At 71.7% G+C, this 55503-nt stretch carries 54 protein-coding genes and 1 pseudogene (2 of these 55 running past the window's edge); 23 read left to right on the top strand and 32 right to left on the bottom strand.

The genetic code is table 11. The features are described from left to right. The 3 genes in view from RV986_RS46810 to fabG are tightly spaced (at most 33 nt apart) and all read right to left on the bottom strand, a layout consistent with a single transcriptional unit that may run on beyond the window. On the bottom strand, window positions 1–889 hold the 5' portion of the coding sequence (locus RV986_RS46810) for an OB-fold domain-containing protein (protein ID WP_475923191.1). 536 nt of this gene lie to the left of the window's left edge; 889 of the gene's 1425 nt are visible here — the first part of the coding sequence; the start codon lies at window positions 887–889; its stop codon lies off the left edge, out of view. Further along, window positions 889–2127: an acetyl-CoA C-acetyltransferase gene (locus RV986_RS46805; RefSeq protein ID WP_475923190.1), complete on the bottom strand. Its 1239-nt coding sequence runs from the start codon at window positions 2125–2127 to the stop codon at window positions 889–891. The genes RV986_RS46810 and RV986_RS46805 overlap by 1 nt, the downstream gene beginning before the upstream one ends. Window positions 2128–2160: 33 nt before the next feature. Further along, window positions 2161–2907 (bottom strand): 3-oxoacyl-ACP reductase FabG, encoded by a 747-nt coding sequence (gene fabG / locus RV986_RS46800; RefSeq protein WP_475923189.1) that lies wholly within the window; start codon window positions 2905–2907, stop codon window positions 2161–2163. Between the two features lie 112 nt (window positions 2908–3019). Between fabG and RV986_RS46795 the strand changes: the two genes are divergently transcribed. Continuing rightward, window positions 3020–4246 (top strand): acyl-CoA dehydrogenase family protein, encoded by a 1227-nt coding sequence (locus RV986_RS46795; RefSeq protein ID WP_475923188.1) that lies wholly within the window; start codon window positions 3020–3022, stop codon window positions 4244–4246. Here RV986_RS46795 and RV986_RS46790 read toward each other — a convergent pair. Then, a complete protein-coding gene (locus RV986_RS46790; protein WP_475923187.1) occupies window positions 4243–4815 on the bottom strand; it encodes a DUF2889 domain-containing protein in 573 nt (190 codons plus the stop codon). The genes RV986_RS46795 and RV986_RS46790 overlap by 4 nt on opposite strands. Further along, a complete protein-coding gene (locus RV986_RS46785; protein WP_475923186.1) occupies window positions 4812–5681 on the bottom strand; it encodes an enoyl-CoA hydratase-related protein in 870 nt (289 codons plus the stop codon). The genes RV986_RS46790 and RV986_RS46785 overlap by 4 nt, the downstream gene beginning before the upstream one ends. Window positions 5682–5837: 156 nt before the next feature. Between RV986_RS46785 and RV986_RS46780 the strand changes: the two genes are divergently transcribed. Together RV986_RS46780 and RV986_RS46775 are read left to right on the top strand one after the other, a co-directional pair. After that, the gene (locus RV986_RS46780; protein ID WP_475923185.1) at window positions 5838–6641 is read left to right on the top strand and encodes a FadR/GntR family transcriptional regulator; all 804 of its coding nucleotides are present in this window, start codon (window positions 5838–5840) and stop codon (window positions 6639–6641) included. Between the two features lie 115 nt (window positions 6642–6756). After that, a complete protein-coding gene (locus RV986_RS46775) occupies window positions 6757–7938 on the top strand; it encodes an amidohydrolase family protein (RefSeq protein ID WP_475923184.1) in 1182 nt (393 codons plus the stop codon). Between the two features lie 105 nt (window positions 7939–8043). Here RV986_RS46775 and RV986_RS46770 read toward each other — a convergent pair whose 3' ends face one another. The 6 genes from RV986_RS46770 to RV986_RS46745 form a co-directional block, all read right to left on the bottom strand. Next, window positions 8044–9174, bottom strand: coding sequence for a serine hydrolase domain-containing protein (locus RV986_RS46770; protein WP_475923183.1), 1131 nt, complete (start codon window positions 9172–9174; stop codon window positions 8044–8046). A gap of 20 nt (window positions 9175–9194) precedes the next feature. Continuing rightward, the gene (locus RV986_RS46765) at window positions 9195–10640 is read right to left on the bottom strand and encodes a class I adenylate-forming enzyme family protein (RefSeq protein WP_475923182.1); all 1446 of its coding nucleotides are present in this window, start codon (window positions 10638–10640) and stop codon (window positions 9195–9197) included. Between the two features lie 3 nt (window positions 10641–10643). Beyond that, window positions 10644–11075: a MaoC/PaaZ C-terminal domain-containing protein gene (locus tag RV986_RS46760; RefSeq protein WP_475923181.1), complete on the bottom strand. Its 432-nt coding sequence runs from the start codon at window positions 11073–11075 to the stop codon at window positions 10644–10646. Window positions 11076–11137: 62 nt separating this feature from the next. Further along, entirely contained in the window at window positions 11138–11602 is a 465-nt protein-coding gene (locus RV986_RS46755) for an FAS1-like dehydratase domain-containing protein (RefSeq protein ID WP_475923180.1), read from the bottom strand. A 29-nt stretch (window positions 11603–11631) separates the two neighbouring features. Then, entirely contained in the window at window positions 11632–12495 is an 864-nt protein-coding gene (locus RV986_RS46750) for an enoyl-CoA hydratase-related protein (RefSeq protein ID WP_475923179.1), read from the bottom strand. A 16-nt stretch (window positions 12496–12511) separates the two neighbouring features. Further along, window positions 12512–12994 (bottom strand): PaaI family thioesterase, encoded by a 483-nt coding sequence (locus RV986_RS46745; RefSeq protein ID WP_475923178.1) that lies wholly within the window; start codon window positions 12992–12994, stop codon window positions 12512–12514. 168 nt (window positions 12995–13162) lie between these two features. Between RV986_RS46745 and RV986_RS46740 the strand changes: the two genes are divergently transcribed. After that, window positions 13163–14374, top strand: coding sequence for a CaiB/BaiF CoA transferase family protein (locus RV986_RS46740; RefSeq protein WP_475923177.1), 1212 nt, complete (start codon window positions 13163–13165; stop codon window positions 14372–14374). Window positions 14375–14399: 25 nt separating this feature from the next. On the opposite strand, the gene RV986_RS46735 is transcribed toward RV986_RS46740, so the two are convergent. From RV986_RS46735 to RV986_RS46720, 4 genes are read right to left on the bottom strand one after another with little or no spacing between them, the layout of a single operon-like run. Then, window positions 14400–15164: an SDR family NAD(P)-dependent oxidoreductase gene (locus RV986_RS46735; protein ID WP_475923176.1), complete on the bottom strand. Its 765-nt coding sequence runs from the start codon at window positions 15162–15164 to the stop codon at window positions 14400–14402. Further along, window positions 15164–15691, bottom strand: a complete 528-nt coding sequence (locus RV986_RS46730; RefSeq protein WP_475923175.1) for a nuclear transport factor 2 family protein — start codon at window positions 15689–15691, stop codon at window positions 15164–15166. Before RV986_RS46730 ends, RV986_RS46735 begins: the two co-directional genes overlap by 1 nt. Then, window positions 15688–16866, bottom strand: coding sequence for an acyl-CoA dehydrogenase family protein (locus RV986_RS46725; protein WP_475923174.1), 1179 nt, complete (start codon window positions 16864–16866; stop codon window positions 15688–15690). Before RV986_RS46725 ends, RV986_RS46730 begins: the two co-directional genes overlap by 4 nt. A gap of 22 nt (window positions 16867–16888) precedes the next feature. Next, window positions 16889–18007 carry an acyl-CoA dehydrogenase family protein gene (locus RV986_RS46720; RefSeq protein WP_475923173.1) on the bottom strand — a complete coding sequence of 373 codons (1119 nt, stop codon included), beginning with the start codon at window positions 18005–18007 and terminating at the stop codon, window positions 16889–16891. Window positions 18008–18092: 85 nt separating this feature from the next. Between RV986_RS46720 and RV986_RS46715 the strand changes: the two genes are divergently transcribed. Continuing rightward, complete coding sequence (locus RV986_RS46715) at window positions 18093–18938, top strand: enoyl-CoA hydratase/isomerase family protein (protein WP_475923172.1); 846 nt, start codon at window positions 18093–18095, stop codon at window positions 18936–18938. A 34-nt stretch (window positions 18939–18972) separates the two neighbouring features. Beyond that, a complete protein-coding gene (locus RV986_RS46710) occupies window positions 18973–19476 on the top strand; it encodes a MaoC family dehydratase (RefSeq protein ID WP_475923171.1) in 504 nt (167 codons plus the stop codon). On the opposite strand, the gene RV986_RS46705 is transcribed toward RV986_RS46710, so the two are convergent. The 3 genes from RV986_RS46705 to RV986_RS46695 form a co-directional block, all read right to left on the bottom strand. After that, the gene (locus tag RV986_RS46705; protein WP_475923170.1) at window positions 19452–20912 is read right to left on the bottom strand and encodes a glycoside hydrolase family 1 protein; all 1461 of its coding nucleotides are present in this window, start codon (window positions 20910–20912) and stop codon (window positions 19452–19454) included. The genes RV986_RS46710 and RV986_RS46705 overlap by 25 nt on opposite strands. Window positions 20913–21100: 188 nt before the next feature. Next, window positions 21101–22702: a GMC family oxidoreductase gene (locus RV986_RS46700; protein WP_475923169.1), complete on the bottom strand. Its 1602-nt coding sequence runs from the start codon at window positions 22700–22702 to the stop codon at window positions 21101–21103. A 33-nt stretch (window positions 22703–22735) separates the two neighbouring features. After that, window positions 22736–23602 carry a crotonase/enoyl-CoA hydratase family protein gene (locus RV986_RS46695; RefSeq protein WP_475923168.1) on the bottom strand — a complete coding sequence of 289 codons (867 nt, stop codon included), beginning with the start codon at window positions 23600–23602 and terminating at the stop codon, window positions 22736–22738. Between the two features lie 113 nt (window positions 23603–23715). On the opposite strand from RV986_RS46695, the gene RV986_RS46690 reads away from it, so the two are divergent. The 3 genes from RV986_RS46690 to RV986_RS46680 are packed head-to-tail and all read left to right on the top strand — an operon-like array spanning window position 23716 to window position 26671. Beyond that, window positions 23716–24483, top strand: a complete 768-nt coding sequence (locus tag RV986_RS46690; protein WP_475923167.1) for an enoyl-CoA hydratase/isomerase family protein — start codon at window positions 23716–23718, stop codon at window positions 24481–24483. A 14-nt stretch (window positions 24484–24497) separates the two neighbouring features. Beyond that, a complete protein-coding gene (locus RV986_RS46685; RefSeq protein WP_475923166.1) occupies window positions 24498–25652 on the top strand; it encodes an acyl-CoA dehydrogenase family protein in 1155 nt (384 codons plus the stop codon). Then, the gene (locus RV986_RS46680) at window positions 25649–26671 is read left to right on the top strand and encodes a TIGR03617 family F420-dependent LLM class oxidoreductase (RefSeq protein WP_475923165.1); all 1023 of its coding nucleotides are present in this window, start codon (window positions 25649–25651) and stop codon (window positions 26669–26671) included. The genes RV986_RS46685 and RV986_RS46680 overlap by 4 nt, the downstream gene beginning before the upstream one ends. A 230-nt stretch (window positions 26672–26901) precedes the next feature. On the opposite strand, the gene RV986_RS46675 is transcribed toward RV986_RS46680, so the two are convergent. The 6 genes from RV986_RS46675 to RV986_RS46650 form a co-directional block, all read right to left on the bottom strand. Continuing rightward, a complete protein-coding gene (locus RV986_RS46675) occupies window positions 26902–27651 on the bottom strand; it encodes a FadR/GntR family transcriptional regulator (RefSeq protein ID WP_475923164.1) in 750 nt (249 codons plus the stop codon). A 4-nt stretch (window positions 27652–27655) separates the two neighbouring features. Beyond that, complete coding sequence (locus RV986_RS46670) at window positions 27656–28063, bottom strand: Zn-ribbon domain-containing OB-fold protein (protein ID WP_475923163.1); 408 nt, start codon at window positions 28061–28063, stop codon at window positions 27656–27658. Then, complete coding sequence (locus RV986_RS46665) at window positions 28060–29211, bottom strand: thiolase family protein (RefSeq protein ID WP_475923162.1); 1152 nt, start codon at window positions 29209–29211, stop codon at window positions 28060–28062. The genes RV986_RS46670 and RV986_RS46665 overlap by 4 nt, the downstream gene beginning before the upstream one ends. Further along, window positions 29208–30770: an AMP-binding protein gene (locus tag RV986_RS46660; RefSeq protein ID WP_475923161.1), complete on the bottom strand. Its 1563-nt coding sequence runs from the start codon at window positions 30768–30770 to the stop codon at window positions 29208–29210. Before RV986_RS46660 ends, RV986_RS46665 begins: the two co-directional genes overlap by 4 nt. 27 nt (window positions 30771–30797) lie before the next feature. Next, window positions 30798–32288: an aldehyde dehydrogenase family protein gene (locus RV986_RS46655; RefSeq protein WP_475923160.1), complete on the bottom strand. Its 1491-nt coding sequence runs from the start codon at window positions 32286–32288 to the stop codon at window positions 30798–30800. A gap of 134 nt (window positions 32289–32422) precedes the next feature. Next, window positions 32423–33565: an acyl-CoA dehydrogenase family protein gene (locus tag RV986_RS46650; protein WP_475923159.1), complete on the bottom strand. Its 1143-nt coding sequence runs from the start codon at window positions 33563–33565 to the stop codon at window positions 32423–32425. Between the two features lie 87 nt (window positions 33566–33652). On the opposite strand from RV986_RS46650, the gene RV986_RS46645 reads away from it, so the two are divergent. The 8 genes from RV986_RS46645 (at window position 33653) to RV986_RS46610 (ending at window position 40326) form a co-directional block, all read left to right on the top strand. Next, a complete protein-coding gene (locus RV986_RS46645) occupies window positions 33653–34408 on the top strand; it encodes an SDR family NAD(P)-dependent oxidoreductase (protein ID WP_475923158.1) in 756 nt (251 codons plus the stop codon). Window positions 34409–34430: 22 nt separating this feature from the next. Beyond that, on the top strand, window positions 34431–35219 hold the full coding sequence (locus RV986_RS46640; RefSeq protein ID WP_475923157.1) for an enoyl-CoA hydratase/isomerase family protein: 789 nt from the start codon (window positions 34431–34433) through the stop codon (window positions 35217–35219). A 38-nt stretch (window positions 35220–35257) separates the two neighbouring features. Beyond that, window positions 35258–36412, top strand: coding sequence for a CaiB/BaiF CoA transferase family protein (locus RV986_RS46635; protein WP_475923156.1), 1155 nt, complete (start codon window positions 35258–35260; stop codon window positions 36410–36412). 36 nt (window positions 36413–36448) lie between these two features. After that, entirely contained in the window at window positions 36449–37360 is a 912-nt protein-coding gene (locus tag RV986_RS46630) for an SDR family NAD(P)-dependent oxidoreductase (RefSeq protein ID WP_475923155.1), read from the top strand. Next, entirely contained in the window at window positions 37357–37968 is a 612-nt protein-coding gene (locus RV986_RS46625) for a DoxX family protein (protein ID WP_475923154.1), read from the top strand. Before RV986_RS46630 ends, RV986_RS46625 begins: the two co-directional genes overlap by 4 nt. 23 nt (window positions 37969–37991) lie before the next feature. Beyond that, window positions 37992–39149 carry an acyl-CoA dehydrogenase family protein gene (locus RV986_RS46620; protein ID WP_475923153.1) on the top strand — a complete coding sequence of 386 codons (1158 nt, stop codon included), beginning with the start codon at window positions 37992–37994 and terminating at the stop codon, window positions 39147–39149. A 122-nt stretch (window positions 39150–39271) separates the two neighbouring features. Then, the gene (locus tag RV986_RS46615) at window positions 39272–39706 is read left to right on the top strand and encodes an alcohol dehydrogenase catalytic domain-containing protein (RefSeq protein WP_475923152.1); all 435 of its coding nucleotides are present in this window, start codon (window positions 39272–39274) and stop codon (window positions 39704–39706) included. Further along, a complete protein-coding gene (locus RV986_RS46610; RefSeq protein WP_475923151.1) occupies window positions 39658–40326 on the top strand; it encodes a zinc-binding dehydrogenase in 669 nt (222 codons plus the stop codon). Before RV986_RS46615 ends, RV986_RS46610 begins: the two co-directional genes overlap by 49 nt. On the opposite strand, the gene RV986_RS46605 is transcribed toward RV986_RS46610, so the two are convergent. From RV986_RS46605 to RV986_RS46575, 7 genes are all read right to left on the bottom strand, one after another. After that, window positions 40214–41356 carry an acyl-CoA dehydrogenase family protein gene (locus tag RV986_RS46605; RefSeq protein WP_475923150.1) on the bottom strand — a complete coding sequence of 381 codons (1143 nt, stop codon included), beginning with the start codon at window positions 41354–41356 and terminating at the stop codon, window positions 40214–40216. The two genes, RV986_RS46610 and RV986_RS46605, sit on opposite strands and share 113 nt — an antisense overlap. Beyond that, window positions 41353–42630 (bottom strand): acyl-CoA dehydrogenase family protein, encoded by a 1278-nt coding sequence (locus tag RV986_RS46600; protein WP_475923149.1) that lies wholly within the window; start codon window positions 42628–42630, stop codon window positions 41353–41355. The genes RV986_RS46605 and RV986_RS46600 overlap by 4 nt, the downstream gene beginning before the upstream one ends. A gap of 18 nt (window positions 42631–42648) precedes the next feature. Then, window positions 42649–43797 (bottom strand): thiolase family protein, encoded by a 1149-nt coding sequence (locus RV986_RS46595; RefSeq protein WP_475924677.1) that lies wholly within the window; start codon window positions 43795–43797, stop codon window positions 42649–42651. Further along, window positions 43794–44297 carry a Zn-ribbon domain-containing OB-fold protein gene (locus tag RV986_RS46590; RefSeq protein WP_475923148.1) on the bottom strand — a complete coding sequence of 168 codons (504 nt, stop codon included), beginning with the start codon at window positions 44295–44297 and terminating at the stop codon, window positions 43794–43796. The genes RV986_RS46595 and RV986_RS46590 overlap by 4 nt, the downstream gene beginning before the upstream one ends. A 16-nt stretch (window positions 44298–44313) precedes the next feature. Continuing rightward, window positions 44314–45228 (bottom strand): SDR family oxidoreductase, encoded by a 915-nt coding sequence (locus RV986_RS46585; protein WP_475923147.1) that lies wholly within the window; start codon window positions 45226–45228, stop codon window positions 44314–44316. A gap of 120 nt (window positions 45229–45348) precedes the next feature. Then, entirely contained in the window at window positions 45349–46068 is a 720-nt protein-coding gene (locus tag RV986_RS46580) for a hypothetical protein (RefSeq protein ID WP_475923146.1), read from the bottom strand. Continuing rightward, window positions 46068–47390 (bottom strand): phenylacetate--CoA ligase family protein, encoded by a 1323-nt coding sequence (locus RV986_RS46575; RefSeq protein ID WP_475923145.1) that lies wholly within the window; start codon window positions 47388–47390, stop codon window positions 46068–46070. The genes RV986_RS46580 and RV986_RS46575 overlap by 1 nt, the downstream gene beginning before the upstream one ends. 176 nt (window positions 47391–47566) lie before the next feature. On the opposite strand from RV986_RS46575, the gene RV986_RS46570 reads away from it, so the two are divergent. The 6 genes and pseudogenes from RV986_RS46570 to RV986_RS46545 all read left to right on the top strand — a co-directional run bounded on the left by RV986_RS46570 (window position 47567) and on the right by RV986_RS46545 (window position 54679). Then, window positions 47567–48328: an electron transfer flavoprotein subunit beta/FixA family protein gene (locus tag RV986_RS46570; RefSeq protein ID WP_475923144.1), complete on the top strand. Its 762-nt coding sequence runs from the start codon at window positions 47567–47569 to the stop codon at window positions 48326–48328. Between the two features lie 76 nt (window positions 48329–48404). Next, a pseudogene (locus tag RV986_RS46565) lies at window positions 48405–49368 on the top strand (electron transfer flavoprotein subunit alpha/FixB family protein). Window positions 49369–49474: 106 nt separating this feature from the next. Further along, a complete protein-coding gene (locus RV986_RS46560) occupies window positions 49475–50554 on the top strand; it encodes an amidohydrolase family protein (RefSeq protein ID WP_475923143.1) in 1080 nt (359 codons plus the stop codon). A 32-nt stretch (window positions 50555–50586) separates the two neighbouring features. Further along, a complete protein-coding gene (locus RV986_RS46555; protein ID WP_475923142.1) occupies window positions 50587–53073 on the top strand; it encodes a bifunctional acetate--CoA ligase family protein/GNAT family N-acetyltransferase in 2487 nt (828 codons plus the stop codon). 12 nt (window positions 53074–53085) lie between these two features. Then, entirely contained in the window at window positions 53086–54060 is a 975-nt protein-coding gene (locus tag RV986_RS46550; protein ID WP_475923141.1) for an LLM class flavin-dependent oxidoreductase, read from the top strand. Between the two features lie 73 nt (window positions 54061–54133). Beyond that, window positions 54134–54679 carry a PaaI family thioesterase gene (locus tag RV986_RS46545; RefSeq protein ID WP_475923140.1) on the top strand — a complete coding sequence of 182 codons (546 nt, stop codon included), beginning with the start codon at window positions 54134–54136 and terminating at the stop codon, window positions 54677–54679. Here RV986_RS46545 and RV986_RS46540 read toward each other — a convergent pair. Continuing rightward, window positions 54673–55503: the 3' portion of an acyl-CoA dehydrogenase family protein gene (locus RV986_RS46540; protein ID WP_475923139.1), read on the bottom strand. Its footprint extends 321 nt past the window's final position; the window shows 831 of its 1152 coding nt (coding positions 322–1152); its start codon lies beyond the right edge, outside the window; the stop codon is at window positions 54673–54675. The two genes, RV986_RS46545 and RV986_RS46540, sit on opposite strands and share 7 nt — an antisense overlap.

Genomic DNA, 55503 nt, shown 5'->3' with positions numbered 1-55503 from the left:
CGGTGGTGCGCAGCAGCAGCACTCCGGCACCGTCGCCGAGCACGACGAGCGCGATCGTCTCGCCGGGCCGGGCGCGGTCCAGGACGTCGGCGAGGAGCAGGCCGGGCTGAGCGGTACCGGCGTTGCCGATGGCCGCGGCGAGATCGGCGGTCACCGCTTCGGGCCGGACGCCCGCGGCACGGCGTACCGCCGCGCAGGCCCGTGCGTGCAGACCGGAGACGATGAAGTGGTCGATCGCGCCCAGGTCCAGCCCCGCCCGGTCGAGCGCGGCGCTCAGTGCCTTGCCCGCGACCGAGACGTAGATCTCCTCGGCGAAACGCTCCTCCCAGACCCGGGAGGCGGTCGCGCCCGGCAGTCGCCAGCGGTCCAGGATCTCGTCGCTGACGGTGTCATGGGCGAGCAGTTCCGCGATGACGGGGGTGCCGTCCCGGTGGCCGCCGAAGACGAACGCGGCCGCGCCGTCGCCGCCCGCGCTCTCGTCGGCGCCGCCGGGCAGGCCGATGCGCAGGTCGGAGAGGACCGCGAGGGTCGGGACCGGGGAACGGGCCGCGGCGACCAGGGCGCCGAGTCCGGACCGTACGGAGCCGGTCATGTCGGCGGCGAGGACGTGCTCGTCGAGGCGGAGGGCGGCGTGGACGGCCGTCGCGTTCGTCTTGTCGAGGTAGGCGGGCGCGGCGGTGGCGAGGAAGAGCTGCCCTATGCGGGGGCGCAGCCCGTCGGGCGCGAGGGCGCCGCGGGCCGCCTCGACGGCCATCGAGGTGGTGTCCTCGTCGTAGCCCGCGACCGTGCGGGTCCCCTTGCCCGCCGGAGTGCCGAGCACGGCGGCGACATCGGCGCGCGCGAGGCGGTGGTACGGCACATGGGCGCCGTATGCGATCAGTCCGGCCATCAGCGTCCTCCATGGGTGTGGTGTGCGGGGGTGGGCCGTTCGAAGACCGCGGCCAGGCCCTGTCCGCCGCCGAGGCACATGGTCTCCAGGGCGTAGCGGGCCTCGCGGCGGTCGAGTTCGCGCAGCAGGCCGGCGAGGATGCGGCCGCCGGTGGCGCCGACGGGGTGGCCCAGCGAGATGCCGGAGCCGTTGACGTTGAACCGTTCGAAGTCGGCCGCCGTCAGTCCCCATTCGCGGGTGCAGGCCAGTACCTGGGCGGCGAAGGCCTCGTTGAGTTCGATCAGGTCGATGTCGGCGAGTTTCAGTCCCGCCCGCTCCAGGGCCCTGGCCGTGGCGGGCACCGGGCCGATACCCATCGTCTCGGGTGGCACGCCGACGACGGCCCAGGAGACCAGGCGGCCCAGCGGGCGCAGGCCGAGTTCGGCGGCGCGCTCGGGGTGGGTGACGACGCAGAGCGAGGCGCCGTCGTTCTGGCCGCTGGCGTTGCCCGCGGTGACGGTCGCCTCCGGGTCCTGGCGGCCGAGGACCGGGCGGAGCGTCGCCAGCTTCTCCAACGACGCGTCGGGGCGCGGGTGTTCGTCGGTGTCGACGACCGTCTCGCCCTTGCCGGAGCGGACGGTGACCGGCACGATCTCGTCGGCGAACCGGCCCTCGCGCTGGGCGGCGACGGCCTTCCGGTGCGAGTCCAGGGCCAGTCGGTCCTGCTCCTCGCGGGGGATGCCGTACGCCCGCCGCAGGTTCTCCGCGGTCTCCAACATGCCACCGGGGACGGGGTGGTTGACGCCGCCGGAGGTGACCCGGCCGCGGGCCAGCCGGTCGTGCAGCATGGTGCCCGCGCCGCGCACGCCCCACCGTACGCCGGTGGTGTAGAACTCGGCCTGGCTCATGGACTCCACACCCCCGGCCAGGACCAGGTCGCTCGCGCCGGTCTGCACCTGCATCGCCGCCGTGATGACGGCCTGGAGTCCGGAGCCGCAGCGGCGGTCGATCTGGAGTCCGGGCACCTCGACCGGGAGACCCGCGTCAAGGGCGGCCACCCGGCCGATCGCCGGTGCCTCGCCGTTGGGGTAGCACTGGCCCAGCAGTACGTCGTCCACCGCGCCGGGCGGGATGCCGGTGCGCTCCAGCACGGCGCGTACGACCGTGGCAGCGAGCTCGGCGGCCGTGACATCGCGGAAGACGCCTCCGTAGCCGCCGACGGGGGTCCGCACGGGTTCGCAGATCACCGCGTCACGCATCGGTCCTGCCTTTCTTGAAAGGGGCAGCGGGGGTCACATGTACCGGCCGCCGGTCACTTCGAGGACGGCTCCGGTGAGGTAGCTCGCCATGTCGGAGGCGAGGAAGAGCACTGTCTGGGCGACCTCGGCGGGCTCGCCCGCGCGGGCCATGGGGATCTCGGCCAGCTTGGCGTCCCAGGCGGCCTGCGGCATCGCCTCGGTCATGGCGGTGCGGATCAGGCCGGGCTGTACGGCGTTGACACGGATCCCGGCGCGGGCCAGTTCCTTGGCGGAGGCCTTGGTGAGGCCGACGAGGCCGGCCTTGGCCGCGCTGTAGTTGGTCTGGCCGAAGTTGCCGACCTTGCCGGAGATGGAGGAGATGTTGACGATGCTGCCGCCCCGGCCGTGCGCGCGCATCGACTCGGCGGCGTGGCGGGTGCCGTTCCAGGCGCCCGTGAGGTGAACGTCCACGACCGCGCGGAAGTCGGCGAGGGCCATCTTGCGCAGGGTGGCGTCGCGGGTGATCCCCGCGTTGTTGACCATGACGCCGACCGGTCCGAAGGTGTCGGCGCAGTGCGCCACCAAGGCGGCGACCTCGTCCTCGGCGGTGACGTCACAGCGCAGCGAGGTGGCGGCGACGCCGTTCTTGCCCAGGCGCTCGGCGGCTTCCGCCGCCGCGCCCTCGTTGATGTCGCCGATGACGACGGACGCGCCCGCCCCGCCGAGTACGGCGGCGATCTCGAAGCCGATGCCCTGCGCGCCGCCGGTGATCACCGCGCTGCGGCCGTCCAGCAGTCCCATGCCCGCCCGCCCCTCACTCGCCGCTATTCCTCTAAAATAGATAACCTATTACGCTGAAAGTATCAATACAGCGAGAGCGGCCGCACGGGGCCCCGAGGAGGAGACGACACAGGTGGACATCAGCTATCCCCCGGAGACCCGGACGTTCCGCGATGAGGTCAAGGCGTTCCTGGCCGACACACTGCCGGCCGACTGGACGGGCATCGGCGCCCTCGACGAGGAGGCCGCCTGGACCTTCGCCCGCGACTGGCGCGGGCGGCTCGCCGAGCGCGGGTACCTCTCGCTCACCTGGCCCGAGCGGTACGGCGGCCGCGGCCTGTCCAAGCTCCATCAGGTCGTCCTGATGGAGGAGCTGGCACGGGCGGGCGTCCCGTTCGGGCTGCCACAGGACACCTTCGGCGTGAAGATGCTGGCGAACACGCTGCTGCGGTGGGGCACGGAGGAGCAGAAGAGCCACTTCCTGCCGCGCATCCTCAGCGGCGCGGACACCTGGTGCCAGGGGTACTCCGAGCCCGACGCGGGCTCGGACCTCGCCTCCCTCACCACCCGGGCGGTACGGGAGGACGACACCTGGGTGATCGACGGCCAGAAGGTGTGGACCTCGGGCGCCCACCACAGCGACTGGATCTTCGTCCTGGCCCGCACGAACCGCGACGTGCCCAGGCACCGGGGCATCTCCTTCCTGCTGGTCCCGCTCGACCAGCCCGGCGTCGAGGTACGCCCGTTCCGCATGATGAGCGGCCAACTGCACTTCAACGAGGTCTTCTTCACCGGCGCCCGCACCCGGGCCGACCTCGTCGTGGGCGGTGTCGACAACGGCTGGACGGTCGCACAGAGCCTCCTGGGCGTGGAACGCGGGGAGGAGGCCGCGACCAACCCCCTCCTCTTCAAGGCCGAGGTGGAGCGCCTCGTGGAACTGGCCCGGCTGTACGGCAGGGACCAGGACCCGGTGATCCGGCAGCGGATCGCCTGGTGCTGGTCCAAGGTCGAGATCATGCGCTATCTCGGCTACCGGATCCTCACCGGCTGGCTGAAGGGCGCCGAGCCCGGCCCCGAGTCGTCGATCGCCAAGCTGTACTGGAGCGAGTACCACACCAAGGTCACCGACCTGGCGATGGACATCATGGGCCTGCACGGCCAGGTCCCGGTGGGCCGCCCGCCCCTGCGCACCTACCGCGCCGACGACCCCGGCGCCGCCAACTCCTCCGCGTCCTGGTCGACGACGTACCTCATCGCCCGCTCCGGCACGATCTATGCCGGGACGTCGCAGGTGCAGCGGAACATCCTCGCGGAGCGGGTGCTGGGGCTACCCCGGGAGCCCAGGGGAACGGAAGGCTAGCCGGGCTCCTCGAAGGCCTTGAGTTCCGGCACCGGGCGCGGTCCGGTGCCGGGCCGCCAGCCCGCGTCCAGTTTGCGCAGGCCGACTCCGTCCGGCGCCCAGATGTGGCAACTGTCGAGCACGCCCGCGGTGGCACGCGGATCGTGGGACGGCTCGCCCGTGTCCCGGCGCCGCGCGTTGGCGGAGATGGCGGCCTGGACGGCGGCGGGGCCCAGCGCCCGGGCCAGTTCGTACAGGTGCGTACAGCCGGCGGCGCCGCGGAACCGTTCCCGGATCGCCCGGTTGAACCCGGCGGACACGCTCAGCCCGACGAGGCCGTCGAAGGCGGGGGCGATCAGCGGGCACTCGGCGTGCGGGAACGTCCGCATGTCCGCCCGGGCGTCCACGACGACCATGTCCGCCAAGCGGATGCGCACGGCCAGGACCATCCGGTGCACGACGGCCCTGGACGGGTCCACCCACGGCCGCTCGTCGGACAGTTCGGCCTCGACCGAGATCGCGTCGCCGCCCTCGTCGTGGGCGGTGAGGGTGATCGTACGGCGGTGCAGCGGGAGTTCCGCGCGCGTCATGACGAGACCTCCTCCGGCGCCGAAGCCGCCACCGAAGCCGAAGCCGCCACTGAAGCAGGCGCCGAGGCCGAGTCCCCCAGCCCCGCGAACTCCGGCCGCCGACGCTCGATGAAGCTGCGGACGCCTTCGCGGTAGTCCGGGGCACGCTTGGCCGTGGCCAGCAGCGCCGCAGCGTCGTCCCGGCTCTCGACGAACGTCCTCGCCTGGTCGTCGGCGAGCTGCCGTTTGATCAGGGACATCGCGTACGGGCTGGCCGAGCGGGCGAGTTCGGTCGCGTACGCGATCGCCGTGGGCAGCAGCTCGTCCGGCTCGACGAGCCGGTTGACCAGCCCCATCGCCAGCGCCTCCGGTCCGGTGACCCGGCGGGAGGACAGCAGCAGGTCGGCGGCGTTCCCGTAGCCGACGATCCGGGGCAGGATCCAGGACACACCGTCCTCCGCCACCAGCCCTCGCGCGCTGAAGGCGGCGGCGAACTTGGCGGTCGGCACGGCGAACCGCACATCGCACATCAGCGCCTGGTTGAAGCCGATGCCCGCACAGGCACCGTTGACGGCCGCCACGACGGGTTTGGGAAAGGACATGGGCCGGGTGCGCGGCGGCAGCCGGTCCGTCGGCCACGGGCTGGCCCCGGAGGACGCCCCGTCCAGCACGCTCATGTCCATCCCCGGGCAGAAGCCGCGCCCGGCTCCGGTGAGCACCACGGCCCGTACCCGGGGATCGGACTCGGCCCGGTCGAACAGCTCGTTGTAGAGCAGCTCCATCTCCAGGGTCCAGGCATTGTGCCGCTCGGGCCGGTTCAAGGTGAGCAGCATGACTCCGTCGTCGGTGAGCTCGGAGAGGATCACCGGGGTCGGGTTCTCGGCCATCGCGTCACTCCAAAATAGATAGATGAATCATCTATATCTCAAGGAGGATGCCGCCGCCAGATCACCGACGTCCCGGCAATGATCGCGGACCCCTTGACCTGGTACCCTCGATGCACTAAGACGATTCATTTTGCTATATCGCGAGGAGAGACCGCCGTGGCCGAGGCAGCACGCGCAACAGAGGCGACCACCGTGCCCGCCCCGTCCCGCGCCCGCGTGGGACGCCAGGTGCGCGTACCGAAGACCGCCGAGCTGGTCGCGGGACACCTGCGCCGCCAGATCGTGCGGGGCGAGCTGAAGCCCGGGGACGCGCTGCCCTCGGAGTCGGGCCTGATGGAGCAGTTCGGCATCTCGCGGCCGACCCTGCGCGAGGCCTTCCGCGTCCTGGAGTCGGAGTCCCTCATCATGGTGCGCCGCGGAGCCCACGGCGGCGCCCGGGTGAGCGCGCCGGACGCCGATGTCGCGGCCCGTTTCGCGGGTCTGATCCTGGAGTACCGCGGCGCCACGCTCGGCGACGTCTACCGCGCGGCGGCGCTCATCGAGCCGCCCTGCGCCCGCCAGCTGGCCGCCAAGCACACCCCGACGGACATCAAGCGGCTGCGCGACGCGCTGGCCGTGGAGAAGTCGGCACTGGACGACCCGCTCGCACTGGTGGACGCCCAGGACGCCTTCCACGCCCTGCTGGTGGAGCTCACCGGCAACCAGACCCTGATCCTGCTGTGCGGCATGCTGCGCACCATCGTCGACCGCGCCAACGCCTCCTACACCGCGGCCGCCACCGACACCGCAGCCCAGCAGGCCCAGGCCCTCAAGGGCCACCGCGCGCATGTGCGGCTGGTCGGCCTGATCGAGTCCGGCAAGGGCGACGAGGCCGAGAAGCTGTGGCAGCGCCATCTCTCCAGCGCCGACGACGTGGTGAACTCGGCCGGCCCGAAGACCGTCCTCGAACTCCTCGACTGACCCGGCGGCCGGCCGATCACCCCAAGTCCGCCCGGACTCCGCTCTTGCGCTCTTCAAACAGTTAGATAATTATAGAAGGCGTACTGAATAGCTCTGGGGTCCGGAGGTCACGGCCATGGCCGAACAGCGCAAGCGCATCTTCGACTGCGACCAGCACATGTACGAGGAACGGGACTCCTTCACCCGCTACCTCCCGAAGGAGTTCCTCGGCACGGCCGTCGCCCCGGTGACACTGCCGGACGGCCGCGAGGTCATCCTCGCCGGGGACCGGATCGTGGTCTGCCTCGAACCGGAGTTCGGGCAGGTCTACCGGCCCGGCTCGCTCAAGGAGATGCTCAAGGCGATGGCCTCGGGCAACCCCGAGGAGACGTACCAGTTCGAGCCGATGCACGAGGCGTACCAGAACCGCGAGGCCCGGCTGCGGGTCATGGACGAGCAGGGGCTCGACCAGACGATCATGTATCCGGGCGGCTGGGCACTGGTCGCCGAGGAGTATGTGAAGGGCGTCGAGCCGCTCTACGCCAACTACCACTCGTTCAACCGCTACATGAACGAGGTCTGGGGCTTCAACCACCAGGACCGCATCTACTCCCCCGCCCTGTTGTCGCTGCGCGACCTCGACCACGCGGTGAAGGAGCTGGAGTTCGTCCTGGAGCAGGGTGCCCGGTTCATCATGCTGCCGACCGGGCCGCAGTACGGCCGCTCACCGGGCGACCCGTACTTCGACCCGTTCTGGAAGCTGGTCAACGAGGCCAAGGCCAGCGTCTGCTTCCACATCAGCGAGTTCTACTACAACTCGAGCGTGGCCCCGGCCTGGGGGCACGACCCTAACCCGATCCACTTCCGCATGTCCGCCTGGCAGTGGATGAACACCTACGGCCAGCGCCCGATCGAGGAGACGCTCTCCGCGCTCGTCTTCGACAACCTCTTCGGCCGCTTCCCCGACATCAACGTCCTGGTGTCGGAGTTCGGCGCCGAGTGGGTGCCGCACTTCGTCCGGCACATGGACAAGAGCCGGGGCATGGGCCGCAACGGCCCTTGGCTGGGCGGCCAGTTGGAGGAGCGCCCCAGCCAGGTCTTCCGCAAGCACGTCCGCGTGGTGCCCTACCCGGAGGACGACATCCCGAGCCTGGTGAAGCGCCTCGGCCACCACGAGTCCATCGTGATGGGCTCGGACTTCCCGCACGCGGAGGGCATCGCCAACCCGGCCGACTACCGCAAACTCCTCGCGGAACTCGACGAGTCCGTCCAGGACGACATCATGTACAACAACGCCCAGCAGCTGGTCAGCCGCTGAGCGTCGGACCAACCACTGAGCCCGGCACCGATGACGGTGCCGGGCTCAGTCTGTGAGGCTCAGGACGTAGGGCTCGGCTCACAAGGCTCGACCCATGAGGAAGGCTCAGTCCGTGAGGTCGGCCGCCAGGTTCGCGATGTTGGTGAGCAGCGCCGTGCCGCGCCGCGCGTGGTCGTAGCCGGCGAGCGGGTAGCCGTTGCTCAGGCATGCGAAGGACAGACCGGTCTCCGGGTCCATGAAGCCCAGTTGGTAGGCCGCTCCGGCGCTGCCGAAGAGCGCGGGTGAGCCGGTGGACGGCAGCCCGCTGCCCGCGTCGGGGCCGGCCACGGTGACGAACAGGGCCATGCTCGTACGCCTGCCGCCGCCACCGCCGTAGTTCCTGTCGCCGTGGGGGACCTCCGTCAACCGGATACGGATGCCCTCCGCCACCGCCTCCGGCTTCCACAGGCCGGAGTGCTCCAACGCCTGGAAGTACAGGGCGACATCGGCGGCCGTGGCGACCAGCGCGTGGCTGGGCTCCCCCGCCGCCAGCACCCGCGGATCCGACAGATACCAGGGCCCCCAGGGGTCTGGCTCCTGGTCGTCGCCGGTGCGGTCGGTGGCGGTCATCGGCGCGACCGTGCCGGGCTGCCGGTCGACCGGAACGCCCAGCTCGACCGAGGACAGGCCGAGCGGCCCCGCGATCCGCTCGCGCAGGTACTCGGCGAAGGCCAGGCCCGTGCGCCGCTCGACGATCTCGGCGATCAGCCAGGCGGCGGAGGTCAGATGGAACTGGAACCGGCTGCCCGGCGGAGAGTCGAGCCGCCAGCGGCCGAAGGCGGCGAGCCGCTGCTCCCGGTCGAGCATCTTCGGATGTCCCAGGGGCGCGAAGGGGAAGCCGGCGGTGTGGGTGAGCACCTGCTCGACCGTCACCGCCTCCTTACCGTTGGGCGCGAACTCCGGGACGATCGCGGCGACTTCCTCGCCGAGGTCCAGCAGTCCCTCGCCCATCAGCTTCCACACCACGCCCGCCACGATCGACCGGCCCACGGACTGCAGGACATAGCGGGTGTCCGGACCGGCGTCGCCCCAGGTCTCGAAGGCCACCAGCCGGCCGTCCTTGGCGACGGCGACCTGCGCGGAGGGCAGCGGACCGTGCTCCACCTCCAGCCCGATCCGGCGCAGCAGCACATCCAGGCGGTGCGGGTCGACGCCCACCGCCGACGGTTCGACGACCGAGTGGTCGAGTAGGGCCATGCTGCTCTCCTCCGATGCGGTCACGGCGTCGGCTCCCGCAGGCTGCCGCGAACGACCTTGCCGTTGGCGTTGCGCGGCAGATCCGCCACGAAGCGCCAGCGGACGGGGACCTTGAACCCGGACAGCCGGTCGCGGGCGTATTTCCTGAGCGCGGCCGGGTCCGGCGGGACGGCGGGGTCGGCGGGGACGACGAAGGCCACGACGGTCTGGCCGAGCCGCTCGTCCGGGACGCCCGTCACCGCCACGTCCGCGACCCCGGGATGGGCGGCCAGGACCGTTTCCACCTCCAGCGGGTGGACGTTCTCACCGCCGCGAATGATCATGTCGTTGCGGCGCCCGGCCAGATACAGATAGCCGTCCGCCGCCACCCGCCCCAGGTCGCCGCTGCGCAGCCAGCCCGCCGCGTCCACCCGGAAGAAGTGGTCGGCGCGGGCGTCGATCTCGCCGACGCCGTCCGGGCCCGGGTCGCGCACCCGCAACTCCACGCCGGGGGCGGCTCGTCCGACGGACCGCAGCAGTTCGGTGCGCCCGGCGATCGCCTCCCGGTGGTCGTCCGGGGTGAGCACGCTCAGGGGCGAGCCCTCGGTCTGCCCGAACATGTTGAGCATGCGGACACCGGGCATCGCCTCGTACGTCCGCCGCAGGGTGCCGGGGCGGATGGGCGCGCCACCGTACTGCAGGACCCGCAGGCTCTCGTGGCGCGCGTGGCCCGCCGCCAGCAGGGTCTCCAGCATGGCGGGGACCATGCTGGTGTGCGTGGTGCCGAGTTCCCGCAGGAGGGTCCAGCCCTCGACGGTGAAACGCGGCAGCCCGGTGATCAGCGCACCGGCGGCCAGGGCGACGGCGATGTTGCCCAGGCCCGCGATGTGATGGAAGGGCGCGCTGCCTCCGTAGAAGCTGTCGGCGTCGAGCGTGCACAGCCGTCCGTTGACGCGGGCGCGGGCGGCCAGCCGCCGCTGGGTCATGGGGACCGGTTTGGGGATGCCGGTCGTCCCGGAGGTGTGCAGGACGGCGGCGAGCGCGTCCGGGGCGGCCGTCAGCGTCCTTGGGCTCGGGCGCAGTTCCGGCACGGTCACGGCGCGCCGGCCGGACAGCTCCGCGACCTGGCCGCCCAGCTCGGCGAACTCGCCCTGGGCGACGATGACGTGGGACTCCATCCCGTGCACCACCGCGGCGATCTCGTACGGAGTCATGCGCACGCCGAGCGGCGCGAGCGGGTGTCCGGAGCCCGCCCCGCCGATCACCAGCGCGAGGGCGTCGGCGGAGGTGGCGACCAGTGCGGGCACCGGCTCTCCGGGGGCGAGGCCGAGGGTGTCCAGCCAGTCGGCCGCGCCGCCGGCGCGGTCGAGGAGTTCGCGTCCGGTCCAGGTCAGGCCGTCGAAGCGGACGGCCGGACGGGCGTGGTCGTGGGCGCGGGCGACCATGGCGGTCCACGTCGCCCCGGTGAGTCCGCTGCCGCCGTCCATCGGTCAGGGCTCCAGCCGGACCGTCGCGGTGCCGCTGACCACCTCGCCGCCGTCCTGGTTGACGGTGCGCAGCGAGAAGCGGGCGACCGGCCCGGCCGGGGTGTCCTCGACGGCCTCGACGGTCGCCGTGGCGGTGAGGGTGTCGCCCGGCCAGACCTGGGCCTTGAAGCGCACGCCGAAGGTCAGCAGCGGCTCGACGCCGACCCAGTCGGTGAGGACGCGTCCGGTCATTCCCATGGTCAGCATGCCGTGGGCGAAGACCCCGGGGTAGCCGGCGGCCTCGGTGGCGAACACCTCGTCGGTGTGCAGCGGGTTGAAGTCGCCGGAGGCGCCCGCGTACTGGACGATCCGGGTGCGCTTCAGGTCCTCGACAAGCACGCTCACGCGGCTCTCGCCGACCTTGACGTCATCGACGCGAAGGCTCGTCGGGCTCATCGGACTCATAGGGCTCATCGGGCTCATAGGGCTCATAGGGCTCATCGGGCTCATAGGGCTCATCAGGAGTCCTTCCGGGTGGCGGGGCCCTCGGGCACGACGGCCACGGTCCGGGCGCTGACGACCGGCCGGCCGTCGGCGTCCCGGTACTCGGTGACGCGCTCGCTGAACAGCAGGCGGCCGGTGCGGCCCTGCTTCTCCCAGCTGCGGCCGGGGACCGTGTGCGCGTACAGCGTCTCTCCGGCCCGTACCGGGCGGTGGTACTCGAAGTGCTGCTCGGCGTGCAGGCCTCCGCCGCCCTCGGTCATGGTCCCGGAGCCGCTCCCCGACCCGAACCACTCCTGACCTGGCTGGGGTCGCAGCGGGTAGTCCGGGTCGTGGTGGGCGCTCGCCATCGCGAAGGTCGGCGGGGCGTACGCGGCCTCACCGTGGTAGGCCGGGTTCTCGTCGCCGATGGCGCGGGCGAACATCATGATGTGCCCGGCCTCGACGGGGAACGGCTGCCCTGTCATCGGCTGCCCTGTCATCGTCGGTGCTCCTCGATCGGTGGGTCGGGTCAGTAGGGCAGGAACGCGTCGCGGGTCGCGTCCTCCGGGTCGAAGTCCGGGGGCAGCCCCTCGAACTTGGGCTCTCGCTTCTCCACGAAACTGGCCACGCCCTCACGGAAGTCCGGTGAGCCGGCGAAGAACTCCATGGCCGAGTAGGAGCGGGCGAGCGCGTCGGTGAACGACCGGTCGAGATCGCCGTACACCTGGTGGCGTACGACGGCCATGGCGCGCGGGGAACAGTTGCGGGCGATGTCGCGGGCGTAGGCGCGGGCGGCGTCGAGCAGTTCGTCCGGCTCCACGACCCGGCTGACCAGACCGAGTCGCCGCGCCTCGTCGGCGTCGACGACACGTCCGGACAGCAGCAGGTCCAGCGCGTTCTCCAGGCCGACGACGCGGGGCAGTACGTACGGCAGGTTGTACTCACCGGCCAGACCGCGCCGGGTGAAGGCCGTGGTGAAGCGGGCGCCGCGGGCGGCGAAGCGGATGTCGCAGATGAGGGCCTGGATCAGGCCGATGCCGGCGCACGCGCCGTTGACGGCCGCGATCATGGGCTTGGGCAGGGTCCGCCTGCTGTACATCGGCACCCGGGCCCGGAGGTTGAGGGACTGGCCCGGTTGTGCGTTCTGCTCCAGCCGCTGGACGTCCATGCCGGGGCAGAACGCCCGGCCCGCTCCGGTGAGGATCACCACGCGCACGGCCGGGTCCTGCGCGGCCTCGTCGAGGAGTGCGAAGAAGCGTCGCTCCATCGGCAGGCTCCACGCGTTCTTGCGCTCGGGCCGGTTGAGGGTGAGGGTGGCGACGCCGTCCTCGTCGACCTCGTAGAGCACCAGGTCCTGTTCGGCCCGCTCGGACTGCTCGGACTGTTGCGACACTTCGTCCATCCTCCGTCTACGGTTCGATCGGGGCGCCGACGCCGGGCCGCTCCCCCGAGATGCTCACCACCACCTGGCCGCGGGCGCAGATACGGCCGTCGCCGACGCGTACGTCCACATCGGCGAAGTGCAGCCGGCGGCCCCGCCTGACGCACCGCGCGTACGCGACGGCCTCCCGGCCCCGGGCGGGCGCGAGATACTGCACCGACATCGACACGGTGCTGAGCAGACTGCCCTTGCCGAAGTCGTGCCCGGCGATCACGGCGCCCGCGCCCGCGGTGTCGATGAGCGCCGAGATGACCCCGCCGTGGAAGACGCCTTCGTGGGCGGAGAGCGCCTCGGCGTAGGGCAGGACCATCTCGACGCCGTCCGGTTCCCAGCGCAGCACCCGCATCCCGCAGCCGCGGTTGAACTTGACCCCGCGCTCCCAGCGGGCCCGGAACCACTCGCGGCGTTCGCGCTGTTCCTGGTCGGTGAGGGTCCTCGCCGCGACGGTCATCCGCACACCTTCCGGTCTCGGCCGACCGGCCCGGTCCCTGCTCGCCAGCCTGCTCGATATAGTTACATGAATTGGATAGTTGAGGCAATCATCCAGACCCGCCTTCGGCAGCCAGATGTATTATTTATATAACTCATTCATCGCTCGCTCCAGAGTGGGAGGCCATCGATGCCGTCGACCGCCCTGTCCGGGATCCGCGTCCTCGACCTGTCCCGTATCCTCGCCGCGCCGCTGGCCACCCAACTGCTCGGCGACCTGGGCGCGGAGGTGATCAAGGTGGAGCGGCCGGGGGCCGGCGACGACTCCCGGACGTACGGCCCGCCCTTCCCCACCGGACCCGACGGCGAACGCACCGACACCGCCGCCTTCTATCTCGCCTGCAACCGCAACAAGCGGTCCGTCACCGTCAACCACGCCACCGCCGAGGGACAGCGGCTGATCCGCGCGCTGGCCGCCCGCTCGGACGTCCTGGTGGAGAACTTCCGCGCCGGGACCCTGGCGAGGTACGGACTCGACCACGAGAGCCTGCGCGCACTCAACCCGCGGCTGGTGTATCTGTCCGTCACCGGCTTCGGCCAGACCGGCCCCTACGCGCGGCGGCCCGGCTACGACGGGATCTTCCAGGCCATGTCCGGGATGATGAGTGTCTCCGGCCACCCCGAGGAGCCGATGAAGGTCGGCGTCAGCATGGTCGACATCCTCACCGGTCTCTACGCCTCCACGGCCGTGCTGGCGGCGCTGCGGCACCGGGACCTCACCGGCGAGGGCCAGTTCATCGACCTCTCGCTGCTGGACTGCGGGCTGGCCTCGCTCTCGCACTTCGCGATGAACTATCTGGTCTCCGGCGAAGTGCCGCGGCGCCGGGGCAACGGCGGCTACGGCGGGATCCCCTCGCAGGCGTTCCAGTGCGCGGACAAGCCGCTCTTCCTCGTCGCGGGCAACGACAAGCAGTTCGCCGCCCTGTGCGCGGCGGCCGACCGCACCGACCTGCTGCAGGATCCGCGGTTCGCCTCCACGTCCGCCCGGATCGCGCACCGGGAGGAGATCGTGCCGGTCCTGGAGGCGATCCTGCGCACCCGGCCCCGGGACGAGTGGCTGGCCCTGCTGGACGAACACGACGTCCCCGCGGGCCCGTTCAACGAGATGCCGGAGGTCTTCGCCGACCCGCAGATACGGCACCGCGAGATGCTGGTGGACGTGGCGGACCCGGTGTCCGGACGGCTGCCGCTGCTCGCCAACCCGATCCGGCTCTCGGCGACCCCGGTCGGGGGATACACCCCGCCGCCCGCGCTGGGCGAGCACACCGCCGAAGTCCTGGGCGCACTGGCCGGGGTGACGGAGGATCAGCTCGTGGCGCTGCGGGCGCGGGGCGTCGTGTGAGCCTTGGGAGGCTGGTGGTCCGCGGTCAGCCCAGGAGGGTCCGGCCGCCCTCCAGCATCAGCGTCGCCCCCGTCAGATAGGCCATGTCGTCGCTCACCAGCGCCGCCACCGCCCGGCCGATGTCCTCCTCCGGGTCGCCCAGCCGTCCCAACGGGATGGCGGCGACAAGCCGTTCGGCCTTGTCGGGGTGGGCGGCGAGATACACCTCCGCGGCCGGGCTCAGCGCGGCCGGACAGACGACGTTCACACGGATCCCGTACGCGCCCCACTCCCGCGCGGCCACCCGGCTCAGGCCCCGGATCGCCTCCTTGGCCATCGCGTACGCCGCGAAGGTCGGATCGCCCTGCACCGCGGTGGACGAGCCGAGGTTCACCACGCTGCCACGGCTCGCCCTCAGATGCGGCAGGGCTGCCTGCATCGCGTGGAAGGTGGCCAACGGGCCGCTGCGGTACGTCAGTTCGACGTCGTCGTACGTCGTGTGCTCCAAGGGCCGCTGCACCGAGGACTGCGCGTTGTTGACGAGCACGTCCAGCGAGCCGAACTCCCGTACGGTCTCGTCCACCATGCGGTCGACGTCACCGCGCTCGCTCACGTCGCCCACCACGATGTGGGCGAGGCCCCCGCGCCCGGCGATCTCCCCGGCCGTGTCCTTCAACGTGCTCTCGGTCCGGCCCGCGACCACCACCGCGGCCCCTTCGGCTGCCAGCGCCAGCGCGATCCCGCGCCCCACTCCCTGGCCGCCGCCGGTGACCAGCGCGACCTTCCCGGCCAGCCGTGCGTGTCGCTCCATCACGTCTCCTTCCAGAAGGGTGCCCAGGTGGGGAAGGCGTCCGGCAACGGCGGATCACCCGCTCCCGCCCAGCTGTTGAAGCCGACCGCCTGGGGGCGCTCGGTGACATCGGCCGCGTACCAGTGCTGCTCCCGGCGGCGCGCGAAGTACCATGCGCCGTCCACGCGTACGTAGTCGTCGAGGTAGCGGATGGCCATCACGATCCACCGCTCCCCCACCTCGTGCTCGGCCCGGCAGTAGACCGAACCGGTCGCCGTGTCCCGGCCGGTGAACTCGACGCGGTGGCCGCAGATCTGGTGGATCGAGCGGTGGAATCCGCGCACGAGCGGCTCGATGTAGGCGCGGAGCGCCGCCCGCCCCCGGCCGTGGCGCCCCATCTCCACCTCGGGCGGGAAGCAGCCGACCCAGCTGTCGAGGTCCCTGGCGTCCACGGCCAGCGCGTAGCGGACGGGCAGTTGCTGGATGGCGAGCTGGGACTCCACGCGGTCGATGCGGTCTTCCAGGGGGATCCCCCCGGGGGCGCTCATGGGCGTGGGTCCTTCGGCAGACCGAGCAGCTGTTCACCGATGATGTTGCGCTGGATCTCGCTCGATCCGCCGTAGATCGTCTCGGCGAGGGAGAGCAGGAAGGACCGCTGCCGGGTGTCCAGGCCGTAGTCCTCGCCGACGATCTGTCCGGCGGGTCCGGCCAGTTCCATCGCGAGATGACCGAGCCGCTGGTGTCGCGTCGACGCGTACAGCTTGGCGGTCGTGGCCTGGGGGCCGGGCGGGCGGCCCGCGATCAGCTCGCCGATGGTCCGCATGTTGGTGGTGCGCATGACGCGTACGGAGATCCACGCGTCCACGATCCGGCGGCGCAGCATGGGGTCGTCGAGCGCGCCGCGCGTGCGGGCCAGCTCGATGAGCGCGTCGGCCTCGCGTTCGAAGGTGAGCTGCTGGGGCAGCAGCGTGGTGCCGCGTTCGATGCCCAGGGTGGCCATCGCCGTGCGCCAGCCCTGGCCGGCCTCGCCCACGGCCAGGTCGGACGCGGTGCGCGCGCCGGCCAGGAAGACCTCGGCGAACTCGTCCTGGCCGGCCAGGTTGCGGATGGGCCGGATGTCGACGCCCGGCTGGTCGGTGGGCACCAGCAGCATGGTCAGCCCCTGGTGCCGCTGGGAGCCGGGGTCGGTACGGGCCAGGACGTACAGCCAGTCGGCGTGGAGGCCGAAGGAGGTCCACACCTTCTGTCCGTCGAGCACCCACTCGTCGCCGTCCCGTTCGGCCCGCGTCCGTACGGACGCCAGGTCGGATCCCGCGCCGGGTTCGCTGAAGCCCTGCCCCCACATCTCCTCGACGGCGAGGATCGGCGGCAGGAAGCGCTTCTTCTGGGCCTCGCTGCCCCGGGCGAGCAGCATCGGGCCCAGCAGGTCGAGGCCGTTGCCGGTGGCCCGGTAGGGGGCGTCGGCGCGCGCGTACTCGTAGGCGAAGACGATCTCCTCGATCAGTCCGAGTCCCCGGCCGCCGTACTCCCGCGGCCAGCCGACCCCCAGCCAGTTCCCGGCGGACAGCTCACGGTCCCAGGCGAGGCGCACCTCCCAGGCCGCGCCGTCCGTGGGTCCGCCGACCCCGCGGTGTGCGGCGAACTCCCCGGTCAGATGCTCCGCCAGCCAGTCGCGCAGCTCGTCGCGGAAGTCGCCCACCGCGGGTCCGAAGTCCAGTTCCATCGTCTGGTCCCTCCAGGTGGATTCAGATGCCGAGCCGGGTGGCGAGCAGCTCCCGGTGGTACGCGGGCGTGCCGAGCAGTACTTCCGAGCTCTTGGCCCGCTTGAGGTGGAGGTGCGCGGGGTGTTCCCATGTGAAGCCGATCCCGCCGTGCACCTGGATGCTCTCGGCGGCGACCTTGGTGAACGCCTCCGCGCAGAAGACCTGGGCGAGGGCGGCGGCGAGGGCGATCTCCGTCTCGTCCCCCGCGTCCAGCGCCCACAGACCGCCGTACGCGGCCGAGCGCGCCGACTCGATCTCGACGAGCATGTCGGCGCACTTGTGCTTGATCCCCTGGAAGGAGCCGATCGGCCGGCCGTACTGGACGCGGATCCTGGCGTAGGACACGGCCGCGTCCAGGGCGGCGGCGGCTCCGCCGACCTGTTCGGCGGCCAGCAGGACGGAGGCCGTGGCGAGGGTGCGTTCGAGCACCGGCCAGGCGGCGCCCTCGGTGCCGAGCAGCCGGGCGGGGGTGTCCGTGAACTCCACGCGGGCCTGTTTGCGGGTCTGGTCGAGGGTGCGCAAGGGGGTGCGGGTGACACCCGGCGCGCCGCCCTCGACGGCGAAGAGGCTGATGCCGGACGGCGTACGGGCGGCGACCAGGAGCAGACCGGCGAGGTGTCCGTCGGGGACGTAGGTCTTGACGCCGGTCAGCCGCCAACCGCCCTTCGTGCCCAGGGCCGTGAGCCGGATCCCGGGCTCGTCCCAGCGGCCGCCGTCCTCGGTGAGCGCGAGGGTCGCGACGGTCCCGCCGGACACGATCCCCGGCAGGAGGTCGCCCCGGGCCTCCTCGTCGTCGCAGCGCAGCAGCGCCTCGGCGGCCAGGGCCACGGTGGCGAGGTGGGGCGCGCAGAGCAGGGCACGGCCCGCCTCCTCGAAGACGATGCCGAGGTCGGCGTATCCGAATCCGGAGCCCCCGTACTCCTCCGGGACGGCGAGCCCCTGCAGACCGAGTTCGGCGGCCATGCGCCGCCAGACGACGGGATCGTGGCCGCGCGGGTCGGCGGCCAGCCGGCGGACGTCCGCCTCGGTGGAGTACCGGGTGAGGAACGACCGTACGACCTTGCGCAGTTCGTCCTGCTCCTCACTGAAGGTGAGATCCATGCCCAGCATCCCGTCCTTGGTGTTGCCCGTTCGCGATACAGTTAGATAATTATAGTATCCGCACTGAATACACCAGGAGCATGACGTGACGGATCACGACGACGCGCACCGGGACGACCGCTATGCGCGATTCACGAGCCTGACCTTCGAGCGGCCCGCGCCCGGCGTGCTCCGCATCGTCCTCGACGCACCGAACCTCAACGCGGTCGATCCCCGGATGCACGGCGAACTGGCCGACATCTGGCCGGTCGTCGACCGGGACGAGTCCACCCGCGCGGTCCTGGTCCAGGGCGCGGGGAAGGCGTTCTCGGCGGGCGGGACCTTCGACTCCATCGAGGCCATGACCGAGGACTACACGGTGCGCGCCCGGGTGATGCGCGAGGCGCGGGACATGGTCTACGGGGTGATCGACTGTTCCAAGCCGGTGGTCTCCGCGATCCACGGCCCCGCCGTCGGCGCGGGCCTGGTGATCGGCATGCTGGCGGACATCTCCGTGGCCGGGCGCCGGGCGAAGATCGTCGACGGACACACACGCCTCGGGGTCGCGGCCGGCGACCACGCGGCGATCTGCTGGCCGCTGCTGTGCGGCATGGCCAAGGCCAAGTACTACCTGCTGACCTGCGAGGCGCTCACCGGCGAGGAGGCCGAGCGGATCGGCCTGGTGTCGAAGTGCGTGGACGACGACCAGGTGCATGCCGAGGGGCTGCGCATCGCCACCGCCCTGGCCGCCGGGCCCGCCAGCGCGCTCAGCTGGACCAAGCGCTCCCTCAACCACTGGTACCGCACGGCCCAGCCGCTCTTCGAGGCCTCCCTCGGACTGGAGTTCTTCGGATTCGCGGGGCACGAGGTCACGGAGGGTCTCGCCGCCCACCGGGACAAGCGCGCCCCGGACTTCGAGGGCGTGGGCACCAAGCACCCGCTCGACCTGTGAACCATCCACCCCGCGCACGTCCGAGGAGCCCGCGATGACATCGGAGTCCACCGCCACCGAGATCCCCCCGCTGGTCAGGGGGATGACCTACGAGGAGATGCCCGCCGGGCAGATCTTCCGCACCGCCCGCCGTACCGTCACCGAGACGGACCTGGTCAACTTCGTGACCTGGGGCGGTTTCAACGAGCCGCTCTTCTGGGACGCCTCGCACGCCGCGGACGGCGGCTACACCGGCCGGCTGGTACCGGGGGCGCTGACGTACTGCATCGCCGAGGGACTGGTCCTGCAGACGAACGTGCTGCACGGCACGGGCCTGGCGTTCCTGCACATGGAACTGACCGTCCAGGGCCCGGTGTACGTGGGCGACACGTTGTACGCGGTGGTGGAGACCACGGACTCACGCCCGTCCAGCAAACCCGGCCGCGGCGTGGTGACCAGCCGTATCGCGGTCCGCAACCAGCGCGACGAGGAGGTCCTCGTCTACACCCCGGTGCGGCTGATCCGCGGCAAGGACTACGAAGCCCCGACGCCGCTCTGAGGGGGGCGGGCCGTCGGCACCAGGCTCAGTCCGGCGGGCGGCCCGGCGGGGGCGGCCTCCTCGGCGAAGGCTCCTCGGTGCACCCAGTCGGAGGGCATCGGCGGGTGCGGCGGCGACTCGTGGTCGGGGACGGCCATCGCATAGAGGCGGGTGTAGCGGAACTTCGCCTCCAGGTTGTCGAGCACCGACCAGTACTCGTAGCCGCACACGTCGACCCCGCGGGCGATGACCCCGGCCAGCCAGGACAGCCGGGCACCGAGCAGGGCCCGGCGCCGGGCGTCGTCGCGGCGCCCCGTGGCGTCGACGAGGTCCAGGTCGCCCATGCCGTTGTCGACGATCGACAGCGGTGGCAGGAGGTCCCCGTACAGGTCGTGCAGGGCGGCGACGGCGTCGGCGAGCCCTTCGGGCAGGATCGGCCAGCCGTACGCCGTCGTCTCCACGTCGTCGAAGGGGATCACGGCGAAGCCGAGACCCACGAGCAGCCGGTTCACCTCGTTGAGAGCGCCGGGGCACTTGGTGGCCGGCAGCACCCGGGGCAGGTTCTCGGGGGCGGTGACGCGGAACGGCGTGTGCCAGGACAGGCCGAGCAGGTCCTGGGGGGTGGCGATGATCTCCAGATCGCCGGGGCGTACGCAGCCCGTGGCCTCGACGGGTGCGATGTCGTCCTCGGTGACCATGTGCTCGGCGAGCAGCAGGGGGTCGAGGAAGAGGCGGTTGGTCCAGCTCTCCAGTCGCTCCACGGCGAGCCGGTCGAAGGGGTCGTCGGTGGCCGGGTAGCCGCTGACGAGGGTGACCGTGGTGCCGATCCGGCCGCGTGCTCCGGCGGCCCTCAGTGCCTGGGTGGCGAGTCCGTTGGCGAGCAGGATGTGGTGGACCGCCGGTATCCCGGCGCTGCCGATCCCCCGGCCCGGGGGATACAGTCCCGCCACATGGTCGGCGAGCGTGGGGCTCGCCAGGTCGGTCGAGGTGATCCAGCGGGCGACCCGGTCGCCGAAGCGGCGGCCCATCTCGGCGGCGTACTCGGCGAAGCGCTCCGCGGTGTCGCGGACCAGCCAGCCGCCGGCGGCGTCCAGCCATGGGGGCAGCGACAGATGCAGCAGCGTGACGCTGGGCCGCAGGCCGAGGGCGAGCAGGGCGTCGAGCGTGCGGTCGCAGTGGTCCAGGGCCGTGCGGTCCCAGGAACCCGGGCCTTCCGGCTGGAGTCGCGGCCAGCCCGCGACCGCTCGGTAGGTGCTCGGAGCGACACCGACGAGATGGCGGATGTCCTCCGTCCACTGGCGGAAGTGGCCGCCCCGGTCGGGCAGCGGCAGCAGGGGCGTCGCGATGGCGTCCGCGGTGGCGACCCCCCAGTCGACGCCTGGGTAGGAGTCGCCGAGGCGGGAGCCGACAAGGCGGGCGTGGGCGAGGTGGGCGTCGGAGAGCGAACCATCGCTCATGGTCACCGTCCAGGCGATGAATGGTGTAGCGCATTCAACTGAATGTCCGCCGTCCGGACGCTAACACTTCGGGGAAACCACAACAATGTTTCGGCCAGATCTCGTGCGGCCGGTTCGGGCGAGACCGGTAATCGTCCCGGCCGGTGCGGATCCCCCGGCCAGTGCCGATCGGTCCCGCCCGGTGCCGATCAGTCCCGGCCCAGAACCAGGTCCGCGGCCCGCCAGGCCAGGGCCATGATCGGCCCGTTGAGATTGCCGGACACCATGGTCGGCAGCACCGAGCAGTCGACGACCCGCAGGCCCTCGACACCGCGGACGCGCAGGCGCGAATCCACGACATCGTCCTCGGCCGGGCCCATCGCACAGGTGCCGATGGCGTGGTAGCCGCAGCGGCCGTGGTCGAGCCCCGCGTCGATGATCTCCCGGTCGTCCCGGACCCCGGGTCCCGGCAGTGTTTCGGCGGTGATCCGCCCGGCTATCGGATCGGTCTCGAAGAGTTCCCGCATCCTGCGGAAAAGGGCGGTGCCCACGGTGCGGTCGTGCTCGGATCCGTAGTAGTTGGCCGTGATGGTCAGCGGGGCCTCGGGGTCGGCCGAGGTGATGTGCAGTCCGCCCTCGGCGGTCGGGCGCAGGATGTAGCCGAGGCCCATCAGGCCGGGCTCGCGCTCGACACCGTTCTCCTGTCCGGGTGTCTCCGGCTGGAGGGAGACGGGGGCGATGAGCAACTGCGCGTCCGGGCGGCCGAGTTCCGGGCGTGTCTTGAAGAAGGCGATCACGTCGAAGGCGGGCGCGGCCAGCGGGCCACGACGGGTGGCGAGGTACTTGGCCCCGGTGATCGCCTGGCGCAGCGGGGTGCTGAGCGCCGAGTTGTAGCCGAGGTCGTCCTTCAGCCGGTACTGGACGACGAAGCAGCGGTGCTCGCGCAGTCTGCCGCCGACGTGCGGACTGTCGACCAGGACGTCCACGCCGGCCGACTTCAGCGTCTCCGCGGGCCCGATGCCCGACAGTTGGAGGATCTTCGGGGTGGCGATGCTGCCGGCGGACAGGATCACCTCCTGCCGGGCGCGCAGGTCGGTCTCCGTCCCCCCGCTCCGGGTGCGGACACCGACGGCCCGGCCCTTGTCGATCAGCACGCGGGTGACGAGGGTGTCGACGGCCACGGTCAGGTTCGCCCGGTGCGCGACCGGGTGCAGGAAGGCGCGGGCGGCACTGAACCGCTGCCCGTTCCTGATGGTGGCCATGGCGTAGCCGATGCGTTCGTCGTCGCTCGCGTTGAGGTCGGCCGTACGGGTCCAGCCGAGGTCGGCCCCGGCGGCGATCGCCTCCTCGCAGAGCCGCTCCGGCCGCGGCGCGGTGCCGACGGGCAGCGGACCGCCCGTGCCGCGCAGTTCGGAGGCTCCCAGCGCGTTGTCCTCGATCTGTTTGTATACGGGCAGCATGGTGTCCCAGCCCCAGCCGGGGTTGCCGAGCCGCTCCAGTTCGTCGTAGTCGGGGCGGGCGCCGCGGTTGTAGACCATGCCGTTGACCGAGCTGGATCCGCCGAGCGTACGGCCCCGGGTCCACAGCTCGGTGCGGCGGTTCGGGCCGAACGGCTCGACAGGGTAGTGCCAGGCGAAACGCGGGTCGCTCAGGAGCTTGCCGAAGCCCTTGGGCATCCTGATCAGCGGGCTGGAGTCGCGGCCGCCGGCCTCGATCAGCAGCACGGACGTGCGCGGGTCCGCGGAGAGGCGGTGCGCGAGCACGCATCCCGCCGAACCGGCTCCCACGATGATGTAGTCGTACGACGTCATGCGATTCCCCATCTCGATGCCGCGGCCTCCCGCCTACTGCCCGAAGGGCCGGAACTCCTCGTCCTGCCACCACGGATACACCGGCGGCATGTCCTTGCCGACCCGGCCCGGGAAGTCCGGCGGGCGCTTGGCGAGGAACGACTCGATGCCCTCCGTGGGGTCCGGGCCGCCGCCGATCTGGCTCATGATCCTCGAGTCGAGGCGGTGCGCGGTCATCGGGTGGGCCTCGCCGAGCATCCGCCACATCATCTGCCGCGCCAGGGCGACCGAGACCGCCGAGGTGTTCTCCGCGATCTCGCGCGCGATGCCGTACGCCGCCGGGAGCAGTTCCTCGGGCGGGTGCACGGAGCGTACGAGTCCGGCCGCCAGTGCCTCCTCGGGGCCGAAGACCCGTCCGGTCGCCACCCATTCCATGGCACGTTGCATACCCACCGCCCGCGGCAGGAACCAGCTCGCGGCGGACTCCGGCACGATGCCGCGGCGCGCGAAGACGAAGCCGAACTTCGCGGACGTCGAGGCCAGCCGGATGTCCATGGGCAGGGTCATGCTGGCCCCGACACCGGCCGCCGGGCCGTTGATCGCGGCGATGACCGGCTTGGCGCAGGAGTAGATCCGCAGGGCGACCCGGCCGCCGGTGTCGCGGTGCCAGGCACCGGCGGTGCTGTGGTCGAAGGTGCCGCCTCCGGAGCTGACGTCGGCGCCCGCGCAGAAGCCGCGTCCGGCTCCGGTCACCACGATCACGCGCACCTCGTCGTCGGCGTCGGCCGCGTCCAGGACGTCCAGCAGGTCGTGCATCATCCGCGGGCCGAAGGCGTTCAGCTTCTCGGGACGGTCGAGGGTGACGGTGAGGATGCGGTCTGCCACCTCGGCCCGTACGGTCTCGTACTCCTTCACCGGCATCGGTGTCCTCCGTGGTCGTCGCTCGTCCGACATCTGATCGGTTCCCTGTCAGCTTAATTAGTTATAGCATTCAACTCTACTGACTCATTCAATGCTGACTGACGGCGGTGGACATGACCGATCTGGTGGTGACGGCTCGCGGGCCGGTCCGGCTCATCGAGCTGAACCGGCCGGAGCAGCTCAATTCGATGAGCGAGGAGCTGCACTCGGGTCTCGCGACGGTGTGGGAGGACCTCGCGGCCGATCCGGAGGCCCGGGTGGTGGTACTGACCGGGCGCGGCCGGGCGTTCAGCGCCGGCGGCAACTTCGACATCATGACCCGGGTCCAGCGCGACCGCGCCTTCCGGCAGCAGAACGTCGACGAGGCCCGGCGGATCATCACCGGCATGGTCCGCTGCCCGCTCCCGGTGATCGCGGCGGTGAACGGACCCGCGGTCGGCCTCGGCTGCAGTCTGGCCCTGCTGAGCGACCTCGTGCTGATCGCCGACGACGCGTACGTCGCCGACCCGCACGTCCAGGTCGGGCTGGTCGCAGGCGACGGCGGCGCGCTCGTGCTGCCGTTGCTCGTCGGTCTGACCCGCGCGAAGGAGCTGCTGTTCCTCGGTGACCGGGTCAGCGCCCAGGAGGCGGTCCGGCTGGGCATCGCCAACCGTGCCGTGCCGAAGGAGAAGCTCCTGGACGAGGCGATGGACCTCGCCGAGCGGCTGGCCGCCCTGCCCGTCCAGGCGCTGCGCGAGACCAAGCGGGCGGTGAACCTGCATCTGGAGCGGGCCCTCGCGACCGTGCTGGAACCGGCGCTGCTGGCGGAGCGGGACAGCATGCGCGGCCCGGACCACATCGCCATCGTCGAGAAGATCATCGCGGCGCGCGGCAGCCGCTGAACGGGAGGATTCGCGTGGACTTCGCCTTCAGCGACGAGCAGGAGCAACTGCGGGACACCGTCAGGGCGTTCCTCGCCGACACCTCGCCCGGGACCGAGGTGCGGCGGCTGATGGAGACCCCGGAGGGCTTCGACCGGGCGCTCTGGCGCCGGATGGGGACGGAGCTGGGCCTGCAGGGCCTCGCGGTCCCCGAGGAGTACGGCGGCGCCGGGTGCGGAGCGGTCGAAGTGGGCGTCGTCATGGAGGAGTCCGGCCGCGCACTGCTGTGCGCGCCCTTTCTCGCCTCGGCCGTCCTCGCGACCACCGCCCTGCTGCGCTCGGACGACGAGGACGCCCGCAAGCGGCTCCTGCCGGGCCTGGCCTCCGGCGAACTCGTCGGCACCCTGGCCCTGACCGAGGACACCGCCCGCTGGGACGCGGCGGGCGTGCGTCTCACCGCCCGTGAGACGGCGGGGAGTTGGCTGCTGACCGGGCGCAAGACCTTCGTCCTGGACGGTGCGACCGCCGATGTCGTCCTCACCGTCGCACGGGCCGACGACGGCATCGGCGTCTTCCTCGTGGACGGCGACGCGGCCGGCCTCACCCGTGAGCCGCTGCCCACCCTGGATCCGACCCGCCGCCAGGCCCGCCTCGACTACGACGGCGTACCGGCGACCCGGCTGCGTACGCACGGCGACGACGGCTGGCGGCTGGTGTCGGAGGTCCTCGACCGGGCCGCCGTGGCGCTGGCCGCCGAGCAGGTCGGGGTGGCCGGGCGGGCACTGGACATGGCGGTGGAGTACGCGAAGACGCGCCACCAGTTCGGGCGGCCCATCGGCTCCTTCCAGGCCGTCAAACACCTGCTGGCCGACGTACTGCTGGAGGTGGAGTCGGCGCGCGCCGCGGCGCACTACGCGCTGCTCGCCGCCGACGGCGAGGACCCGGAGCTGCCCGCCGTGGCGAGCCTCGCCAAGGCGTTCTGCTCCGACGCGTGTCTGCAGGCGGCCGCCGAGAACATCCAGGTGCACGGCGGCATCGGCTTCACCTGGGAGCATCCGGCCCATCTGTATCTGAAGCGGGCCAAGACCTCACAACTGCAGTTCGGCGACCCGGCGTACCACCGGGAACTGCTCGCGCGGCGCATCGGTATGGACGGCATCGGCAGGGACACGCCCCGAGGAGTGGCATGAAGGTCGACGGCAAGCTCAATGTGTGGACCACCGCCGAGGTGGTCGAGGAGGCCAGGCACCACGAGAAGGCGGGATACGACGGTCTGTGGGCCTCGGAGTCGAAGCACGACCCCTTCCTTCCGCTGCTGCTCGCCGCCGAGCACACCGACCGGCTGGAGGTCGGCACGGCCATCGCGGTCGCCTTCGCCCGCTCCCCCATGCAACTCGCCTACACGGCCCACGACCTGCAGACGTACGCGGGAGGGCGGTTCGCGCTCGGTCTGGGCAGTCAGATCAAGCCGCACATCGAGCGGCGCTTCGCCATGCCGTGGAGCCGGCCCGCGGCCCGGATGCGCGAGTACGTCAGCGCGCTGCGCGCCATCTGGGCCGCCTGGAACGACGGCGAGAAGCTCGACTTCCGCGGCGACTTCTACACGCACACCCTCATGGCGCCCTTCTTCTCTCCCCCGCCCGCCCCGGGCGGCGCGCCGAAGGTGTACGTGGCCGCCGTCGGGGAGGCGATGACCCGGGTGGCCGGAGAAGTCGCGGACGGGCTGCTGGCGCACGGCTTCACCACCGAGCGGTATCTGCGGGAGGTGACCCTGCCGACGGTCGGGGCGGGCCTCGCGGCCTCGGGCCGGGCACGGGCGGACTTCTCCGTCAGTCATCTCCTGCTCACCGCGACCGGCCGCACCGAGGAGGAGCTGGCCCGCGCGGTGGACGGCACCCGGCGCCAGATCGCCTTCTACGGCAGCACGCCCGCCTATCGCGGCGTCCTTGAGCTGCACGGCTGGGGCGAACTCGGCGACGAACTCCACGCGTTGTCCAGATCCGCCCGTGCGGACAAGTGGGAGGCGATGGGCCGCCTCGTCGACGACGACGTGCTCCACACCTTCGCGGTGGTGGCGGAACCGCAGCGGGTGGCGGCCGAGATCCGCCGCCGGTACGGGGCCCTGGTCGACCGGGTGTCCTTCTACACGGCGTACGAGATCGACGCCGAGGTGTGGGAGCCGATCGTGCGGGAGCTGCGCGGCGATTGAGGGAAGCATGCGGCCGAGGGCCACGAAACCTCGGCCGAGGCCGACGGGGGCTACGGCCGGGGTCGACAGAAGCTACGGCCAGAACGACGGAAGACTCCAGCCGGGACCGACCGAAGCTACGGCCAGAACGACGGAAGACTCCAGCCGGGACCGACCGAAGCTACGGCCAGGAACGAAGGGGAAGCTGCGGCCGGGGTCGATGGGGGCTGCGGTCGGGGTCGGCCGGGGCTTCAGCCGAGCAGGTCGAGGACGGTCGTCATGGACTTGTTCCGCAGCAGATAGCCCTCGGCCTCCTGGAGATGCACCCGCCACAGCTCCTCCGCGGCCTCGGCCCGGCGGGCGGCGACGAGTTCGACGAGGGCGCCGTGGGCGCGGAAGCCGCGGCGGTTGGCCCGTACGTTCTCGGGGCTGCCCGCGTCGAGGTCGACGTGGGACCAGTTCGCCTGGTCGATGATGTGCCGGACCATGCCGTTGAGGACGGACAGGGTCTGGTTGCCGGCGAGTTCGACGACGAGGGCGTGGAACTCCATGTGGGCGCGGATGAAGGCGGACGGGTCGTCCATCAGCCCCTCCGCCTCGGCGACCGCGGCGCGCAGCCGCCGCAGGTCCTCCTCCGTGCGCCGCGCGGCCAGCAGACCGGCGCAGGGTGCCTCGATCACCGTGCGCGCGTCGTAGACGTCCCTGAGGGTCGTGCCCCGGTACTCCAGGACCACGCCCGCGTACCGGGCGGCCACCGTGCCCTCCGGGACCTGGACCCGCGCCCCGCCCCTGGCGCCCCGGCGCACGCTGATCAGCGACTCCGACTCCAGCACCCGGAACGCCTCGCGCAGCGTCGGCCGCGACACGGCGAACTCCGCCATCAGCGCCGTCTCGGCCGGCAGCGCGTCCCCCTCCGCGAGCTCCCCCCGTACGATCATCCGGCGCAGCTGCGCCGCCACCAGCTCGGCCATCTTCGGAACGCGTACCGGCGTGGTCGCCATGGCGTCATCTCCTTCGGTCACCCGGGTCCGGGACGAAGTACGGCAGGGCGATCTCGCAGGTCAGCGGCCGGAAGTCGACCCGGACGCGCATCCCGATCACGACCTGGTCCGGGTCGCCGGCGTCGACGTGCGACAACAGGGTGCCCCCGTCGTCGAGGTCGATCACGGCCAACGCGAAGGGTGTGTCGAAGCCGGGGCCGGGGGCGCGATGGACGACGGTCACCGAGTAGACGCTGCCCCGGCCGGCGCTGGGGACGTAACGCCACTCCCGCGACATGCAGCCGGGGCAGGCCGGTTCGGGTACGAAGAAGCGCAGGTCGCAGGTCGGGCAGTACGGGATCACGAGGTCGCCGCGCCGGGCGGCCTCCCAGAACGGCTCCGACAGCGAGGTCGGTACGGGTACGGGTCTCATCGCATCCTCCCCAGCACGCTCATCTCGTAGTGCTGCGCCCCCGACCCGGCGTTGCCCACCACGGCCAGCTCGGCGCCCGCCACCTGGTGCACCGCGCTGCCGCGCACCTGCCGTACGGCTTCGACGACTTTGAGTGTCATCTGCTGTGTGCCGTTCCACGCGTACGCCAGACAGCCGCCGTCGGGATTCACCGGGTGCTTGCCCTGGAGAGAGATGGCTCCACCGGCCGCCAGCGGACCGCCCTCGCCCTCGTCGCACAGTCCGAGTATCTCCAACTGGCGGATGATCTCGAAGGAGTTGGGGTCGTAGAGGGAGTAGACGTCGACGTCGTGCGGGCCGATGCCCGCCATCGCGTACGCGCGGCTCGCGGCGTCCCGGCCCAGTCGGCCCACCTCGCGGTGGAGGGCCGGGTTGGCGTAGGCCGCCTGGTGGTACTCCATCGCGCCGCCGAGCACGGCGACGGGCGGGTGGGGCAGGTCCCGGGCCCGTTCGGCGGTGGTCACGACGAGGGCCGCCCCGCCCTCGCCGACGATGCAGCAGTCCAGCAGGTGGAAGGGCGTGGCCACCAGGCGGGAGGCGAGCACGTCGTCGGCGGTGTACGGGCCGCGCCCGTACATCATCGCCTCCGGGTTGGTCGTGCCGTTGTTGCGGATGGTGGCGGCGACCTCCGCGAGCTGGCGGGAGGTCGTGCCGTACTCGTGCATGTGCCGCGCCGCGACCAGCGCGAACTGGGCGACGACGTAACTGCCCCACACATCGGCGAACTCCAGCGGTACGCCGGCCCCGACCGGCCCCGTGCCGCGCGAGACCAGTTTGCAGCCGCCGACCACGACGGTGTCCGCGAACCCGGCGCGCACGGCCGCCGCCGCCTTCAGCAGGCCCCGGGAGCCGGCGTTGTCCAGCATCGAGTCGCTGGTCCAGCGCAGGTCCCGGCCCAGCATGCGCGCCCAGGAGCTGCCCTCGCCCGGTACACCGCCGGGGCCCGGCCAGTCGACCTGGGCGCCGTCGACGTCCGCCGGGGTCAGCCCGGCGTCCTCGATCGCGCCGTGCACCGCTTCGAGGGCGAGGCCCATGGCGTCCCGGTGCGGGAGGGAGAGGGCCTGCTCGGTGGCGTACACGCCCGCGACGACGGGCGTACGGTCGCTCATCGTCCCGCGCCGAGGTTGTCGCCGCCGGGGTAGCCGCCCCCGCCGAAACGGGTGTCGAGCGCGTCGTAGTCCTTGGCGTGGCCGCCGGTGCGGGGCAGGGCGTCGACGAACTCCACCGTCTTCGGCTTCTTGTACGAGGCGATGCGGGCCCGGCAGTGGTCGACGATGTCCTCGGCCGTGGCGTCCTCCCCGGCCCGCAGCACCACGACCGCCTTGACGTCCTGCGCCCAGCGCTCGTTGGGCACACCGATCACGGCGGCCTCCTGCACCGCGGGGTGGGACTCGATGCAGTTCTCCACCTCGGCCGGGAAGATGTTCTCGGCCGCCGACTTGAGCATGCGGGTGGTCGTACCGAGGAAGCTGATGGTGCCGTCGGGCTCACGCCGCCCCAGGTCGGTGGTGTGCCACCAGCCGAAGCGGAAGCGCTCCTCGTTGATCGCGGGGCGGTTCCAGTAGCCGAGGTGCACGAGGTCGCCGCGCACGCAGATCTCGCCGACCTCGGCCTCCTCGCCCCGCTCGTCCAGGATGCGTACGGCGGTGAAGGGTCCCGGCCGTCCCGCGTTGCCCGTGCCCGTGCCGCCGTACGCGCCGGTGACGGCGAACCCGGTCACCTCGGTCTGCCCGTAACCGCGGCCCTCGCCACCGCCGTTGCGGGTGAAGCGGCTGTGGTCGGTGGGCACCATGCCCTCCCAGACCTGTGCGGCGACGCTCGCCCTGAGGTGGGACAGGTCGTGGCGGGCCTCGCGGTTGAGGGCCACCAGCTGGGCGATGGTCGGCGGCATCAGATACGCGTGGGTGCACTGCTCCGCCGCCAGCAGCGGCAGCAGTTCCTCGGCGATCACACGACGGACGACCACGTTCTTGCCGCCGTGCACGAAGGCCGGGATGCCCCAGAACTGGTAGTTGCCGATGTGGAACATCGGTCCGGCGCCGAGGAAGGCGGTCTCGTGGCCGATGTCGCCCATCCACGCGGCGCTCGCCCCCATGGCGAGCAGATTGCGGTGCGAGAGCATCGAGCCGGACTGGCGTCCGGTGATCGCGGCGGTGTAGATGACCAGGAGCGCCGAGTCGGGGTCGACGTCGGCGGCCGGGTCCCCGGCCGGGCCGGAGGCCAGGAAGGACTCGTAGGAACCCGCGCCCTCCGTGTCGTGGCGCAGCCACAACACCTCGTGTCCGTCGCCGAGTTCGGCCCGCGCCTTGGCGACGGTGTCGCCGATCTCCTCGTCCTGCCAGACCACGACCCGCGGATCGAAGTCCTCGATGGCGAATGCCATCTCCGGGGCGGCCCAGCGCCAGTAGCCGGGGCAGACCATGGCACCGATCTTCGCGGCGGCGCCGAGCAGCTCCCAGACGCGGAAGGAGTTCTGCCCGAGCCACAGGATCCGGTCGCCGGGCCCGACCCCGGTCGCGCTGAGCGCGCCCGCCAACCGGTTGGTGCGCTCGTCCAGCTCCGGCCAGGTCAGACGGGTGTCGCCGTCGACGAGGGCGATGCCGTCCGGGTACGACCGCCGGTGTTCACGGATGAGGTCGCCGAAGCTGAGGCTGCGGACGGGATTCATGTCATGGCTCCAGGAAGTGAGGATCCGTCAGGCGCGGCCCACGCCGACGCCCTTGACGCTGAGGAACTCCTCCAGGCCGGCCCGTCCGCCCTCCCGCCCGAACCCGCTGATGCCGACGCCGCCGAAGGGCGTGGCGGGCGAGGTGATCGGGTTCGGGCCGGGGTTGACGTAGACCGTGCCGGCCTTGAGGCGCGGCACCAGCCGGTTCACCCGCCCGATGTCGCGGGTCTGGATGTACGCGGACAGTCCGTACTCGGTGTCGTTGGCCAGGGCGACCGCCTCCTCCTCCGTGTCGAACGGGGTGAGGGCCAGGACCGGTCCGAAGATCTCCCGCTGGGCGAGGTCGCTGCGGGGGTCGACGTCGGCGAAGACGGTCGGCGTGACGAAGTAGCCGTCGGAGTCGATGCGCTCGCCGCCCTGCACGAGTCGCCCGGCGCCGCCGGAGACGGCCTGGTCGATCAGTTTCTGGACGCGGTCGCGGGCGGCCGCGTCGATGAGCGGTCCGACGTAGGTCGCCGGGTCGAGCGGGTCGCCCACCGGCAGGGTGGCCACCACGGCGGCGACCCGCTCGACGACCTCGGGGTAGACCGACCGCTCGACGAGCAGTCGGGTGGGCAGCGCGCAGCCCTGGCCGGTGTTGCTCATGGCGAAGGCGGCACAGTAGGGGACGACGGCGTCCAGGTCGGTGTCGGCGAAGAGCAGGTTGGCGGACTTGCCACCGAGCTCGAACAGGACCGGTTTGAGGCTCCGGGCGGCGGTCGCCATGATGCGGCGGGCGGTGGCGGGGCCACCGGTGAAGGAGATCTTGTCGATGCCGGGGTGGGAGACCAGCGCCTCACCCGCGTCACCGAGTCCGGTGACCACGTTGACGACGCCCTCCGGGATGCCGGCCTCATGGGCGAGGTCGGCGAAGAGCAGCGCGGAGAACGGGGTCGACTCGGCCGGTTTGATCACCACGGTGTTCCCCGCGGCCAGCGACGGCGGGACCTTCATCGCCAGCGACAGCGCGGGCGAGTTCCAGGTGATGATGTGGCCGATGACACCGTAGGGCTCGGCGATGGTGTACTCGACGTTCTCGTGCGGGCTGTAGGCCGCGCCGACCATGCCCTCGACCTTGTCGGCCCAGCCCGCGTAGTACTCGGTCCAGTCGGCGACGTGCGGCCCGACGTTCTCCGCCCAGCCGCCGACGCACACTCCGTTCTCCAGCGGGCAGATCGCCGCGAAGTCCGGGATGTGGTCGCGGATCAGCTGCCCGAAGCGGGTGAGCAGCCGGCGCCGGTCGGCGGGCCGCATGGTCCCCCACACCTCGAAGGCCGCGCGGGCGGCTGCCACGGCCCGGTCGACCTCGGCGGCGCCCGCGAGCGGGACGTACGCCTGGACGAGGCCGGTGGCCGGGTCGCGGTGCTCGTGGAGTCCGCCGCTGCCTTCGGTGACGTCCTTGCCGCCGATGACCAGCCGGGGCCGGGGCAGGTCGCGCTCGGCCCTGTCCTGGTGCAGCTTCACGTCGACCGTGACCATGGATGCCTCCTTGAACCGACCCAGCCGTACAGGCTAAATAGATAACCTATTTACCGAAGGTAATCAATGCATCGGGCGGACTCGGGCGTGCGACGGGCGGAGCGGGGAGCGGCGGCCGGAGCGGGCCGCGGCGGTCACAGCCCCAGCGAGCGGCCGATGATCTCCTGCATGATCTCCGAGGTGCCGCCGAACACCCGCTGGACCCGGCTGTCGCGCCAGATCCGGGCGATCTCGTACTCGTTCACGTAGCCGTAGCCGCCGAAGAGCTGCATACAGCGGTCGATGACCTCCCAACCGTTCTCCGTGGTCCAGTACTTGGCGGCGGCGGCCTCCTCGGCGGTCAGCTCCCCCTGGTGGAGGGCCATGATGCAGCCGTCGAGATAGACCCTGGCGACGTCGAGCCGGGCCCTGATGTCGGCGAGGGCGAAGCGGTTGGACTGGAACTCCCCGATCGGCCGGCCGAAGGCGACCCGTGTCCTGGCGTACTCCAGGGCCAGTTCGAAGGCCCGCTCGGCGGACGCCAGCGCGGCGACGGCGATGGCGAGCCGCTCGGTCGGGAGGTTGCCCATCATGTGGTAGAAACCGCGCCCTTCCTGCCCGAGCAGGTTCTCGACGGGAACGCGGACCTCGTGGAAGAAGAGCTCGGCGGTGTCCTGGGCCTTCATGCCGACCTTGTCCAGCTTGCGGCCGCGCTCGAAGCCCTCGGCGCCGCGCTCGACGACGATCAGACTGATGCCCTTGTGCCCCGCCTCGGGGTCGGTCTTGCAGGCGACGACGACCAGGTCGGCCAGGATGCCGTTGGTGATGAAGGTCTTGGAGCCGTCGATCACCCAGGAGTCGCCGTCCCGGCGGGCGGTGGTGCGCATGCCCTTGAGGTCGGACCCGGCGGCCGGTTCCGACAGCGCGAGCGCGCAGATCGTCTCACCGCTGATCACCCCGGGGAGCCAACGGGCCTTCTGCTCGGGGGTGGTGAGGTGCATCAGATACGGCGGTATCACGTCGTTCTGCAGGCCGAGCCCGATACCGACCGAGGAGGTGGCGTGCATCTCCTCGGCCATGATGGCGTTGTAGCGGAAGTCCCAGATCCCCTGGCCGCCGTACTCCTCCGGGAACTGCCAGCCGATGAGTCCGGCCTTGCCCGCGGCCGCCCACGCGGCCCGGCTCACCTGCCCGTCGCGCTCCCACTGCTCGGCGTACGGAGCGCATTCACGCAGGTAGTAGGAGCGGGCGGTCTCCCGGAACAGCTCGTGCTCCTCGGTGAAGATCGTACGGCGCATGCTCGTCTCCCCACTCACAGATCTCGCTTATTTAGCTGAAGTAGTTATACGATAGCGCTGTATCGCCGGTCGAGCGAGGGAGGGCGCGTGAGCGTACGGGACAAGGTGGCGCTCGTCACCGGAGCGGGGCGCGGCATCGGCGAGGCGATCGCCGACCGGCTCGCGGCCCGGGGAGCGGCGGTCGCCGTCTGCGACCTGGACCCCGAGGCGGCCGACAAGGTCGCGGCGGGGCTCGCCGAGCGGTATGCGGTGCGCGCGACGGGCGTGGCCGTGGACATCTCCGACGTTACGGCCGTACGGGCCGCCGTGGACCGGGTGGCCGCCGAACTGGGCCCGGTGGACGTCCTCGTCAACAACGCGGCCGTCGACGTCATCGCGCGCTTCGTCGACAGCGACGAGGCCGACTGGGACCGCATCATCGCCGTCAATCTCCGCGGCACCCTCACCATGACCCGGGCGGTCCTCGACCCGATGATCGAGCGCGAGGGCGGCCGGATCATCCACATCGCCTCCGACGCGGGCCGGGTCGGCTCCTCCGGCGAGGTCGTGTACTCCGCGACGAAGGGGGCCGTGATCGCCTTCGGCAAGGCGCTGGCCCGCGAGGTCGCCCGGCACGGCATCACCGTCAACAGCGTCTGCCCGGGCCCCACCGACACCGCGCTGCTCGGCCAGGTGGCCGAGTACAGCCAGAAGATGTACGAGGCGACGGCGCGGGCGATCCCGCTGCGCCGTATCGCGCAGCCGGCCGACATCGCCGGAGTGGTGGCCTTCCTCGCGTCCGACGACGCCGCCTACATGACCGGGCAGACGCTCTCGGTCAGCGGCGGCCTCACGATGGTCTGAGGTGAGAGGCGAGGTGAGAGGCGTGCCTGAGGCGAAAGACGTGCTGCGCGTCGAACTCCACGGCCGGACAGCCGTGTTGACCCTGGACCGGCCCGAGCGACTCAACGCGATCGGGTCCGAGACCGTCGCCCTGCTCAAGGACGCGCTGGCCGAGCTGCGTGACAACGACGACGTACGGGCCCTGGTGCTGACCGGAGCGGGCCGCGCCTTCTCGGCCGGGGCCGACCTGGGCGAGATCGAGTCGTTCACCGCGCCCGGGCAGTTCCGCGCCTTCGTGGGCCGGCTGACCGAGACGTACGCGCTCCTGGAGGACTTCCCCAAGCCCTCGGTCGCCGCGATCCACGGCTTCGCCTTCGGCGGCGGCCTGGAGCTGGCGCTCGCCTGCGATCTGCGGGTCGCGGAGCGTGGTGCCCGGCTCGGGCTGCCCGAGATGAAGCTCGGGGTGCTGCCGGGGGCGGGTGGCACCCAGCGGCTGCCGCGGCTGCTGCCGCCCGCGATCGCCAAGCAGATGATCCTGACCGGTGAACCGATCGACGCCGAACGGGCCCACGCGCTGGGGCTGGTGAACGAGCTGGCCGACAGCGGCAGTGTGCTCGACGCCGCCTCGTCGCTCGCGCAGCGGCTCGCGGCCGGTGCCCCGCTGGCGCTCGCGGCGGGCAAGCGGCTGATCGACTACGGGCTCGGCATGGATCTGGAGACGGCGATCGCGTACGAGCGCGAGACCGTGACCGTGCTGTTCTCGACCGAGGACCGCGAAGAGGGGCTGAGGGCGTTCCGCGAACGCAGGCCCGGCGAGTTCCGCGGCGCATAGCCGACACCAACCCGACCGTCATTCACCGGAGGTGGGCCGTGCGGCCACTGGAGGGCTTTTCCGTCGTCGAGCTGGGCATGTGGGTGGCGGCACCGGCCGCCGCCGCCATGCTGGCGGACTGGGGCGCGGACGTGATCAAGGTGGAGGCGCCGACCGGCGACCCGAACCGCTACACCCTGCGGCACGTCGGCCAGGAGATCGACAGCGCGCCGCCGTTCGAGACGGACAACCGGGGCAAGCGCGGGATCGTCCTCGATCTGCGCTCGGCGGAGGGCAAGGCGCATCTGGAGCAACTCCTCGACCGCGCCGATGTGTTCGTCACCAACCTCCGCCCCGGCGCCCTGGAGCGCCTGGGCCTGGCCCCGGACGAGATACGCCTACGGCATCCCCGGCTGGTCGTCGGCACCCTGACGGGCTACGGCTGGGCGGGCGCCGAGCGCGACCGGGCCGGGTACGACGTCTCCGCCTTCTGGGCCCGGCCCGGGATCGCCGCGATGCTCAACCCGGCCGGGGAGCCGCCGCCCGGCATCCGCCCCGGTCTGGGCGACCGCACGGCCGCGGCGAACCTGGTCGCGGGTGTGCTGGCCGCGCTGCTGCGCCGGGGGCGAACCGGTGCGGGCGGAGTGGTCGACGTGTCGCTGCTGCGCTCCGGGACGTACGCCAACGGAAACGACCTCGCCCTGCAGAACTTCTTCGGCAGGCGCGGCCGCACCAGGCCGCGCACCGAGCACGAGTCCCCGCTCTACAACTCCTACCGGGCCGCCGACGACCGCTGGTTCTGGCTGGTCGGCCTGGAGGGCAACCGGCACTGGCCCGGCGTCCTCAAGGCGCTGGGCCGGGAGGATCTGGGCGAGGACGAGCGGTTCGCGACCGGCAAGGCCCGGCGCGGCCACGTACGCGAACTGATCGCCGCGTTCGACGAGGAGTTCGGGCGGCGGCCGCTGGTGGAGTGGGCGGAGCGCTTCGACGCGGAGGGGGTCTGGTGGGCGCCCGTGCAGACCCTGGCGGAGGTGGCGGCCGATCCGCAGGCGGAGGCGGTCGGGGCGTTCGTCGAGCAGCCCGGCATGGGCGAGGCACCGCCGCTGCGGACGGTGGCGACGCCGGTCGCCTTCTGGGGTGTCGACGACAAACCGCGCACCGGCGCGCCGACGCTGGGCGAGCACACCGCCGAAGTACTCCGCGAACTGGACTGACGCATTCAACGGATGGAACCGATCAGGAGGTACGGCGTGGGCATCCTCGACGACAAGGTCGCGATCGTCACCGGCGGCGGCCGGGGGCTGGGCCGGGCGCACTGTCTGGCGCTCGCCGAGGCCGGGGCCACCGTGGTGGTGAACGACCTCGGCTCGGGCGTGCACGGCGAGCGGACCGGCGATTCCCCGGCCGACGACGTGGTCGCCGAGATCACCAAGCTCGGCGGGAGGGCGGTCGCCAACCACGGCTCGGTCACGGACTGGGCGGCCACCGAGTCGATGGTCACGGACACGGTCGCGGAGTTCGGGCGCCTGGACATCGTGGTGAACAACGCGGGGATCGTCCGCGACCGCATGCTGTTCTCGATGAGCGAGGCCGAGTTCGACGCGGTGATCGCCGTGCATCTGAAGGGCACCTTCGCGCTGACGCGGCACGCCTGCGCGTACTGGCGCGAGGCGTCGAAGCGGGGCGAACGGGTCGCCGGCCGGGTGATCAACACGACCTCCGGGACCGGGCTGTTCGGCAACACGGGTCAGTCCAACTACGGCGCCGCGAAGGCCGGGATAGCCGGCCTCACCGTCATCACGGCCCTGGAGATGCGCAAGTACGGCGTCACCGCCAACGCCGTCTCCCCCATCGCGACGACCCGGATGACGGCCGACCTGCCGGTCGGCCAGTCGCAAGCGGCCGAAGGCGGCTTCGATCCCCGCGACCCCGCCAACGCGTCCGGTGTCGTCGTCTATCTCGCCTCCGACGCCGCCGGCTGGCTGACCGGCCAGGTGCTGCGCGTCGACGGCAGCCGGCTCAACCGGCTCCAGGGCTGGACGGTCGCCGGGGTCCACCCCAGCGAGTCGGGCGGCGCCCTCACCCCCGAGGAACTCATCGACGCCGTACCGCGGTTGTACGGTGTCGCCCCCGCCGGGCGGGCCACGGGCGTGGGCCGGTGAAGGGCCAGGACGCCGCGGCCCTGGTCCTGCGCGCGACGCTCGGCCCGATGCTCTTCGCGCACGGCTGGAACAAGGTGGCCGGGCCGGGCGGAATCAAGGGCACCACGGGCTGGTTCGAGGCACTCGGCCTCAGACCGGCCGAGGTGCACGCCCGGATGGCGGCCGGCACCGAGATGGCCGCGGGCATGGCCATCGCGCTGGGCGCGGCAGGCCCGCTGCCCGCCGCGGCGACGGTCGGCCTGATGACGGTGGCCGCCCGGACCGACCACCGGGGCAAGGGCTTCTTCGTCTTCAAGGGCGGCTGGGAGTACGTCGGTGTGGTGGGCGGCGCGGCCGTGGCACTGGCCGCGCTCGGCAACGGCCGGTACTCCCTGGACGGACTGCTGCGCCGCCGACGCGGGGGCGTGGGGCCCGCGTTGCTGGCCACCGGAATCGGTACGGCGAGCGCGGCGGCGCTGCTCACCGTGTGCTACCGGCCCATGGACGAACCCCGTCCCACGAACGAACCCGATGAACCCGATGAACCCGATGAACCCGATGAACCCGATGAACCCGACGAACACGATGAAACAGATAAAACGGATGAAGCAGATGAAGCAGATGAATAATCTGAATGGGACAGGGAGACGACATGGACGCGGATGACTTCACCGCGGTGCTGTCCGAGGTCCGGCGCTTCGTCCGGGAACGCGTCGTACCGCTGGAGGCGGAGATCGACGAGAAGGACGAGATGCCCGCGGACATCCGCGAGGCGGCCAGGAAGATGGGCCTGTTCGGCTTCGCGCTGCCCGAGGAGTACGGCGGGCTGGGGCTGTCGATGTACGAAGAGGCACAGCTCATGTTCGAGCTGGGCTACACGACTCCCTCCCTGCGCTCGATGTTCGGCACCAACAACGGCATCGCGGGGCATGTCCTGATGGTCGGCGGCACCGAGGAGCAGAAGGCCCACTGGCTGCCGAGGATCGCCTCCGGCGACGTACTGGCGTCCTTCGCGCTCACCGAACCGGAGGCCGGTTCGGATCCGTCGACGCTGACCACGCGCGCACGGCCGGACGGCGACACCTGGGTGATCAACGGCGCCAAGCGGTACATCACCAACGCCCCGCTCGCCGATGTCTTCATGGTCTTCGCCCGTACCGACGACGAGGCCCCGCGCACCCGCGGCATCTCCACCTTCCTGGTCCCGGCCGGTACGCCCGGTCTGACGGTGGCGCCCAGGGACCACAAGATGGGCCAGTTCGGCGCCTGGACGGCGGACGTCCACTTCGACGACGTCCGGGTGCCGGCGACCGCGCTCGTCGGCGGCGAGGACGGTCTGAACCGCGGCTTCGCGACGGCGATGGGCTGCATCGCGCACGGCCGGGTGCACATCTCGGCGCTGTGCGTCGGCATGGCCGAGCGTCTGGTCGACGAGTCGGTGGAGTACGCGCGCACCCGCAAGCAGTCCGGCAGGCTCATCGGGTCCTTCCAGCTGATCCAAGGCCTGATCGCCGACTCGATGACCGACTACTACGCCGGGCGCGCCACCGTCCTGGAAGCGGCACGGGGCTTCGACTCGGGCACGGACACCAAGATCGGCCCGTCCTGCACGAAGTACTTCGCCAGCGAGATGGTGTGGCGGGTCGCGGACCGCGCGGTGCAGATCCACGGCGGCGCGGGCTATATGCGCGGGGTCGCCGTCGAGCGCTTCTACCGCGACGCCCGGCTGTTCCGCATCTACGAGGGCACCAGTCAGATCCAGCAGGTCATCATCGCCAAGGCGCTGCTGGGAGAGGCGGCACGCGGCTGAGCCGGGGCGCGACCGAGCCGGGGCACGCACATCCCGTGTTCCCGGCGGCCGTCGAACGGCGGGAAGGGTGGAACTGAGGAACACTGAGGAACATCGAGCGCCCCGAACCCCGCGACGACGAAGTGCTCCTGCGGGTGCAGGCGGCCGGCGTCGACCCGGGCGTCCGGCACCTCATGACCGGCCTGCCCTGTCCGTCCCGCCTCGCCTTCGGCCTCCGTAAGCCCAAGAACCCCGTGCGGGGTTGCGACGGCGCCGGGCGGGTCGAGGCGGTCGGCGCGAAGGTGACCCGTTTCAAGCCCGGCGACGAGGTCTTCGGCATCTGCGACGGCTCCTTCGCCGAGTACACCCGCGCCAAGGCCGACCGGCTCGTGCCCAGGCCCGCCACCCTCACCTTCGAACAGGCCGCCGCCCTGCCCACCTCCGGTATCACCGCCCTCCAGTCCATGAGCGCGGTACGGCACGTCCGCCGGCGGGCCAGAAGGTCCTCGTCATCGGCGCCTCGGGCGGGGTGGGCACGTACGCCGTCCAGCTCGCCGTCTCCTACGGCGCCCGGGTGACCGGGGTCTGCGGTCCCACGGGCACGGACCTCGTGACGTCCCTGGGCGCGGCCGATGTCATCGACTACACACGCGCGGAGATCACCGACCGGCCGCACCGCCACGACGTCGTCCTCGACGCCGCGGGCAACCGTCCCCTGTCCGTCCCGCGTCGCGTCCTCGCCCCGCGCGGCAGCCTCGTCATCGTCGGCGGTGAGGGCGGAGGCCGTCTGTTCGGCGGCATGGAACACAATCTCGCGGCCACCGCGCCGTCCCCCTGGTCCGCCAGAGTCTGCGCTTCTTCCTCGCCCTCCCGCGCCGGCAGGACCCGCAGGCGCTCAAGGACCTCGCCGAGAGCGGCACGCTCACACCGGTCATCGACCGCGCCCACCCGCTCGCGGAGGCCCCGCCGCCGTCCGCCATCCGGAAAGCGGCCACCCCCGCGGCAAACTCGTCCTCGTCATCTGAGCCCGGTCATCCGAACCCGGTCATCCGAGTCCCGGTCATCCGAGTCCCGGCGCCCGGGACTCAGATGCCGAGCCGGTCCAGCAGCCGCTCGTGGTACACCGCCGGGCCGCCGAACAGCAGCTGGCTCGACTTCGCACGGCGGAAGTACAGGTGGGCCGGGTGCTCCCAGGTGAAGCCGATACCGCCGTGGACCTGGATGTTCTCCATGGCCGTGAACAGATACGCCCGTGAGCAGCAGGCGTGGGCCACGGCGGCGGCGACCGGGAACTCCTCGGAGCCCTCGGCGGCGAGCAGCGCGGCCTCCCGGCTCGCGGCCTCGGCCAGCTCCACCTGAACGAGCATGTCGGCGCACTTGTGCTTGACCGCCTGGAAGGAGCCGATGGGCCGGCCGAACTGGTGGCGGGTGCGGGCGTGTTCGGCGCTCTCCTCCAGGCAGCGGCGCGCCCCGCCCGCCTGTTCGGCGGCGAGCCCGACGGAGGCGATGTCCAGGACGCGGGCCATGATCCGGCCGCCCGCCCCGTCCGCGCCGACGAGCGTCGCGGGCACGGCGTCGAGGGTCAGCCGGGCCATCGCCCGGGTGGCGTCCAGCGTCCGCATGGGCTCGGTCGTGAGTCCCTCGGCCCGACGGTCGACGGCGAACAGCGAAGGGCCGGCGACGGTGCGGGCGACGACGAGGATCAGATCGGCGGTGGTCCCGTCGACGACGAAGCTCTTGCGGCCACTCAGCCGCCACCCGCCTTCACCGCCACCTTCACCGTCACCGCCGTCGCCGTCCCGTGTGGCACGGGCGGAGATCAGTGCCGGGTCCCAGGAGCCGCTGTTCTCCGCCACGGCGAGGGTGGCCGTGGTGCGACCGGTGGCGATGCCGGGCAGGTGGCGGGCGCAGGCCGCCCGGTCCTGGGAGGCCAGCAGCGCCTGGCTCGCCAGGAGGACCGTGGCGAAGAAGGGCGCGCACAGCAGGGCGCGGCCCATCTCCTCCAGGACCACGCCGAGTTCGACCATGCCGAAGCCGTCGCCGCCGTACTCCTCGGGGATGCTCAGGCCCGGCAGCCGCAGCTGGTCGGCGGCCTGCGCCCATACCGCCGGGTCGAAGCGCGGTTCGCTCTCCATCAGCTTGCGCACGGCTTCCTCGGGCGACTTGGCCTGAAGGAACTCCCGTACGGACAGGCGCAGTTCGCGCAGTGTGCTCTCGTCGGCGGTCACGGCCGCACCTCCTTGGCAGCTGCGGGTTCCTTGGGCAGGCCGAGGACGCGTTCCGCGAGGATGTTCTTCATGATCTCCTCGGTGCCGCCGAGGATGCGCAACGCCGGGGTGGCCAGCAGGAGTTCGGCCCAGGCGTACGTGCCCCACTCGCCGGTGTCCGCGATGATCCGGGGGCCGAGGACGTCCGACACGAAGTGCGCCGCCCGGGTGAGGTTCTGGCCGTACATCAGCTTCGACACCGACCTCTCGGGGCCGGGCGCCGCTCCCGCGCGCAGGGTGCGGGTGGCACGGGCGTTGAGGTAGCCGGTGGCCGTCGCGTCCACGAGGAGTTCGGCGAGGCGGGCGCGCAGGGCGCGGTCGTCCCAGGTCCAGGTGGCACGCATCAGCGCGGAGAGGCGGTCCGGGGAGAGGGCGGCGGCCACCGGTCCGGCGCCCTCGCTGCCGACGGTGGCGCGCTCGTTCATCAGCGTGGTCAGGGCGACGGTCCAGCCGCCGTCGACCTCGCCCAGGCGGTGGTCGTCGGGAACACGGACGCCGGTGAGGAACACCTCGTTGAAGTCTGCGCCGCCGGTCATCTGGCGCAGCGGCCGGACCTCGACGCCGGGTGCGTCCATGGGCACCAGGAACGCGGTGATGCCGCGGTGCTTGGACGCGGTGGGATTCGTACGGGTCAGGGCGAGGCCGATCTCGCTGTGCTGGGCGACCGAGGTCCACACCTTCTGCCCGTCGAGCACCCACGCTCCCCCACTCTCGGCTCCGCTCGAGCGGGAGGTGCCCCCATCGTCGCGTACGGCCCGGGTGGTCACGCCGGCCAGGTCGGACCCGGCGCCGGGCTCGCTGAACAGCTGGCAGGCGATGGCGTCCCCGCGGTACATGGCGGGCAGCCAGCGGTCCTTGATGTGCGGCTGGGCGTGGGCGAGGATCGTCGGACCGATCATGCCGAGACCGACCACGCTCAGGGTGCCGGTGTCGGGGACGTCGTAGCCGGCCTCGACGGCGTCGTAGACGAGGTCGTGGAGCGGGGTCAGGCCGCGGCCGCCGTACTCCGGTGGTCCGGTGATCCAGCCGAAGCCGTTCTCGTGGCGGGTCCGCTGCCATGCGCGCGCCCGCCGGACGTGCTCGCGGTCCGCCTCGGGCGGCAGGCTGCTGAAGTACGCCATCGAGTCGTCGCCCTCGCCCCAGGTGAAGGCGGTGCGGTCGGGGGCCTTCACCGCGTGGGCGTCGAGAAAGCGGCGCACCTCGGTGGCGAAGTCCTGCATGTCGTCGTGTGCCATCGCGTCTGCGCTCCGGGATCAGGTGGAGAGGATCGTCACCGCCGACACGCCGGGCGCGCCGTACAGGTGGGTGTAGCCGACACGCGGTGTGCCGGGGATCTGCCGGGTCCCGGCCGTGCCGCGCAGCTGGAGGACGATCTCGTGGATCTGGCGCAGTCCGGACGCGCCGATCGGTTCGCCGTTGCCGAGCAGGCCGCCGTCGGTGTTGACCGGGAGCCGGCCGCCGATCTCGGTGGCGCCCTCGGCGATCAGGCGTTCCTGCTCGCCGTCCTTGCAGAGCCCGTTCTCGGCCATGTGGATGATCTCCGAACCGGCGTCGGTGTCCTGGAGTTGGGCGACGTCGACGTCCTCGGGACCGATGCCGGCCCGTTCGTACGCCTCCTGGGAGGCGTCCACGGTCGGGCTGGCCACCGGCTCGCCGACGGGGAAGGACGGGCTCTGCACCTCGAAGGCGCCGAGCCGGCGGCTGCGCAGGGCGGTGGCCCGGACCCGTACGGGGGTCGAGGTGTACTTGTGGGCCTGGTCGGCCCGGCACAGGATGACCGCCGCGGCGCCCTCGTCCGGTCCGCAGTACATGTACTGGCGCAGGGGATGGTTGAGGACGGGCGAGGCGAGGATCTCCTCGGGTGTGAGCGGAGTGCGGCGCCAGGCCTTGTCGTTGCCGGAGGCGTTGCGGAAGTTCTTCGAGGCGACGCGGGCGAGCGTCTCGTCGGAGATGCCGTGCTCGTGCATATAGCGGTTGATCTTCATGCCGAAGAAGTGGGTGGTGAGGAAGAGTCCGGTCTGTCCGTACCAGGAGGGGATGCCGGCGACGGACGGATCGGCGGCGAAGGCGCCGCGGGGGTGTTTGTCCATGCCGATGGCGATGGTGAGGTCGTGTTCGCCGGTCTCGATCGCGCGGGCGGCCAGCGCCACCGCCGTACCGGCCGTGGCACAGCCGTTGAAGACGCCGCGCAGGGGCACTCCCGTCAGGCCCAGACGGCCGACGATCGCGTCCGGGTTGGCGACCTCGAAGCTGCCGATGTAGCCGCCCTGGATCTGCGGCCAGGTCACGCCCGCGTCGGCGAGCGCCAGTCGTACGGCGGCCGCGCCCATGTCCATCGCGGGCTTGCCCGGGAACCGGCCGAAGGGGTGCAGCCCCACGCCGATGATGACGGCTTCCATCAGGCCTCTCCTGCCTCTTGTGACTCTGCCAGCTCGCCTGCCGCGTCCGGCTCGCCTGTCACGTCCAGTTCGTCCGGCTCGTCCGTCGCGGGGGCGAACGCGAACGTCATGACCTCGGTGCCGTCGTCCTCGACCCGGTAGGGCACGAGCGTCAGGCGCATCTCCTGGCCGAACGCCAGCTTCTCGGGATCGGGTTCGGTGAGCCGGGCCTCGACCACGAGCTCGCCGGGGAGTTCGACGTACCCGACGGAGTACGGCTCGAAGGACTCCGGGCCGTCGTAGGGCGGGGACGGGGGGCGGAAGTTCTGGGTGGTGAAGGTCCACAGCGTGCCGCGGTCCGACAGCAGCCGCTCCTTCGACTCCGGGCTCGCGCACCGCGGACAGTGCCCGGCGGCCGGGAAGTCGACCAGACCGCAGGCCGTGCACTCGGATCCGATGAGCCGTGGCCGGGTGGCGGGCTGCCAGGTGAACAGGCCCTCGGCGACGGGCTTTTGTGGCGTCATGTCGTCCTCGTCCCTCTCAGGCCGCGGTGCTGCGGTTGCCCAGGGCGTCGGCGTTCGGAGCCGCCTTGGCCACCAGGTTCGGGACGACCGAGGTCAGCTCCTCGGGTGTCCACCGGGCTTCGGCGCTCGCGCCGGGGCCGTTGACCCAGCCCTCCAGTACGGTGATGCGGTTGCCGACGACTCCGAAGACCCGTCCGGTGACCTCGCGCGAGGCGGCCGAGCCCAGCCACACCACCAGCGGGGAGATGGCCTCGGGGGTCAGGTCCTGGGTCGCGGCGGCCCGCTTCATCACCTCGATGTCCTCCGTCAGCCGGGTGAGCGCGGTCGGCGCGATGGCGTTCACCGTCACGCCGTAGCGGGCGAGTTCGGCCGCGGCGATGATGGTGAGACCGGCGATGCCGGCCTTCGCCGAGCCGTAGTTCGACTGGCCGGGGTTGCCGAAGATGCCCGACGGGGAGGTCGTGTTGATCACCCGGGCGTCGTTGGCGTGACCCGCCTTGGTGCGCTCGCGCCAGTACCCGGCCGCGTGGTGCAGGGTGGCGAAGCCGCCCTTGAGGTGGACGGCGAGCACGCTGTCCCAGTCGCGCTCGGTCATCGTGACGATGGTCCGGTCGCGCAGGATGCCGGCGTTGTTGACCAGCACGTCCAGTCCGCCGTAGGTGTCCACGGCCTGCCGGACGAGGTGTTCGGCGCCGTCCCAGGACGAGATGTCGTCGGTGTTGGCCACCGCCGTGCCGCCCGCCGCCACGATCTCGTCCACCACGGCCTGGGCGGGCCCGGCCGAGGCGCCCCCTCCGTCGCGCGCGCCGCCGAGGTCGTTGACCACGACCCTGGCGCCCTGCGCGGCGAACGCCAGGGCATGGGCCCGGCCGATCCCGTTGCCCGCGCCGGTGACGACCACGACCCGGCCGTCGACCACTCCTTCAGCCATCACTCACTCCAGACATCGCTGACTTCCCGACTCCCTGACTTCCCCCACTGCCCGACCTCCCGGCTGCCCGACTTCCCCACTGCCTGGCCTCCCGGCTGCCCGACCGCGTCCACTCCGCGATCACGAGGGCCGGTCGGCCTCGGTGAGCAGCACCCGCGGGTCCTCGCTGCCGCAGCCGCACCGGCCGGTGACCACCCGGCCGCCCAGCCCCAGCGGTGTTTCGGGCAGCCGGGACGCACGTCCCTCCCCCGCCGCCACGAACAGCTCCCCGTCCCGCTCGCCCACCCGCCACTCGGCGGCGTTGACGTGCGCCCCGGACCGCTCCGGGCACTCCAGTACGAGGGCCGGGCCCACGGCCGCGATCAGACAGGCGGACACACCCGCCGCGCGCAGCACCGGCACCGCGGCGGGCCGGGCGAGCACCACCGGTGTCGCATGGAACATCTCGCCGATGTCGGCCGACCCGCCGAGGCCCTCCAGGGTCTCCGCGGACAGGCCGATCACCGCGTGCGGGGCGAGTTCCCGGTGGAAGACGGCCGTACGGCGGTGGTCCCAGCCCATCGCCTCGGCGATGCCGTACGGGACCCGCAGTGCGCGCAGTGCGCCGATGACCGAGTGCCCCCAGAAGCCCTCGAATCCGGAGGCGGTCAGCAGGGCGCGCTGTCCGGCGGTCAGTCCGTGGCCGCGCAGCCGGTCGGTGGCCCAGGCCGTGTCGCGGGCAAGTTGCGCCCAGGTGAGTTCGGTGTCCGTCATACCGGCCGCCGCGGGGAAGCGGACGAGGTAGGCGAGTTCGGGCCGGTCGAGCCGGCGGGCCCGGGCGAGAGTGTCGGCGCGGGCCATCAGCTCTTCACCACCCGGGGGAACTTGGCGACGCTGGTCATGGTCCGCAACAGCTCCTCCTCGGTCCGCATGTCGAGCACCGGTTTCACTCCCGTCCGCTCCCGCACGGCCTCGCCGATCCGTCCCGCGAGGGCGTCGACGTCGGTGGTGAGCCCGGGGTCGTAGCCGATGCGCAGCCGCAGTTCGTCGACCTCGCGCCGGGCCCGGACGATCTGGAACACGCCCGCGACGGTCTCCGGCTGGTCCTCCACGGCCTGCCAGATGTCCCGCAGGACGACCGAACGTCCGTCCACGAGGGTCTCGTCGCCGCGCCGTCCCGCCACCCACATACGGGCGTGGGTGCGTCCGCAGCCGCAGCGGTCCCGCGACATCCGGACGAGGTCCTCGCTGCGGTAACGGATCAGCGGGGCGGCCCGGTTGTCGAGGTCGGTGGCGACGAGTTCGCCGAGGTCGTCCCCCAGTGCGTCGCGCCAGTCCCCGGCACCCGGGGCCTCGCCGGTGATGTCGAGGCACTCCGCGAAGACCGTGTCCTCCCAGAGGTGGAAGCCGTCGTGCTCACGGCACTCCCAGGCGGTGCCGGTGTCGGCCGCGCTGGTGTACTCGTAGACGTCGATGCCCCAGTCCTCGCGGATCCGCTCGCGCATCCTGCGGCTGAGCGGCTGGCCGGCGCACGAGGCACCCTTGAGGGAGGAGAACGCCTCCTTCAGGTCCACCTTCTCGGCCAGGTGCTCCAGCTCCACCATCTGCGGATACATCATCTGCAGATAGGCCGGCCGGTAGGTGCGCAGGGCCTCGACGACCTCGTGCATCCGGCCGATCCAGGTGTCCACCTCGATCACCACGGCGCCCAGCGCCTGGAAACCGGGGTCCATGAGGTTGCGGAAGGTGCCGGGCGGGCTCAGCACCCGGTCGCCCGGCCTGAGGCCCAGTTCCCACAGGTCCCGCACCTGTGCGGTCACCAGGGGCGGCGCGTCCTCCCAGATCTCGGCGAAGAACTCCGGGTCCCCGGTGGTGCCCGAGCTGGAGGAGACGGACGTCAGCTCCTCGGTGGGCACGCACAGCAGGCCCCCGAAGGGATCTCCGGTCCGGGTCCGGTGGGCGCGCACCATGTCCTTGGTGATGAAGGGGATACGGGCCCGGAAGTCGTCCAGGGAGCGGATGTCACGGGGGTGTACGCCGTGCTCGTCCCAGAGTTCACGGTAGAAGGCGGAGTGGGTGTAGGCGTACTCGACGAGCTCCAGGACGCGTGCCTCCTGCAGTGCCTGGAGCCGCTCGCGGGACATGGTCTCCACCTGCGGTTCGAAGTACCTGTCTGCGACCATGGCGCCTCCTCGCGGCTCGGCTGACCAGATCTTCCAGCTATCAGCGCAATCAGTCAACTAATTCGACGGAATCGACGAAATCGACTGCCGCCTCTCGCGGCGCTTGGACTTATATAGTTAACTAGTAGTACTCATTAAGGACGACCGGGAGGTCCGCTGTGAAGATCGTTGTCTGCGTGAAGCACGTGCCCGACGCCACGGCGGACCGCACCTTCACCGAGGACGGCACCACCGACCGCGACGCGGTCGACTCGCTCCTGTCCGAACTCGACGAGTACGCGGTCGAACAGGCACTTCGGATTCCCGAGTCGGGCGTCGACGCCGAGATCACCTACCTCACCATCGGCCCCGACGACGCGAAGGACGCGCTGCGCAAGGCGCTCGCCATGGGCGGTGACGCGGCGGTGCACGTGAGCGACGAGGACGTCCGCGGCAGCGACGCGTTCGCCACCTCGCTCGTCCTCGCCAGGGCGATCGAGCGCGGCGGCTTCGACCTGGTCGTCTGCGGCATGGCGTCGACCGACGGCGGGACGGGGGTCGTTCCCGCACTGCTGGCGGAGCGGCTCGGCGTCCCGGCCGTGACCCATCTCGACGAGTTCGCCGTCGAAGGCGGCACGGTCACGGGCCGCCGCGAGGGCGAGTCCGCCTCCGTACACGTCCGGGCGACCCTGCCGGCCGTCGTGTCCGTCACCGACCGCGCCGGCGACGCCCGCTATCCCTCCTTCAAAGGGATCATGGCGGCGAAGAAGAAGCCGCTGGAGACGCTCGATCTGACCGACCTCGGTATCGACGCGGAGCTGGTGGGCCGGCCCGCGGCCCGCTCGGCGGTGGACCGGGCGGCCAGGCGCCCGCCGCGCAGCAAGGGCGAGATCGTCACCGACGACGGTGCGGGCGGCGCCGGGCTGGCCGCGTTCCTCACCGCCGGGAAGTTCATCTGAACCGGCCCCGCCGCCCCGAAGCCCGTCCGCCCCGGTCCACCCCCCGGTCCGTCACCCTCAGGAGGAGCGCATCACCATGGCCGAGATCCTCGTACTCGTCGACCACGTCGACGGGGCCGTCCGCAAGCCGACCCTCGAACTGCTCACCCTGGCACGGCGGCTGGGCGAACCGTCCGCCGTCCTCCTCGGACCCGGCGCGGACGCCGCCACCGAGACCCTCGGCCGGTACGGCGCCCGGAAGGTCTACGTCGTGGACGCACCCGAGGTCGCCGACCGCCTCGTCACCCCGGCCGTCGACGCCCTCACCCAGATCGCCCGGAGCGCCGGACCGGCCGCGATCCTGCTGCCGTCGAGCCCGGACGGCAGGGAAACGGCGGCGCGGGTCGCCCTGCGCCTGGATTCGGGGCTGATCACCGACGCCGTCGACGTCACCGCGGGCGAGGACGGCCCGGTCACCGAACAGTCCGCGTTCGCGGCGACGTACCAGGTCACCGCGCATGTCACCCGAGGCGTCCCGGTCATCACGGTGAAGCCGAACGCCACGGCACCGCGGCCGGACCCCGTCGTCGCCACCGTGGAGAAGCGGGACGTGGCCTTCGGTCCCGCCGCCGCGACCACCAGGGTCCTGTCCCGCACACCCCGCACTCGCAGCGACCGCCCCGAGCTGACCGAGGCCGACATCGTCGTCTCCGGCGGCCGGGGAGTGAACGGCGCCGAGAACTTCGCCGTCATCGAGCGCGTCGCCGACGCCCTGGGCGCGGCCGTCGGCGCCTCCCGGGCCGCGGTGGACGCCGGCTTGGTATCCGCACAGCCATCAGGTCGGGCAGACCGGCACCCAGGTCTCGCCGCAGCTCTACCTCGCGGCCGGCATCTCCGGCGCGATCCAGCACCGCGCGGGCATGCAGACGTCCAAGACGATCGTCGCGGTCAACAAGGACGCGGACGCGCCCATCTTCGAGCTGGCCGACTACGGCGTCGTGGGCGATCTGTTCAAGGTCCTCCCGCAGCTGGCGGAGGAGATCGAGAGCCGGCGGAGCTGAGCCTTCCCGTAGCCGACCGATACACCTAAACTAGCTAACTGATTACATCCATTGCACCGCATGCATCTCATGGCTGGCACAGCATGAAGTGACCCGAAGGAGCACCATGACGAAGATCTGGGTCAACTCCGGGGACTCCCACGTGATGGAACCCGACGACCTCTGGACCCGGTCGCTGCCGCGGCGCCTCGCCGACCGGGCGCCGCGCAACGAGCGGGGCGACAAGTACGAGGTGCTCTACATCGACGGTCAGCGCATCGACCGCCAGCTCAACGACTTCATGGACGCCATGCGGCCGCCCGGCGCCCGGGACCTCGACGTCCGGCTCAAGGATCTGGACCAGGAGGGCGTCTGGGGCCAACTCGCCTTCCCCTCCATGGGGTTCTGGCTGGTCTCGATCACCGACCGGGAGCTCGCCCGGGAGACCGTACGAGCCTGGAACGACTGGGCGCACTCCGAGATCCTGGGCCGGAACAAGCGCGTCATCACACCGGCCTGTGTGTCCACGGCGGACGTCGACGACGCGGTCGCCGAGGTCGAGCGCGTGGCGGAGCTCGGCTTCCAGTCGGTGTTCCTGCCGTGCTCGACACGGCCCGGCGAGGAGTACGCCCTCGACCGCTGGGAGCCGCTGTGGACCGCGGCCGAGCGGGCCGGTCTGGTGATCGGCTTCCACATCGGCACGGGCGGCGAGAACGTCGTCTTCCGCGGGCCCGGCGGCGCGGTCGTCAACTACATGGAGACGACCTACCCGGGCATGCGCGTGGTGTCGCACATGGTCGCGGGCGGCGCCCTGGACCGTCACCCGGAGCTGAAGATCCTCATCGCGGAGGGCGGCGCCGGCTGGGTGCCGGCCATCGGCGACCGCATGGACGAGGCCTACCGGCAGCACGGCATGTTCGTCCGGCCGAAGCTGAGCCGGCTGCCCAGCGAGATCATCCGGCAGCAGGTGTACGCCTCCTTCCAGCACGACAGGAGCTCGGTGGAGATCGTGGAGTCGACGGGCTACCGCAATGTGATGTGGGGCGACGACTACCCCCATCTGGAGGGCACCTACGGCCACACCCAGGCCACGCTGCACGAGCTGTTCGACGGAGTGCCCGACGACCTCCGCGAGCGTGTCACACGCGGCACGTTCGACGAGCTCTTCCGGCTGCCCGAGCAGACTCCCCAGAAGGCGGCCGTCTGAGCCGGGCGCAGCGGCCGTACGAGGAAGCGTCCGTGCCCACTCCCCCGTACCCCGAGGACCTGGAACGGCCCGGACTCGTCAGGACGGGCCGGTCGACGTTCATCCGGCCCGTGCGGCCCGAGGACGCCGACCGGCTGGTCGCCTTCGTCGGCGGTCTGTCGCGGGCGACGCTGGCCTACCGTTCGCTGGGGCCGGTGGTCAGGGCACGCGACGACGTGATCCGGCGCGGCGCGCACGTGGACTACCTCGACGAACTGGCACTCGTCGCCCTGGCCGGCGACGAGATCGCCGGGCTGGTCCGCTATGTCCGCGACCCCGACGAGCCCGATCACGCGGACGTCACCTTCACCATCCGGGACGACCACCAGAGCGAGGGGTTCGGCCGTCTCCTCCTGGAACACATCGCGGCCGCCGCCCGCGCCCGGGGCATCCGGGTCCTGGCGGCCGACGTCCTCGCCGACAACACCCGCATGATCAACGTGTTCCTCGGCTCCGGCTACCGGATCGAGACGGGACCCCCCGGCCAGATACTCCACTTCGACATCGCCATCGACCCGCAGACCCTGGCGGTGGCCCGCGCCGAGCGACGCGAGCACACGGCCGTACGACGGTCGCTGCGACCGCTGCTCGAACCTCGGTCGGTCGCGGTGATCGGCGCCAACCGCGACCCACTGACCATCGGGCACGAGATCGTCGCCAATCTGCTGCGCGGCGGCTTTCGCGGCAGCGTGTACCCGGTCAATCCACACGCCGAGCGGATCGCGGGAGCACGGGCCTACCGGGGCGTGCGCGATCTTCCGGAGGCGCCGGACCTGGCGCTTGTCGCGGTCCGGGCGGAGGCCGTTCCCGATGTCGTACGGGAGTGCGCCAAGCTCGGTGTCAAGGCGGTGGTCGTCGTCTCCACCGGCTTCGGCGAGACCGGAGCGGCCGGTCGGACGGCCGAGCTGGAGCTGGCCCGTTTCGCCCGGGCCTCCGGGATGCGGCTGGTGGGACCGAACTGCATGGGCGTGGTCAACACGACATCGGCGGCACGCCTCGCCGCGACCTTCAGCCCCGCCCTGCCCGAGCCCGGCCGGGTCGCGATGTCCAGCCAGTCGGGCCCGCTGGGCCTCGCCGTGCTCGACCTCGCGCGGCGGCTGCGTCTCGGCTTCTCCGGCTTCGTGTCGGTGGGTCACGCCGTGGACGTGTCGACCAACGACCTGCTCCAGTGGTGGGACGAGGACCCCGCCACCTCGGTGATCCTGCTGCACGTCGAACACTTCGGCAATCCGCGCCGGTTCGCCCGGATCGCGCGCCGGATCGCGCCGCGCAAACCGATCATCGCGGTGCACCCGGGTCATGCGGACGCGGCGGTGAGTTCCCTGTTCGCCCAGTCCGGTGTGATCCGCACCCGCAGCCTCCAGGAACTCTTCGACGTCGCGCTGCTGCTCGCCCATCAGCCTCCCCCGCCGGGCGACCGGGTCGCCGTCATCACCAACGCGGGCGGCCCCGCGGCGCTGACCGCGGGAGCGTGCGCGGCGAGCGGGCTGCGCGTACCCGCGCTCGGCGAACGCACCCGCCACACCCTCCGTACGGCGCTGGCACCGCGGGCGGAGGTCACGAACCCGGTCGACCTCACGCCCATGGCCACCGCGGCGCACTACCGGCAGGCACTGGACGCCGTACTGGCCGACGACGACATCGACGCCGCCATCGTGCTGTTCATGCCCCCGCTCGCCGACAAGGCCGACGAGGTGGCCGCCGCGATCCTCGACGCGGCCGCGGCCGTCCCCTCGAAACCGGTCGTGACCAGCTTTCTGGGCGGCGCGGGCGTCGCGGATCTGCTGCACCGGGGCGAACTGGTCGTACCGACCTACACGTTCCCCGAGTCGGCGGCCGCCTCGCTCGGTCACGCGGCGGCCTACCAGGCATGGCGGGCGACGCCCGCGGGGGTCGTACCGGATCTCGCGGGGATCGACGCCGAACTGGCGCGCGCACTGGTCGCCGGACACGGCCCCGGCCCCGTCCCGGCACGGCTCGCCACCGAGCTGCTGCACGCGTACGGAATCCCCGTGACGGACACCGGGCCGGACTCCGCGACGGACACCGTGACGGACTCCGGGCCGGACACCGGGCCGGGCTCTCGTCCAGGCTCCGGGCCGGACGCGTTCCTCTCGGTCGGCGCCGACCCGGTCTTCGGCCCGGTGGTCTCCTTCGGTCTCACCGGCGACTACGCCGACCTCATGGCGGACGTCGCCCACCGCGTCACCCCGCTCAGCGACCGCGACGCGCGGGAGATGGTCCGTTCGCTGCGGGCGACGCCGCTGCTGGACGGCCGGGTGGGCGGCCGCGGGGTGGATCTGGCGGCCCTGGAGGAGACCGTGCTGCGGATCTCGGCGATGGTCGAGGACCTGCCCGAGATCGAGACGTTGGAACTGCGTCCGGTGCGGCTGCTGCCGCCCGGGGAAGGCGTGGCCGTCGCGCACGCGACGATCCGGCTGGCACACGACCCAAGTGAAGCCGGCACTCAACTCAAGTGAGGGTGGTCCCCCGTGAAGGTCGGCATCTACTTCGATCTGCGCAATCCGCCGCCGTGGCGGCAGAGTTGGTCCCGGCTGTACGGGTTCGCACTGGAGATGTGCGAGGAGGCGGACCGGCTCGGCATCGACTCGGTCTGGTTCTCCGAACACCACGGCTTCGAGGACGGGTATCTGCCCCAGCCGCTCACCATGGCGGCCGCGGCCGCCGCCCGCACCCGCCGGGTACGGCTCGGTACGGCGGTGATCCCCGCACCGCTGCACGCGGCCCCGGAGATCGCCGAGCAGGCGGCGCTCGTGGACATCCTGAGCGACGGCCGGCTGGACCTCGGGCTCGGCACCGGCTATCGGGTGCCCGAATACCGCCTGTTCGGCGCCGATCTCGCCAAGCGCTACTCCACGACCGACCAGCGGGTGCGGGAGATCCGCGGTCTGTGGGCCGAGTCCCTGGTCACCCCGGGACCGGTGCAGGACCCGCTGCCGATCTGGCTCGGCTACCAGGGGCCGCAGGGCGCCCGGCGGGCCGGCCGTCTCGGCACCGGGCTGCTGTCGCTCAACCCCGCGCTGCTCACGCCCTACCGGGAGGGGCTCGCCGAGAGCGGGTACGACATGTCGGCGGGGCGTATGCAGGGTTCGTTCACCACGTTCGTGACCGAGGACCCGGACGGCGACTGGCCGGTGGTCCGCAAGCACCTGGCGTACCAGTGGGACAGCTACCGCCGGTACATGGTGGAGGGGACGGACCAGCCCGCCCCTCGTCCCATCGACCCCGAGAAGTGGCGGCAGCAGGGTCTGCGCGCGACCGGGGTCGGCCAGTTCCTCTACGGCACACCTCAGGAGACCGCGGACGCCATCAAGGAGTACGTGGCGGGACTGCCGGTCGAGGGGGTGTTCCTGTGGGCCTCGCTGGCCGGGATGCCCGAGGAGATGGTGGCCCGCCAGATCCAGCTGATCGCCGGAAAGCTGCGCCCGCTGCTTGCCGACGCCTGACAGACAACGCCGACGCCTGACAGCTGACAGCTGACAGACGAGACGACAGACGACAGACGACAAGGGGCACATCATGTCGACGACGGGAACCGGCGAGACCGGAGTGACGGCACCGAACGGGCACTGGGCGGCGTCGGGTCTGCCGGAGCCGCCCCGTACCGCCGGGGGCGTGACCCTCTGCGGTGGGTGCCGCGCCCTCGGCGCATGCCGGCTGGGGGTGGAACGCGAACGGCTCGACGCGCACGGCGTGGCATGGTTCGAGCTGAGCTGCCCGCGCTCGCACGAGGGCGGGCCCGATGTCGCGCACGGCGGCTGGACGGCGGCCGTCCTGGACGACTGCCTCGGCCATCTCCCGCTGCTGCACGGGGTGATGAGCGTGACGGCCGAACTGACGGTGAGCTTCGTGAAGCCGGTGCCGGTGGAACGGCCGCTGGAGCTGCGCGTGTGGGCCGAACGGCGGGAGGGATCGCGCTGGTACATCGCGGGCGAGATGACGCTGTCACCGGGCGGGGCCGTACTGGCGCGCGCCTCCGGAATCTGGGTGACACGCGACCGGAGCCACTACGCGCGGCACGCGAAGTGGCTGGCCGGACAGGTCGACGACACCGAAGATCAGTAGGACCGCAGCCCCATGCTGCGGGCGATCCCGTTGCGCTGGATCTGGCTGGTGCCACCGGAGATGGTGGCGACGATGGACTCCCGGTAGCGGAAGCTCATCACACTCTCCGTCGAGAAGCCGTGTCCCGCGCAGACCTGCATACCGAGTCGGGCCGCCGCCACATAGGTCTCCGACCCCTTCAGCTTCGCCATCGAGCCCTCCCGTGTGCACGGCCTGCCCTGGGCGAGCAGCCAGGCGGCGCGATAGGCGAGCAGCCGGGCGGAGTCGATCTCGGTCTGCAGGTCGGCCATGGCGTGGGCGAGGGCCTGGAAGTTGCCGATCGGACGGCCGAAGGCGTGCCGGGTGCGCGCGTACTCCAGCATCTCGTCCAGGGTGGCCTGGGCGGCGCCCAGATAGCCGCCGGTGATGATCACCTTCTCCAGTTCGATGTTGGAGAGCATGACCTTCCAGCCCTCGTCGCGCGGCCCGACCAGGTTCTCCTTGGGCACCAGGGCGTCGTTGAAGAAGACCTCGTTGGTGCCCAGGATGTGCCGGGCCAGGGTGGGCGTGCGCCGCACCTCGACCCCGGCCGTCGAGGGGTCGACGAGCAGCAGACTGATACCGCCGTGCTTGGGCTCCCTGGGGCCCGTACGCACATAGGTCGCGATGGTGGTGTCCGGGAGGCCGCCGCCCGTGCACCACGCCTTCTGGCCGCGTACGAGGAAGTGGCCGCCGTGGTCCTCGGCGGTGGTGCGCAGCGCCGCGGCGTCGGAGCCGCTGTCCGGTTCGCTGAGGCCCACCGCCAGGCGGTGGCGTCCGGTCATGACATGCTCGCGGATGAAGTC

The sequence above is a fragment of the Streptomyces sp. RLA012 genome (assembly GCF_056270325.1).
The sequence above is the reverse complement of the archived record's forward strand: the minus strand, read 5'-3'. Positions and strand labels throughout refer to the sequence as shown.

Bases quoted from the DNA above. Each gene is read 5' to 3' on its own strand.
- RV986_RS46805 (WP_475923190.1), bottom strand. From the start codon at position 2,127: ATGCGTGACGCGGTGATCTGCGAACCCGTGCGGACCCCCGTCGGCGGC.
- fabG (WP_475923189.1), bottom strand. From the start codon at position 2,907: ATGGGACTGCTGGACGGCCGCAGCGCGGTGATCACCGGCGGCGCGCAG.
- RV986_RS46790 (WP_475923187.1), bottom strand. From the start codon at position 4,815: ATGACGCGCGCGGAACTCCCGCTGCACCGCCGTACGATCACCCTCACC.
- RV986_RS46785 (WP_475923186.1), bottom strand. From the start codon at position 5,681: ATGGCCGAGAACCCGACCCCGGTGATCCTCTCCGAGCTCACCGACGAC.
- RV986_RS46775 (WP_475923184.1), top strand. From the start codon at position 6,757: ATGGCCGAACAGCGCAAGCGCATCTTCGACTGCGACCAGCACATGTAC.
- RV986_RS46770 (WP_475923183.1), bottom strand. From the start codon at position 9,174: ATGGCCCTACTCGACCACTCGGTCGTCGAACCGTCGGCGGTGGGCGTC.
- RV986_RS46765 (WP_475923182.1), bottom strand. From the start codon at position 10,640: ATGGACGGCGGCAGCGGACTCACCGGGGCGACGTGGACCGCCATGGTC.
- RV986_RS46760 (WP_475923181.1), bottom strand. From the start codon at position 11,075: ATGAGCCCGACGAGCCTTCGCGTCGATGACGTCAAGGTCGGCGAGAGC.
- RV986_RS46755 (WP_475923180.1), bottom strand. From the start codon at position 11,602: ATGACAGGGCAGCCGATGACAGGGCAGCCGTTCCCCGTCGAGGCCGGG.
- RV986_RS46745 (WP_475923178.1), bottom strand. From the start codon at position 12,994: ATGACCGTCGCGGCGAGGACCCTCACCGACCAGGAACAGCGCGAACGC.
- RV986_RS46740 (WP_475923177.1), top strand. From the start codon at position 13,163: ATGCCGTCGACCGCCCTGTCCGGGATCCGCGTCCTCGACCTGTCCCGT.
- RV986_RS46735 (WP_475923176.1), bottom strand. From the start codon at position 15,164: ATGGAGCGACACGCACGGCTGGCCGGGAAGGTCGCGCTGGTCACCGGC.
- RV986_RS46730 (WP_475923175.1), bottom strand. From the start codon at position 15,691: ATGAGCGCCCCCGGGGGGATCCCCCTGGAAGACCGCATCGACCGCGTG.
- RV986_RS46725 (WP_475923174.1), bottom strand. From the start codon at position 16,866: ATGGAACTGGACTTCGGACCCGCGGTGGGCGACTTCCGCGACGAGCTG.
- RV986_RS46720 (WP_475923173.1), bottom strand. From the start codon at position 18,007: ATGGATCTCACCTTCAGTGAGGAGCAGGACGAACTGCGCAAGGTCGTA.
- RV986_RS46710 (WP_475923171.1), top strand. From the start codon at position 18,973: ATGACATCGGAGTCCACCGCCACCGAGATCCCCCCGCTGGTCAGGGGG.
- RV986_RS46705 (WP_475923170.1), bottom strand. From the start codon at position 20,912: ATGAGCGATGGTTCGCTCTCCGACGCCCACCTCGCCCACGCCCGCCTT.
- RV986_RS46700 (WP_475923169.1), bottom strand. From the start codon at position 22,702: ATGACGTCGTACGACTACATCATCGTGGGAGCCGGTTCGGCGGGATGC.
- RV986_RS46695 (WP_475923168.1), bottom strand. From the start codon at position 23,602: ATGCCGGTGAAGGAGTACGAGACCGTACGGGCCGAGGTGGCAGACCGC.
- RV986_RS46690 (WP_475923167.1), top strand. From the start codon at position 23,716: ATGACCGATCTGGTGGTGACGGCTCGCGGGCCGGTCCGGCTCATCGAG.
- RV986_RS46680 (WP_475923165.1), top strand. From the start codon at position 25,649: ATGAAGGTCGACGGCAAGCTCAATGTGTGGACCACCGCCGAGGTGGTC.
- RV986_RS46675 (WP_475923164.1), bottom strand. From the start codon at position 27,651: ATGGCGACCACGCCGGTACGCGTTCCGAAGATGGCCGAGCTGGTGGCG.
- RV986_RS46670 (WP_475923163.1), bottom strand. From the start codon at position 28,063: ATGAGACCCGTACCCGTACCGACCTCGCTGTCGGAGCCGTTCTGGGAG.
- RV986_RS46665 (WP_475923162.1), bottom strand. From the start codon at position 29,211: ATGAGCGACCGTACGCCCGTCGTCGCGGGCGTGTACGCCACCGAGCAG.
- RV986_RS46660 (WP_475923161.1), bottom strand. From the start codon at position 30,770: ATGAATCCCGTCCGCAGCCTCAGCTTCGGCGACCTCATCCGTGAACAC.
- RV986_RS46655 (WP_475923160.1), bottom strand. From the start codon at position 32,288: ATGGTCACGGTCGACGTGAAGCTGCACCAGGACAGGGCCGAGCGCGAC.
- RV986_RS46650 (WP_475923159.1), bottom strand. From the start codon at position 33,565: ATGCGCCGTACGATCTTCACCGAGGAGCACGAGCTGTTCCGGGAGACC.
- RV986_RS46620 (WP_475923153.1), top strand. From the start codon at position 37,992: ATGGACGCGGATGACTTCACCGCGGTGCTGTCCGAGGTCCGGCGCTTC.
- RV986_RS46600 (WP_475923149.1), bottom strand. From the start codon at position 42,630: ATGGCACACGACGACATGCAGGACTTCGCCACCGAGGTGCGCCGCTTT.
- RV986_RS46590 (WP_475923148.1), bottom strand. From the start codon at position 44,297: ATGACGCCACAAAAGCCCGTCGCCGAGGGCCTGTTCACCTGGCAGCCC.
- RV986_RS46585 (WP_475923147.1), bottom strand. From the start codon at position 45,228: ATGGCTGAAGGAGTGGTCGACGGCCGGGTCGTGGTCGTCACCGGCGCG.
- RV986_RS46580 (WP_475923146.1), bottom strand. From the start codon at position 46,068: ATGGCCCGCGCCGACACTCTCGCCCGGGCCCGCCGGCTCGACCGGCCC.
- RV986_RS46575 (WP_475923145.1), bottom strand. From the start codon at position 47,390: ATGGTCGCAGACAGGTACTTCGAACCGCAGGTGGAGACCATGTCCCGC.
- RV986_RS46560 (WP_475923143.1), top strand. From the start codon at position 49,475: ATGACGAAGATCTGGGTCAACTCCGGGGACTCCCACGTGATGGAACCC.
- RV986_RS46545 (WP_475923140.1), top strand. From the start codon at position 54,134: ATGTCGACGACGGGAACCGGCGAGACCGGAGTGACGGCACCGAACGGG.